Source organism: Streptomyces minutiscleroticus (genome assembly GCF_014650875.1).
GTDB lineage: Bacteria > Actinomycetota > Actinomycetes > Streptomycetales > Streptomycetaceae > Streptomyces > Streptomyces minutiscleroticus.
Genome location: NZ_BMVU01000011.1, coordinates 1 through 56,447 on the forward strand (window position 1 = coordinate 1; position 56,447 = coordinate 56,447).

50 protein-coding genes and 5 pseudogenes (1 of these 55 running past the window's edge) are annotated in these 56,447 nt (G+C 75.0%); 28 read left to right on the forward strand and 27 right to left on the reverse strand.

The window, feature by feature from the left end:
* Together IE271_RS13995 and IE271_RS43955 are read right to left on the reverse strand one after the other, a co-directional pair.
* Positions 1–661, reverse strand: a 661-nt coding sequence (locus tag IE271_RS13995) for a maltotransferase domain-containing protein (RefSeq protein WP_190190609.1), incomplete at its 3' end; no start/stop codon positions are given.
* 72 nt (positions 662–733) lie between these two features.
* The gene (locus IE271_RS43955; protein ID WP_190190610.1) at positions 734–1,123 is read right to left on the reverse strand and encodes a DUF5133 domain-containing protein; all 390 of its coding nucleotides are present in this window, start codon (positions 1,121–1,123) and stop codon (positions 734–736) included.
* Positions 1,124–1,433: 310 nt separating this feature from the next.
* On the opposite strand from IE271_RS43955, the gene IE271_RS14005 reads away from it, so the two are divergent.
* The gene (locus IE271_RS14005; protein WP_229919319.1) at positions 1,434–2,030 is read left to right on the forward strand and encodes a pep a2; all 597 of its coding nucleotides are present in this window, start codon (positions 1,434–1,436) and stop codon (positions 2,028–2,030) included.
* Positions 2,031–2,143: 113 nt separating this feature from the next.
* Here IE271_RS14005 and IE271_RS14010 read toward each other — a convergent pair whose 3' ends face one another.
* From IE271_RS14010 to IE271_RS14035, 6 genes are all read right to left on the reverse strand, one after another.
* Entirely contained in the window at positions 2,144–2,494 is a 351-nt protein-coding gene (locus tag IE271_RS14010) for a hypothetical protein (protein WP_190190611.1), read from the reverse strand.
* Positions 2,495–2,595: 101 nt separating this feature from the next.
* A complete protein-coding gene (locus IE271_RS14015; protein ID WP_190190612.1) occupies positions 2,596–2,868 on the reverse strand; it encodes a DUF4190 domain-containing protein in 273 nt (90 codons plus the stop codon).
* Between the two features lie 2 nt (positions 2,869–2,870).
* Positions 2,871–3,035, reverse strand: a complete 165-nt coding sequence (locus tag IE271_RS14020; RefSeq protein ID WP_190190613.1) for a hypothetical protein — start codon at positions 3,033–3,035, stop codon at positions 2,871–2,873.
* A gap of 298 nt (positions 3,036–3,333) precedes the next feature.
* A complete protein-coding gene (locus IE271_RS14025) occupies positions 3,334–4,575 on the reverse strand; it encodes a hypothetical protein (RefSeq protein WP_229919320.1) in 1,242 nt (413 codons plus the stop codon).
* A gap of 582 nt (positions 4,576–5,157) precedes the next feature.
* Positions 5,158–8,163 carry a SpoIIE family protein phosphatase gene (locus IE271_RS14030; protein ID WP_229919321.1) on the reverse strand — a complete coding sequence of 1,002 codons (3,006 nt, stop codon included), beginning with the start codon at positions 8,161–8,163 and terminating at the stop codon, positions 5,158–5,160.
* Positions 8,164–8,392: 229 nt separating this feature from the next.
* On the reverse strand, positions 8,393–8,962 hold the full coding sequence (locus IE271_RS14035; RefSeq protein WP_190190615.1) for an antibiotic biosynthesis monooxygenase: 570 nt from the start codon (positions 8,960–8,962) through the stop codon (positions 8,393–8,395).
* Between the two features lie 211 nt (positions 8,963–9,173).
* Here IE271_RS14035 and IE271_RS14040 point away from each other — a divergent pair, with 211 nt between their 5' ends.
* The 4 genes from IE271_RS14040 (at position 9,174) to IE271_RS14055 (ending at position 14,401) form a co-directional block, all read left to right on the forward strand.
* The gene (locus IE271_RS14040; protein WP_190190616.1) at positions 9,174–9,923 is read left to right on the forward strand and encodes an HAD family hydrolase; all 750 of its coding nucleotides are present in this window, start codon (positions 9,174–9,176) and stop codon (positions 9,921–9,923) included.
* Complete coding sequence (locus tag IE271_RS14045; RefSeq protein ID WP_190190617.1) at positions 9,920–12,265, forward strand: glycoside hydrolase family 65 protein; 2,346 nt, start codon at positions 9,920–9,922, stop codon at positions 12,263–12,265. Before IE271_RS14040 ends, IE271_RS14045 begins: the two co-directional genes overlap by 4 nt.
* Before the next feature lie 65 nt (positions 12,266–12,330).
* Entirely contained in the window at positions 12,331–13,167 is an 837-nt protein-coding gene (locus tag IE271_RS14050) for a DUF1206 domain-containing protein (protein WP_190190618.1), read from the forward strand.
* Positions 13,168–13,432: 265 nt separating this feature from the next.
* Positions 13,433–14,401, forward strand: a complete 969-nt coding sequence (locus IE271_RS14055) for an aldo/keto reductase (protein WP_190190619.1) — start codon at positions 13,433–13,435, stop codon at positions 14,399–14,401.
* Between the two features lie 120 nt (positions 14,402–14,521).
* On the opposite strand, the gene IE271_RS14060 is transcribed toward IE271_RS14055, so the two are convergent.
* From IE271_RS14060 to IE271_RS14075, 4 genes are all read right to left on the reverse strand, one after another.
* A complete protein-coding gene (locus IE271_RS14060; RefSeq protein ID WP_190190620.1) occupies positions 14,522–15,115 on the reverse strand; it encodes a hydrolase in 594 nt (197 codons plus the stop codon).
* Between the two features lie 84 nt (positions 15,116–15,199).
* A complete protein-coding gene (locus tag IE271_RS14065; RefSeq protein ID WP_229919322.1) occupies positions 15,200–16,663 on the reverse strand; it encodes an MFS transporter in 1,464 nt (487 codons plus the stop codon).
* Positions 16,660–17,109, reverse strand: coding sequence for a MarR family winged helix-turn-helix transcriptional regulator (locus IE271_RS14070; protein WP_190190621.1), 450 nt, complete (start codon positions 17,107–17,109; stop codon positions 16,660–16,662). The genes IE271_RS14065 and IE271_RS14070 overlap by 4 nt, the downstream gene beginning before the upstream one ends.
* Before the next feature lie 126 nt (positions 17,110–17,235).
* Positions 17,236–19,476 (reverse strand): FUSC family protein, encoded by a 2,241-nt coding sequence (locus IE271_RS14075; RefSeq protein ID WP_190190733.1) that lies wholly within the window; start codon positions 19,474–19,476, stop codon positions 17,236–17,238.
* Positions 19,477–19,854: 378 nt separating this feature from the next.
* Between IE271_RS14075 and IE271_RS14080 the strand changes: the two genes are divergently transcribed.
* Positions 19,855–20,136, forward strand: a complete 282-nt coding sequence (locus tag IE271_RS14080) for a hypothetical protein (protein WP_190190622.1) — start codon at positions 19,855–19,857, stop codon at positions 20,134–20,136.
* Between the two features lie 519 nt (positions 20,137–20,655).
* Here the strand turns inward: IE271_RS14080 and IE271_RS14085 are convergent.
* Entirely contained in the window at positions 20,656–21,687 is a 1,032-nt protein-coding gene (locus tag IE271_RS14085) for a LacI family DNA-binding transcriptional regulator (protein WP_190190623.1), read from the reverse strand.
* 143 nt (positions 21,688–21,830) lie between these two features.
* Here IE271_RS14085 and IE271_RS14090 point away from each other — a divergent pair, with 143 nt between their 5' ends.
* From IE271_RS14090 to IE271_RS14105, 4 genes are read left to right on the forward strand one after another with little or no spacing between them, the layout of a single operon-like run.
* Positions 21,831–23,135, forward strand: a complete 1,305-nt coding sequence (locus IE271_RS14090; protein ID WP_190190624.1) for an ABC transporter substrate-binding protein — start codon at positions 21,831–21,833, stop codon at positions 23,133–23,135.
* 7 nt (positions 23,136–23,142) lie between these two features.
* Positions 23,143–24,093 carry a carbohydrate ABC transporter permease gene (locus IE271_RS14095; protein WP_190190625.1) on the forward strand — a complete coding sequence of 317 codons (951 nt, stop codon included), beginning with the start codon at positions 23,143–23,145 and terminating at the stop codon, positions 24,091–24,093.
* Between the two features lies 1 nt (position 24,094).
* Positions 24,095–24,913: a carbohydrate ABC transporter permease gene (locus IE271_RS14100; protein WP_190190626.1), complete on the forward strand. Its 819-nt coding sequence runs from the start codon at positions 24,095–24,097 to the stop codon at positions 24,911–24,913.
* Positions 24,910–27,345 carry a beta-xylosidase/alpha-l-arabinosidase gene (locus tag IE271_RS14105; RefSeq protein WP_190190627.1) on the forward strand — a complete coding sequence of 812 codons (2,436 nt, stop codon included), beginning with the start codon at positions 24,910–24,912 and terminating at the stop codon, positions 27,343–27,345. Before IE271_RS14100 ends, IE271_RS14105 begins: the two co-directional genes overlap by 4 nt.
* A gap of 52 nt (positions 27,346–27,397) precedes the next feature.
* Here IE271_RS14105 and IE271_RS14110 read toward each other — a convergent pair whose 3' ends face one another.
* A complete protein-coding gene (locus IE271_RS14110; RefSeq protein WP_190190628.1) occupies positions 27,398–28,222 on the reverse strand; it encodes an SDR family oxidoreductase in 825 nt (274 codons plus the stop codon).
* Between the two features lie 132 nt (positions 28,223–28,354).
* Between IE271_RS14110 and IE271_RS14115 the strand changes: the two genes are divergently transcribed.
* On the forward strand, positions 28,355–29,260 hold the full coding sequence (locus IE271_RS14115) for a helix-turn-helix domain-containing protein (RefSeq protein ID WP_229919323.1): 906 nt from the start codon (positions 28,355–28,357) through the stop codon (positions 29,258–29,260).
* A gap of 80 nt (positions 29,261–29,340) precedes the next feature.
* A pseudogene (locus tag IE271_RS14120) lies at positions 29,341–30,206 on the forward strand (oxygenase MpaB family protein).
* Here the strand turns inward: IE271_RS14120 and IE271_RS14125 are convergent.
* On the reverse strand, positions 30,203–31,573 hold the full coding sequence (locus IE271_RS14125; protein ID WP_190190629.1) for an NAD(P)/FAD-dependent oxidoreductase: 1,371 nt from the start codon (positions 31,571–31,573) through the stop codon (positions 30,203–30,205). The pseudogene IE271_RS14120 and the gene IE271_RS14125 overlap by 4 nt on opposite strands.
* A 350-nt stretch (positions 31,574–31,923) precedes the next feature.
* On the opposite strand from IE271_RS14125, the gene IE271_RS14130 reads away from it, so the two are divergent.
* On the forward strand, positions 31,924–33,129 hold the full coding sequence (locus IE271_RS14130) for a phospholipase D-like domain-containing protein (RefSeq protein ID WP_190190630.1): 1,206 nt from the start codon (positions 31,924–31,926) through the stop codon (positions 33,127–33,129).
* A gap of 59 nt (positions 33,130–33,188) precedes the next feature.
* Here the strand turns inward: IE271_RS14130 and IE271_RS14135 are convergent, their stop codons facing one another.
* On the reverse strand, positions 33,189–35,093 hold the full coding sequence (locus IE271_RS14135) for an AMP-dependent synthetase/ligase (protein ID WP_190190631.1): 1,905 nt from the start codon (positions 35,091–35,093) through the stop codon (positions 33,189–33,191).
* A 252-nt stretch (positions 35,094–35,345) separates the two neighbouring features.
* On the opposite strand from IE271_RS14135, the pseudogene IE271_RS14140 reads away from it, so the two are divergent.
* The 3 genes and pseudogenes from IE271_RS14140 to IE271_RS14150 all read left to right on the forward strand — a co-directional run.
* Positions 35,346–35,498, forward strand: a pseudogene (locus IE271_RS14140) (carbohydrate ABC transporter permease); the annotation flags it as partial.
* 88 nt (positions 35,499–35,586) lie between these two features.
* Positions 35,587–36,618, forward strand: a complete 1,032-nt coding sequence (locus IE271_RS14145; protein WP_190190632.1) for a hydroxyacid dehydrogenase — start codon at positions 35,587–35,589, stop codon at positions 36,616–36,618.
* Positions 36,615–38,535 (forward strand): annotated as a pseudogene (locus tag IE271_RS14150) (DUF2264 domain-containing protein). The gene IE271_RS14145 and the pseudogene IE271_RS14150 overlap by 4 nt, the downstream one beginning before the upstream one ends.
* Before the next feature lie 22 nt (positions 38,536–38,557).
* Here IE271_RS14150 and IE271_RS14155 read toward each other — a convergent pair.
* Both IE271_RS14155 and IE271_RS14160 read right to left on the reverse strand, forming a co-directional pair.
* Positions 38,558–39,259 carry a hypothetical protein gene (locus tag IE271_RS14155; RefSeq protein ID WP_229919324.1) on the reverse strand — a complete coding sequence of 234 codons (702 nt, stop codon included), beginning with the start codon at positions 39,257–39,259 and terminating at the stop codon, positions 38,558–38,560.
* Positions 39,260–39,398: 139 nt separating this feature from the next.
* Positions 39,399–39,929 (reverse strand): ATP-binding protein, encoded by a 531-nt coding sequence (locus IE271_RS14160; RefSeq protein ID WP_190190633.1) that lies wholly within the window; start codon positions 39,927–39,929, stop codon positions 39,399–39,401.
* 351 nt (positions 39,930–40,280) lie between these two features.
* On the opposite strand from IE271_RS14160, the gene IE271_RS14165 reads away from it, so the two are divergent.
* From IE271_RS14165 to IE271_RS14190, 6 genes are all read left to right on the forward strand, one after another.
* A complete protein-coding gene (locus tag IE271_RS14165; protein ID WP_373308766.1) occupies positions 40,281–41,156 on the forward strand; it encodes a Sco1979 family transcriptional regulator in 876 nt (291 codons plus the stop codon).
* Between the two features lie 140 nt (positions 41,157–41,296).
* Positions 41,297–42,112, forward strand: a complete 816-nt coding sequence (locus tag IE271_RS14170; RefSeq protein ID WP_190190635.1) for an SAM-dependent methyltransferase — start codon at positions 41,297–41,299, stop codon at positions 42,110–42,112.
* A gap of 481 nt (positions 42,113–42,593) precedes the next feature.
* Positions 42,594–43,430 (forward strand): alpha/beta fold hydrolase, encoded by an 837-nt coding sequence (locus IE271_RS14175; protein ID WP_190190636.1) that lies wholly within the window; start codon positions 42,594–42,596, stop codon positions 43,428–43,430.
* Positions 43,431–43,452: 22 nt separating this feature from the next.
* On the forward strand, positions 43,453–43,986 hold the full coding sequence (locus IE271_RS14180) for a TetR/AcrR family transcriptional regulator (protein ID WP_190190736.1): 534 nt from the start codon (positions 43,453–43,455) through the stop codon (positions 43,984–43,986).
* A gap of 181 nt (positions 43,987–44,167) precedes the next feature.
* Positions 44,168–44,599: a hypothetical protein gene (locus tag IE271_RS14185; RefSeq protein ID WP_190190637.1), complete on the forward strand. Its 432-nt coding sequence runs from the start codon at positions 44,168–44,170 to the stop codon at positions 44,597–44,599.
* A 227-nt stretch (positions 44,600–44,826) separates the two neighbouring features.
* Complete coding sequence (locus IE271_RS14190; protein WP_190190638.1) at positions 44,827–45,717, forward strand: SDR family oxidoreductase; 891 nt, start codon at positions 44,827–44,829, stop codon at positions 45,715–45,717.
* Positions 45,718–45,852: 135 nt separating this feature from the next.
* Here IE271_RS14190 and IE271_RS14195 read toward each other — a convergent pair whose 3' ends face one another.
* From IE271_RS14195 to IE271_RS14205, 3 genes are all read right to left on the reverse strand, one after another.
* A complete protein-coding gene (locus tag IE271_RS14195; protein WP_190190639.1) occupies positions 45,853–47,511 on the reverse strand; it encodes a phytoene desaturase family protein in 1,659 nt (552 codons plus the stop codon).
* A 130-nt stretch (positions 47,512–47,641) separates the two neighbouring features.
* Complete coding sequence (locus tag IE271_RS14200) at positions 47,642–48,127, reverse strand: SRPBCC family protein (protein WP_190190640.1); 486 nt, start codon at positions 48,125–48,127, stop codon at positions 47,642–47,644.
* Positions 48,128–48,188: 61 nt separating this feature from the next.
* The gene (locus tag IE271_RS14205; RefSeq protein ID WP_190190641.1) at positions 48,189–48,329 is read right to left on the reverse strand and encodes a hypothetical protein; all 141 of its coding nucleotides are present in this window, start codon (positions 48,327–48,329) and stop codon (positions 48,189–48,191) included.
* Between the two features lie 5 nt (positions 48,330–48,334).
* On the opposite strand from IE271_RS14205, the gene IE271_RS14210 reads away from it, so the two are divergent.
* The 4 genes and pseudogenes from IE271_RS14210 to IE271_RS14220 all read left to right on the forward strand — a co-directional run bounded on the left by IE271_RS14210 (position 48,335) and on the right by IE271_RS14220 (position 49,685).
* Positions 48,335–48,820 (forward strand): MSMEG_6728 family protein, encoded by a 486-nt coding sequence (locus IE271_RS14210; protein ID WP_190190642.1) that lies wholly within the window; start codon positions 48,335–48,337, stop codon positions 48,818–48,820.
* 79 nt (positions 48,821–48,899) lie between these two features.
* A pseudogene (locus IE271_RS41995) lies at positions 48,900–49,022 on the forward strand (hydroxymethylbilane synthase); the annotation flags it as partial.
* A 100-nt stretch (positions 49,023–49,122) separates the two neighbouring features.
* Positions 49,123–49,350: a hypervirulence associated TUDOR domain-containing protein gene (locus tag IE271_RS14215; RefSeq protein WP_190190643.1), complete on the forward strand. Its 228-nt coding sequence runs from the start codon at positions 49,123–49,125 to the stop codon at positions 49,348–49,350.
* Positions 49,347–49,685 carry a DUF3140 domain-containing protein gene (locus IE271_RS14220; RefSeq protein ID WP_190190644.1) on the forward strand — a complete coding sequence of 113 codons (339 nt, stop codon included), beginning with the start codon at positions 49,347–49,349 and terminating at the stop codon, positions 49,683–49,685. Before IE271_RS14215 ends, IE271_RS14220 begins: the two co-directional genes overlap by 4 nt.
* Before the next feature lie 222 nt (positions 49,686–49,907).
* Here IE271_RS14220 and IE271_RS14225 read toward each other — a convergent pair whose 3' ends face one another.
* On the reverse strand, positions 49,908–50,294 hold the full coding sequence (locus tag IE271_RS14225; RefSeq protein WP_190190645.1) for a DoxX family protein: 387 nt from the start codon (positions 50,292–50,294) through the stop codon (positions 49,908–49,910).
* A gap of 139 nt (positions 50,295–50,433) precedes the next feature.
* Positions 50,434–50,796, reverse strand: a complete 363-nt coding sequence (locus IE271_RS14230) for a transglycosylase family protein (protein ID WP_190190646.1) — start codon at positions 50,794–50,796, stop codon at positions 50,434–50,436.
* 227 nt (positions 50,797–51,023) lie between these two features.
* On the opposite strand from IE271_RS14230, the pseudogene IE271_RS14235 reads away from it, so the two are divergent.
* A pseudogene (locus tag IE271_RS14235) lies at positions 51,024–52,238 on the forward strand (S1 family peptidase); the annotation flags it as partial.
* Between the two features lie 279 nt (positions 52,239–52,517).
* Entirely contained in the window at positions 52,518–52,679 is a 162-nt protein-coding gene (locus IE271_RS44340; RefSeq protein ID WP_351282932.1) for a carbohydrate-binding protein, read from the forward strand.
* Between the two features lie 136 nt (positions 52,680–52,815).
* Here IE271_RS44340 and IE271_RS14240 read toward each other — a convergent pair whose 3' ends face one another.
* The 4 genes in view from IE271_RS14240 to IE271_RS14255 are tightly spaced (each overlapping or abutting the next) and all read right to left on the reverse strand, a layout consistent with a single transcriptional unit that may run on beyond the window.
* Positions 52,816–53,979, reverse strand: coding sequence for a serine hydrolase domain-containing protein (locus tag IE271_RS14240; RefSeq protein ID WP_373308761.1), 1,164 nt, complete (start codon positions 53,977–53,979; stop codon positions 52,816–52,818).
* A complete protein-coding gene (locus IE271_RS14245) occupies positions 53,976–54,920 on the reverse strand; it encodes a DUF6895 family protein (protein WP_190190647.1) in 945 nt (314 codons plus the stop codon). The genes IE271_RS14240 and IE271_RS14245 overlap by 4 nt, the downstream gene beginning before the upstream one ends.
* Positions 54,917–56,083 (reverse strand): DUF6895 family protein, encoded by a 1,167-nt coding sequence (locus IE271_RS14250; protein WP_373308762.1) that lies wholly within the window; start codon positions 56,081–56,083, stop codon positions 54,917–54,919. The genes IE271_RS14245 and IE271_RS14250 overlap by 4 nt, the downstream gene beginning before the upstream one ends.
* On the reverse strand, positions 56,080–56,447 hold the 3' portion of the coding sequence (locus tag IE271_RS14255) for a hypothetical protein (RefSeq protein ID WP_190190648.1). It continues 346 nt past the right edge of the window; 368 of the gene's 714 nt are visible here — the last part of the coding sequence; its start codon lies beyond the right edge, outside the window; its stop codon occupies positions 56,080–56,082. The genes IE271_RS14250 and IE271_RS14255 overlap by 4 nt, the downstream gene beginning before the upstream one ends.

Consider the following 56,447-nt stretch of genomic DNA (forward strand, 5'->3'; position numbering starts at 1 on the left):
GCGGCTTCCCGGGTTCGACCACCGCGCCCTCCGAGCGCGGGAAGAACTCGTACCAGGAGCCGAACAGCGCCCGCTCGCGCTCCACCAGCAGCGGCAGTGGCTCGGAGGAGGTCACCAGCTCCCGCAGCGGGTGCGCCGCGAGGGCGGCGTCCACGTCCGGCGTCAGGGCGCCGGCCAGCCGGGAGGCCAGCGGACGGGCCTCGTCGCGCAGGGCCGCCGCGGCGGCCAGCACCGCCGTCCGGCCCGCGCCCCGCGGCATCCCGGCCGCGGCACGCTCGTACAGCAGCGCACCCTCCTCCAGGATCACCTCGGTGTCGATGCCGGCCGGGACCTTGATGCGGGCGTGCCGCCGCCAGGTGGTGACCGGGTCGCTCCACGCCTCAACCGTGTAGGTCCAGTCGCCCGGGGCACCCGGGGTGACCCGGGCGCCCCAGCGGTCGCTGCCCGGGGCCAGCTCTCGCATCGGCGTCCACGGGCCCGTACGGCCCTCCGGGTCCCGCAGCACCACGTTCGCGGCGACGGCACCGTGGCCCTCGCCGAAAACGGTGGCGGTGACCTCGAACGTCTCGCCGGTCACCGCCTTCGCCGGGCGTCTGCCGCACTCGACGACCGGACGGACGTCCACGACGGGGACGCGGCCGACGGCCGGGTTTCGGTTCATGCGCTTCACCTCCGCCTGGTCGCCGGGCGCGGTCCGCGAAGCGGTCCGTGTGCTCGCCCGGCGCTGATGTGGTTACGTGGTCGCGGCGCCGGTCATCGACACCTGGCGCCCGTCGGACAGGACCGGCGCCCGGTCGGTCGCGGTCCCGTCGAGACCGGCCGCCGCCGTGCCGAGTCCCGCGGTGCCGAGCGCGGAGGCGCCGAAGGCGTGCGTGGCGCGTTCCTGGCCTCCGCCCTTGCCCGAGCGCTCCAGCAGGGGAGCGGCCGCGTCGCGCAGATAGTGCTCGGCGGCGTGGACGGCCTCCCGCGCGCACCGCTGGCCCATCAGCACGCACAAGGTGTAACCCGCGTCCTCGAACTTGCCTCGCACCGAGTGGTCCGCGGGCGTCGCGAGCAGCAGGCGTTCCCAGGCCCGGTACCGCTCCAGATGTCTGGCGACCTCGTCCTTGGCAGGCTGCAGCATGTCGCTGGTCACCTTTCTCTCGATTGCGCACGGGGTCACCGGGATGGTGTGTGGCAAGCCGTGCGCGGGAAGGCGCCGACCGATGCACGGTGAGCGCCTTCACTCATGGTGCATGCAACATCACGATGCGTCCTGTTGGGAGTTCAACAGAGTGACGGCGGCGGTGCCGAGCTGCTCGTGTTGCGCGTTCGGAGTACCGCTCCCACGCTGGGAGTGACTCAGAAGCGATCGGTGCTCGCGCTTCGTGTTCGGGGCCCGGCCCGTGAGGGCGAGGAGGAGCGAGAGCTTCGCCGGTGAGGAGCCAACCACGATGAAGACTGCTGCGCCCTGCTACTACCACCTCGACGTGGAGGTCGGCCGGGAACGGGTCGGACAGGTCGGGCGGATTCTGGCCGCCCATCTGCGCTACTGGAAACTGGACGTGCTCGTCGAGTCCGTCTGCCACTGCGTCGAAGCCCTGCTCCGCACGATCGACGAACACGCCACGGACAAGAACACGACGATCGAGATGTGGTGGAACGGGCAGCACCTCATCACAGGGGTGTCCGACAACGACGGGGACATCCGCCCGCACTCCGCGCCGCGCGGCTGCCTGGCGCAGATCGCCGCGGTGAGCGACGGCTGGGGCTGCTGCGCCACCGGCAAGGGTGGAAAGATCATCTGGTTCTCGCGGCGCGCGATCGCCGCCGAACGCGCCCCGCTGGTCCCGCCCACGCCCGCGCCGAGCCTGCGGGAGGCCCGCCGTGCACCGCGCGAGACCCTGGTGCCGGCGCTCGTCGGCACCGGCCGGGGCGGCTGCGGCGGCGGCACGGACCCGCTCGTGCCCGCGGCGGCCGCGCGGGCGGTGGCGCCGGCCGGCGGGCGGCCCCCGCGCGGAACACCGGTCCACCCGGCGACGGAGGTGTGACGCACCGCTGCGCACACCGGAGGAGACAGGCCCGGGCCGTACCCGCCGACGCGGACACGGCCCGGAGCACGTGCAACGGGGCCCGGCGATCCCCCGGCCGGTACGCGGGCCGGCTACTCGTCGACGGCCCGGGACATGCGCAGGGCGAGGTCCTGGAGGAGGTCGGCCGACGAGACGTCGGTCCGCCCGGCGTCGTGCAGGTCGGCGAGTTCGGAGAAGAGGAAGGCGAAGGCGCCGACGAGCGAGATCGTGGCGGGCATGTAGGCGTCCGCGACGGCCTGGCCCGCCTCCGCCGGGCCCGCGTCGGCGGGCACCTCGACGGTGGGGAACACCTCCGTCACGAGCTGACCGAGCTGGGACTCGCTGGGATCGATGGCGCTGTCGTCCTCGCTGATCCGGCGGACCATGGCGTTGGTCTCCGTCAGAACGCCGATGGCACGCAGGATGATCTCCGTCTGTTCCATGAGCGGAGCCTAGACGCAGGTCGGCACCGGTGGTGCCGTCCGGGTGCGGAAGATGTGTGCGGGACGTGGCGGCGTCCCGCCGTTCCCCGCCGTCTCCCGCCTCATCCGAAGGCGTTCCAGGCCGCGCCGCCGTTCACCGCCATGAGGACCGCCAGGACGGCCAGGTCCGCGATGCCGAGGAACAGGCCGAGCCTGGCGCGGAACGGGCGGGGCGTGCCCCGGCGCAGCGAGATCACGGCCAGCGCGATGGCGACGGGGCCGAGGACCAGGTTGAGGACGAGCAGTCCGACGAGCCCGAGCACGAAGGAGGCCACCGCCATGCCCTCCGTGTCCCGCCGGCCCGTGTTCCGGTTCGGTGGCGCGGTCAGCCGCATGGTCAGGCCGCCCCCCTCGTCCGGCGCCGGCGCCGCTCGCGCACGGTGAACACCGCGAGCCACGCGAGGATGGCCGCGCCGGCCACGAGGGTCACGGGCAGGGGGACGTAGGCGGCCGATCCGACGAGGACGGCCAGCAGGACGAGGGCCACGACAAGGAAGAGCACCGACTACCTCCGATCGTCCGCGGACGCGTACAGGGGTGGTATCCGCCGTTGCGAGCACATGGGCATCCGTGTTTCCCGCGGCGCCGAAGTCACGCCTGCGTCCACAGGCGCCGCACGTGACGATCCGGTGGGCGTCGCGGGGACGACCGGTGCGCCCGGACCGGCCAAGAGCGTTGCGGGTGAGCGGGTGAGCGGGTGAGCGGGTGTGCGGGAACGCGGAACGGCCGGCCGGGCACGAGGTGCCCGGCCGGCCGCGGGTGCGGTACGGACCCCGGAGGGGCCGCCGCCTCGGGGCGGCTCAGTCCGCCGGCTGGTCGGCCACCAGGGGCCGGGGGCCGGGACGCCGGCCGAACCGCTCGAGGGAGACCAGCCCGAGCAGCGCCACCAGGACCGCGACCACGGCGAGCGCGGCCGCAAGGCCCGCCGCCCAGCCGGGTGCGAGCCCGATGCCCAGGGCCTTGGCGAGCCCGGGGGAGCCGATCCGGTCGTGGGCGAGCCGGGCGGCGACCAGGGCGGTCGGCACCAGGAGGCTCACGACGAGGACCGGCAGCGTGCCGCGGACGAACAGGTCGGCCGCGAGCAGGACGCACAGGACCGACACGCCGACGGCGAAGCCGTAGGCGCTGAGCGACGCGCCGTCCCGGTGCAGCGGGAAGTGGGCCGCGCCGCACAGCACCAGCAGCACCGACGCGATCCACCGCGGCCAGGCCGGGGCGGCCTTGGCGCCCGCCGCCCGCTCGCCGCGCCCGTCGCGGGCGCGGCGCGCGGGACGCCGGTCGCGCTCCGCCCGGTCGCCGGTCCCGCGCCGTGCCTCCCCGCCCGGCGCGCCGCCGCCCGCGTGGGCCGGCTGCGACGCCTGCGGCACGTCCGCGGGCCGCCCGGTCGCCGACTGCAGCAGCTGCCGGCGCAGGTCCTCGTCGTAGGACATGCGGCCGATCAGCTGCACGAGGTCCTCGACGGGCCTGCTGGTGGCGGCGGCGCGCACCGCCTCCTGTGCGCAGTGCGGCTCCAGCTGCGCCTTGTGCAGCAGCGCCATCAGCTGGGTGACGTCCTCGATGGGACGGCACTCGGCCGCCGCGCGGATCGTCTCGTCGGCGCTGTCGGGACTCCGCGGCGGCCGGGTCAGCATGGCGACCAGCCGGGTCACGTCCTCCACCGAGCGGTCCAGGCCGACCGCACGCAGCGCGTCCACCGTGGCGCGCTCGTACTCCGGCGACTGTTCCAGCAGGGTGATGAGCTGGATGACCTCTTCCAGGGGACGGTCGGCGACGGCGGTGTGCACCAGGCCGGCGACCGGGGCGGTGTACGCGGCCGGGCCGTCGCCGCCCGCGTGCTCCGGCACGCCCCCGGGGCGCGGGCCCGGACCGGTACCGGTGGTCCTGGCCGCTCCGGCGGTCTTGGCGGTCCCGGCGGTGCCGGGGGAGACGGCGGAGTCGCCCGCCGCGCGCCGTGCGCCCGCGGCGCGGGGCCCGTCCGGGGTACGGGTCGTACCTCGGTCACGGGCCGCGCCGCCCGTCCTGTCCGCCGCCGGGGACGCCACGGGGGACGCCACCGGCATCGTGGACGTCGCGGACCGCGGCCCGTAGCCGCAGCCCGTCGCCGTGGGCGCGGACGGCCCGGCCTGGGAGGACGCCTGGGAGGACGTCCGGGGGGACGTCCCTCCGGCCGCCGCTGCCGGCGGCCGCTGCGGCGACGGGTCCTCCACCCGGCCGAAGGTGGGGTCGGGTCGTCGGTACGCGCCGCCCGGAGGCTCGAACGCGCCGTCCGGCGCCTGGTTCCCGGCCGGCTCGTACCCCGTCTCCGGTGCGCGCCCGACCCCCGGCGGTGTGCTGGGAGGGGGCGGCGTGGGCGCGGACATGACGGGTGCGCCCGTCGCGGGCGGGTTCACGGGGCGAGGGGGCAGGGAGGTGGAGGCCGGGGGCGTCTGGGACAGCGGTCGGCCTGTCTCCGTCGCGTTCTCGGAGGCTATACGGGCTCGGTCCGGGTCGGGAGAGAAGCGGGTTGTCATAGTCCGGCTCCATGCGAAAGGGTCGGCCGTGGTGCGCCCCCGTCGCGCACCACGGCATGGTTCGACCTTTCTAGGCGGCTCCCCCGCACTCCGCCACTCGGCCGTGACGCCGTCTCACTCCCCGCCGTCCACGGCGGGACGGCGCGTGGTCAGCAGCAGCGCCATGTCGTCCGGCCGGTCCTCGGCCTGCCGCGCCTCCTCCGTGAGCAGGTCCGCCGCGCGCGCGAGTGAGGACCTGCCCGGCTGCGGATGCACCGCTCCGACCTGCGACAGCGCGGTACGGAAGGCCTCGACGCCCTCGTCGATGTCGACGCCGGGCCGCTCGACGAACCCGTCCGTGTAGAGCGCGAGGACGGCGTCGGGCGCCAGCCGGAACTCCGTCACCGGATAGCGCGCGCCGGGGTCGACACCGAGCACCACGCCGCCGGGCAGGTCCAACACCTGGGTGCGTCCGTCGGGGTGACGCAGCAGCGGCTGCGGGTGTCCGGCCCGCGCCGCGAGGGCCCGTCCCGTGCCGGGGTCGAGGCGGACGTAGAGACAGCTGGCGAACTGCCCCGGGTCCAGGTCGATGAGCAGCTGGTTGGTGCCGCACAGCACCTTGTCCGGTGTGCGGTCGCCGAGCGCGAACGCCCTTACGGCGCTGCGCAGCTGACCCATGGTCGCCGCCGCCTGCACACCGTGCCCCTGGACGTCCCCGATGACGAGGGCCAGTCCGTCGCCGGTCTCGATCACGTCGTACCAGTCGCCGCCCACGTCCATGCCCTGCGTGCCCGGCAGGTACCGGCCGGCCGTCACCACCCGCGGATGCGTCGACAGGCGGTGCGGCAGCAGCGCCTCCTGCAGTCCGCGGGCCAGGGCGGCCTCGGTGTCGTAGCGCCGCGCCCGCTCCAGGGCCTGGGCGATCAGCCCGGCGAGCGCCGTCAGCACCGTGCGCTCCTCGGTGCCGAACCGGTGCGGGGTGTCGAAGCCGAGGATGCAGGAGCCCACCGGCCGGCCCGACGCGATCAGCGGCAGGAACGCCCGCGCGCCCACCTCGGCGTCCAGGGGCATGCCCGGGTACGCGGCGGCCAGCTGGTCCATCGACTCGAAGAACAGCGGGCGGCCGGTGGTCAGCGTCTCGACGCCGGGCAGCCGCGCGTCGAGCTCCACGCCCTCGAAGGGGGCGAGGAACCCCTTGGGGAAGCCGGTCTCCCAGGCCAGGTGCAGACGGCGCTCCTGGAGCAGGTAGATCGCCAGCCGCCGCCCGCCGAACGCCGGCAGCAGCTCCCGCATCACCACCGCCGAGACCTGATGCGCCGTCATGGCGTCGGTCAGCGCGACCGCGAGGACCACCGGGCGGTAGAGGGACGCCAGCGACGCGACGTCGGCCGCGGTGTCCCGGGCCGCAGCCGTCCCCCGGGTCGCCCACTCCGCGCCGGCCGGGCCCGGCGCGGTGGCGGCCGGATCCGCCTCCGGGCTGTCCACGACATGGCCCACGGGGACGACCTTGCAGGTCAGAGTGTCCTTTCCGGGGTAGATGGAGAGATTGAGCCAGTCGCCCTCGTGGCTCCTGGGCGCCGGCTGCGCGCCGTCGCCCGGCGGGCGACGCACCTGGAAGTGCGCCGGGTCGGGGGACAGCAGCGCACCGCGCAGATGGTCCTCGTACGCGGGCCGGTCCAGCCAGGGCACGGCCTGCCACAGCGGCCGTCCCAGCAGCTCCGCGCGGTCCCGGCCGAGCAGTTCGACGGCGCAGGCGTTGGCGTACGTGACGAGCCCCAGGCGGTCCAGCGTGAACACGCCCTCCGGCAGCGGGTCCGCGACCGCGTCGGCCCCGGGGTCGGGCCCGGGGTCGACGACCAGACCGCACACGGTCCGCGGCGGAGCCGCGTCCGCGTCCGGCTCCCCGGGCCGGGCGCGGGAGGCGTGCGCACCGGGAACGGGCTCCCCGGCGCCGGAGGCGGCGGGCCGCGCACCCGCGGTCCCCGGCACGGCGGGGGAGTCGGCCGCGGCGAGGGCGCAGACGGACGGCGCGCCGGAGGCGGCGGAACGGACGTCGCCGTGGACCGCGCCGCCGCCTTCCGGCGCACCACCGTCTTCCGGCGCGCCGCGGCCCGCCACCGCGCTGCCGTTGACCGCCGTACCACCGCCGGACGCTGTGCCGCCGTCAGCCGCCGCACCACGGCCGGGCGCCGCGCCGTGGCCGGGTGCCGTGCCGCTGCCCGCCGTCGTGCTGTCGCCGGACGGCGCACCGCTCCCGGGCGGTGCGTCGCCGCCGGGTGCCGTGCCGCCGGCCTCGGACGGTGCGCCTGCGTCCCCCTCCGGGGGCTCCCCGGGGTTCCGCAGCTCCACCAGGCGCAGCGTGCCGTCCCCGGCGCGCACCCGCAGGGGGTGGCGCGGCGGGTGGCCCGCGGACGCACGGCGCAGGGCCGACAGGAGCTGGTGCGCGTCGTCCGGCGCCACCGCCGAGGCCAGGGACTCCGGGGTCCCGGCGAACCGCCCGGGCGGGGTGCCGAGCAGCTCCCACAGGGTGTCGTCGCCGGTGATCCGGCCGCCCGCGGGGTCCCACGTGAACCGCCCGATCCGGGCCGGGGCGGGGCCGACGGACGGCGGGCGCAGGCACAGCGGCTCGTCGTCCCACAGGAGCGCGCGGTCCCCGTACGCCGTGGCGAGCTCCCGCAGGGCCGTGCCCAGGCGCCCGGCGGCCGCCGACAGCCGGTCGCGGTCCGGCAGCGCCTCCACGGTCCCGCAGAACTCCGGCCGCAGCACCGTCAGCACGCCGAAGACCTCGGTGCCCGCCGCCACCGGGACGTACAGCGAGCCGAACCGGAACGGCAGGCCGGCCACGAGCTGTGGATAGCGGCGCGTGCTCTCCTCGGGGTCGGCCAGCAGGATCTCCATGCCGAGCCGGTAGGCGTCGGCCACGGGGAAGGGCCGGTCCACGTGCAGCCGCCACCACGGCCGGAACAGCGGCCCGGGCAGCCCGGCGAGGACGGCGAGGCGCAGTTCCTCGGGGCTGCCCGACCGCATGTACACGCCCGCCGCGTAGCCGTCCGCCGCGCGGATCGCGTCCGCCACGGCCTCGGTCAGCGCCGTGGCCAGCCGGTCCGCCGCCCGGTCCTCGCGCTCCGCGCTCGCTGTCATGGGTGTGTCCTCGTCCGCGCGTCACCAGCTGGATGACACAGCAAGAATGCGCCCCTTCGCCCCGGGCCCGCACCCGGACGGTCCGGACCCGCCCCCGGGGTGTGCGAGCGGACGCTACTCCCCGCCGGGCGGGGAGCACGAGGCCCGCGTGCGGGGAAAATCGGCGGCGGTTCGGCCGCCGGGGTGAGACACCGGAGCGGGACGGGCCGCGGCGGCGGCCCACCGGCCGTCAGTGCGGCCTGTGCGCCCGGTAGAGCCACTGCCGCAGCAGCCGGCTCAGCCCCGGCATGATCAGGTACGTCAGCACGGGCACCAGGACGAGGGGGAACGTCGCCGCCCGCAGCGGCAGCGGCCAGGCGGCCGTCACGGGGGCCACCAGCCACTGGACGAGCAGGGCCATCGGGTAGACGCCGAGGAACGTGGTGAGCACCATCTTCCAGCGCGGCGGCGGCTGCACGGTGGTGCCGGGCAGGCTGAACCAGCTCTCCATGCCGGTCGTCGACTGCCGCTCCCGGCCGGCCTCCGAGGCGACGCCCTCGATCCGCGCGTGCCACTCGGCCCGCTCGGGGGAGTTCAGCCAGTCCTCCAGCCGCCGGGAGTCGCTGAAGCGGAGCACCGCGTGGTAGCGGTGCCCCTCCTCCGGGCGCAGCCAGGACACGCCCTCGTTCCCGGGGAAGCGGCGGACGCAGTCGGTGATCCCGCGGGTCCACTCCTCGAACTCGTCCTCCCTGCCGGGGCGCACGCGCCAGGTGAACACGCTGGTGATCGGTTCGGCCCGGGAGGTGTTCCTGGTGCTCATGTCCCTCACGTGTGCCTTGTCCGGGGCCGAACATGCCCCTCGGGCGGCACCGATTCGCCCCGCACCGGTTCGCGCGGGCGCCGGGTGGGCGCCGACACTGGAGGGACGACGACGTGAGGAGCCGGGCGGGCGCGTGCGGCGGGCGGGCGGCGGTGCGGCCTGTGGCGCTCGCCACCCACTGCCCCCCGGCCCCTCGGGGAAGGTGTCCCGCATGACGAAGCTCGGACTCCCCGACCACATCCAGGCCTGTCTCTTCGACCTCGACGGGGTGATCACCAAGACGGCCGTGGTGCACGCGGCCGCCTGGAAGGAGGCCTTCGACGAGTTCCTGCGCCGCAGGGAGGGGCCGGACTTCCGGCCGTTCGACCCGGTCGGCGACTACGACGCGTACGTGGACGGACTGCCGCGCGCCGACGGGGTGCGCTCCTTCCTCGCCTCGCGCGGCGTCGAACTGCCCGAGGGCGGCCCCGACGACCCGCCGGACCGGCAGACCGTCCAGGGCCTGGGCAACCGCAAGAACGAGCTGCTCCTGGAGAGGATCCGCAGCGGCGGCGTCGAGGCGTACGACGGGACGCTGCGCTACGTGGCGGCCGTGCGCGCCGCGGGGCTGCGCACGGCCGTGGTGTCGTCCAGCACCAACTGCCGCGACATCCTGCGCTCCGTCGACGCCGAGCACCTCTTCGACGTCCGGATCGACGGCGTCGTGGCCGCCGGGCGCGGGCTGCCGGGCAAACCGAGGCCCGACACCTTCCTGGCGGCGGCGCGGGACCTGGACCTGACGGCGGCGCACTCCGCGGTCTTCGAGGACGCGCTGGCCGGGATGGACGCCGGACGGGCGGGGCACTTCGGGTACGTCGTCGGCGTGGACCGCGTCGGCCAGGCGGACGCGCTGCGCGAGCACGGCGCCGACCGGGTCGTGAAGGACCTCGCGGAGCTGCTGGACGGAGGAGACCGGGCGTGATCACCCACACCTCGTACGCCGTGGAGCCCTGGACGCTGCGCGAGCACGAGCTGGACACCGGCCTCCTGCCGCAGAGCGAGTCGGTCTTCGCCCTGTCCAACGGCCACGTCGGCTGGCGCGGCAACCTCGACGAGGGCGAGCCGCACGGCCTGCCCGGCTCCTACCTCAACGGCGTGTACGAGACCCACCCGCTGCCCTACGCCGAGGCGGGCTACGGCTACCCGGAGTCCGGGCAGACCGTCATCGACGTCACCAACGGCAAGATCATCCGGCTGCTCGTGGACGACGAGCCCTTCGACCTGCGCTACGGGCGGGTACTGCGCCACGAGCGCGTCCTCGACCTGCGCGCGGGCGTGCTGCGGCGCAGCTGCGAGTGGGTGTCCCCGGCCGGCCGCACCGTCCGCGTGCGCTCCACGCGCCTGGTCTCCTTCACCCAGCGGGCGATCGCCGCCGTCGCCTACGAGGTGGAGGCCGTGGACGCCCCGGTCCGCGTCGTCGTGCAGTCGGAGCTGGTGGCCAACGAGCAGCTGCCGACGGCCTCCGGCGACCCGCGCACGGCCGCCGTGCTCCAGTCGCCGCTCGCCGCCGAGGAGCATCACGCGCAGGGGCCGCGGCTGCGCCTGGTGCACCGCACCCGCACCAGCGGCCTGCGCGTCGGCGTGGCCGCCGACCACGTCGTCGACGGTCCCGAGCCGACCCGGACGAGCAGCGAGAGCGGCGACGACGTCGCCCGGTTCACCGTCACCTCGCTGCTGCGGCCCGGCGAGCGGCTGCGGGTGGAGAAGTCCGTCGCCCACGGCTGGTCGGGCGTGCGGTCGCTGCCCGCCGTCGGCGACCAGGTGGAGGCCGCGCTCGCGGCCGCCGCGAGCGTCGGCTGGCAGGGGCTCGTCGACGAGCAGAGGGAGTACCTGGACGACTTCTGGGCGCGCGCGGACGTCGAGGTCGACGGCGACGAGCAGATCCAGCAGGCGGTCCGCTTCGCGCTGTTCCACGTGCTGCAGGCCGGGGCCAGGGCGGAGCGGCGCGCCATCCCGGCCAAGGGCCTGACCGGCTCGGGCTACGACGGCCACGCCTTCTGGGACACGGAGATGTTCGTCCTGCCGCTGCTGACGTACACCGCGCCCGACGCGGTCGCCGAGGCGCTGCGCTGGCGGCAGGCGACGCTGCCGGCCGCGCGGGAGCGGGCCGCGCAACTGGGCCTGGCGGGCGCCGCGTTCCCCTGGCGCACCATCGAGGGCAAGGAGGGGTCGGCGTACTGGCCCGCGGGCACCGCCGCCTTCCACGTCAACGCCGGCATCGCCGACGCCGTGGTGCGCTACTGCGCCGCGACCGGCGACACCGGCTTCGAGCGGGACACCGGCGTGGAGCTGCTGGCGGAGACGGCCCGGCTGTGGCGGTCGCTGGGACACCACGACTCCCACGGCGCGTTCCACATCGACGGGGTGACCGGCCCCGACGAGTACAGCGCGATCGCCAACGACAACACGTACACCAACCTGATGGCCCGGGCGAACCTGCTGGCCGCCGCGGACGCCGCCGAGCGCCACCGCGACCGGGCCGCCGAGCTGGGCGTCGACGAGGAGGAGAGCGCCGGCTGGCGGGACGCGGCCGAGGCCATGCACGTCCCGTACAACAAGGAGCTGGGCGTGCACGAGCAGCACGCGGGCTTCACCCGCCTCCAGCGCTGGGACTTCGCCGCCACGCGCCCCGACCAGTACCCGCTGCTGCTGCACTTCCCCTACTTCGACCTCTACCGCAAGCAGGTGGTGAAACAGGCCGACCTGGTGCTGGCCCTGTACACGTGCTCCGGCTTCTTCGACGAGGAGCACATGGAGCGCGACTTCGCCTACTACGAGCCGCTCACCGTGCGCGACTCCTCGCTGTCGGCGTGCGCCCAGGCCGTGGTCGCCGCCCGCACCGGCCATCTCAACCTCGCCTACGACTACCTCGTCGAGGCGGCCCTGATGGACCTGGAGGACCTGGAGGACAACACCCGCGACGGACTGCACATCGCCTCCCTGGCCGGGACGTGGACCGCGCTGGTCGCGGGCTTCGGCGGGATGCGGCAGACCGGCGAGGGGCTGGAGTTCACGCCCCGGCTGCCGGAGAAGCTGCGCCGGCTCGCCTTCTGCCTGCGGGTGCGGGGCCGCTGCCTGCGCGTGGAGCTGCGCGCGACCGCCGTCACGTACACGCTGCTGTCCGGGGAGCCGCTGACCGTCCGCCACTACGGCGAGCCGCTCGCCCTGGCCGCCGGCGAGCCCCGCAGCCGCGAGGTGCCCCGGACCGGGCCGCGCCAGACCCCGGACCAGCCGCCGCACCGCAGGCCGAACGCCCGGGGCTGACGCGGAGCCGCACCGTCCACGTGTGCCGTGCGCAAGCGGGGGAATCCGGCGTCCGGGAGGCGGATATGAAGGCGAGTGCGGTGACGAGAAGCGGTGGGGCGCAGGTGCGCAGGGCGGCCCGGGGCCCGGCGGTCGAGTACGCGGCGCGGGCGGGGTTCACCGCGCGCGGAGTGATCTACCTGCTGGTGGGTCTGCTGGCGCTGCAGATCGCCTTCGGCGACGGTGAGCACGAGGCCGACCGGGGCGGGGCCCTGGCCGAGATCAGCGAGCAGCCCTTCGGGGCGGTCCTGCTGTGGGCCCTGGGCATCGGCCTGGTCGGCATGGCGCTGTGGCGGCTGTCCGAGGTCGCCTTCGGCGCGGTCGGCGAGGACGGCCGCAGCGCCAAGAAGCGGCTGCTGTCGGCGGTGCGCTGCGTCTTCTACGGCTTCATGGCCTACTCCGTGCTGACCTTCGCCGCGGGCGAGGGCGGCGGCAGCAACTCCAGCGACCAGCAGTCGAAGGACGTGACGGCGCGGGTCCTGGAGCTGCCGGCCGGGCAGTGGCTGGTGGGCGCGGCCGGCGTCGGCGTCGCGATCGCGGGCCTGTGGATCGGCTACCGGGCCGCCACGCGCGCGTTCCACAAGAAGATGAAGCTCACCGCCATGTCGCGGCGGGCGCGCCGGGTCGTCGACGTGACCGGGGTGGCGGGCGGCGTGGCCCGCGGGCTGGTCTTCGCGGTGGCGGGCGTGTTCGCGGTCCGCGCGGCGGTGGACTACCGACCCGACCGGGCCAAGGGGCTGGACGACACCCTGCGCTCCCTCGCCGGGACGCCGCTGGGGCCCTGGCTGCTGGTGGTGGTCGCGGTGGGCCTGGTCCTGTTCGGCGTGTTCTCGTTCGCGATGGCCAGGTGGCGCAAGGTGTGAGGGCCCACCGCACCCTCCGGGCACGGCGGCGGGGACCGTGGGGCCCGGGCGGGACGGCCACGACCGTCCCGCCCGGGCCCTTTCCCACGCCGGGGAAGGGTCCTTCGGGGCGGAGGGGGCGGGTGTGCCGGGGCGGGTGACCGGGGTAGACGGGACGAAGGGCGCCGCGCGGTGATCCGCCGGGAGTGGCAGAGTCGCGTACGGGGGCGGTCCCGATCGCCCCACCGCACCCATGCGCAGGTATGCGAAGGCAGGAGCAGCGACGATGCAGTACGTGAAGCTCGGTTCGACGGGTCTGGACGTCTCCCGGATCTGTCTGGGCTGCATGAGCTACGGCGTTCCCGACCGGGGACCCCACGAGTGGACCCTCGACGAGGAGGCCGCGCGCCCCTTCGTCAAGCAGGCGCTCGACGCGGGCATCACCTTCTTCGACACGGCGAACGTCTACTCCGACGGCACCAGCGAGGAGATCGTCGGCAGGGCCCTGGCCGACTTCGCCCGCCGCGAGGACGTCGTCCTCGCCACCAAGGTCCACGGCCGGATGCGCCCCGGCCCCAACGGCGCGGGCCTGTCCCGCAAGGCGATCATGACCGAGATCGACAACAGCCTGCGGCGCCTCGGCACCGACTACGTCGACCTCTACCAGATCCACCGCTGGGACCCCGCCACACCGGTCGAGGAGACCATGGAGGCCCTCCACGACGTGGTCAAGGCGGGCAAGGCGCGCTACATCGGCGCCAGTTCGATGTACGCCTGGCAGTTCTCCAAGGCCCAGTACACGGCGCAGGCGCACGGCTGGACGCGCTTCGTCTCGATGCAGAACCACTACAACCTGCTCTACCGCGAGGAGGAGCGGGAGATGCTGCCGCTCTGCGCCGACCAGGGCGTCGGCGTGCTGCCGTGGAGCCCGCTGGCCCGCGGCCGCCTCGCCCGCGACTGGGACGCGACCAGCGCCCGCAGCGAGACCGACGAGTTCGGCAAGACGCTCTACCAGGAGGGCGACCGCGAGATCGTCGAGGCCGTGACCCGGATCGCGGCCGAGCGCGGCGTGCCGCGCGCCCAGGTGGCCCTGGCCTGGCTGCTGCACCAGGACACGGTGAGCGCGCCCATCGTCGGCGCCACCAGGCCCCGGCACCTGGACGACGCGGTCGCCGCCGTCGACCTGGAGCTCACCGACGAGGAGATCGAGCAGCTGGAGCGGCCGTACACGCCGCGGGGGATCAAGGGCCACTGAGCGCCCGCGGGCACTCGCCGGAAGACGGTCCGGCCCCGCTCCCGCCCCGGAGACCGGGGCGGGAGCGGGGCCGGGGGCACCGGGGCGGAGCGTCCGGGGACGCTCCGCCTCCGCCCGGTGTCAGCCGTGGGTCTTCGCGAGCAGCTCCAGGACCTCGGCGGTGGTGCCGCACTCGCCCATCTTCGGGAAGATCCGCTCGACGCTGTTGCGGTGGGCGTCCGCGTCGAGGTCGGTCATCGCGTCGGTGACCAGGGTGAGGTGGTAGCCGTGCTCCTGGGCGGAGCGGGCGGTGGACTCCACGCCGATGGCGGTGGCGATGCCGCCCAGCACGATCTGGGTGACGCCGCGCCGGCGCAGCTGGAGGTCGAGGTCGGTGCCGTAGAAGGCGCCCCAGTTGCGCTTGGTGACGACGATGTCCTCCGGGTGGCCGGACAGCTCGGGGACGATCTCGTCCCAGCCGGCCGGGCGCGCGGCGCCCGCTCCGGCCCGCCGGGAGGCGTCGGTGCGGGTGGACACGGCGTCGGCGCCGTCGGGCGCGAACGTCACCCGGACCAGGACGACGGGCAGGTTCCGGGCCCGGAAGGCGTCGGCCAGCTCGACCGAGCGGGCCAGCACGTCCCGGGAGGGGATCGGGGCGCCGGGCGCGCCGAGGATGCCCTTCTGCAGGTCGACGAGGACGAGCGCGGTGCGGGTGTCGAGTGCGGTGAGTGCCATGGCGGCTGCTGCCTTTCGTGCGGTGGGGGGATGGGGTGAGGGGGAGTGGTACGGGGGCGGACCGGTGAGGGGACGGTCCGCGGTTCAGGACCCGGCCCGCTCGCGCGGCGGGGCGGACGGGCCGCCGCCCGCCGCCGTCCGGCCGATGCGGCGCAGTGAGGGGTCCGCGAGGGTGACGGCGAGGAAGAGGACCGCGACGACCAGCAGGAACCCCGCGAGGTGGTGCAGGCCGGCGGTGGTCGCACCGTCCCCGAAGGAGGCGGCGTCGGCGGCGGACGCGACCAGCGCGCCGAGGTAGGTGCAGGTGCGCAGCAGCCCGGCCGAGGAGCCCATCCGGGCGGGATCGGCCTGGGCGTGGAGGGCGTTCTGGTTGGCAAGCCCGTTGAGCCCCTGGGGCGCGCCCGCCACCGCCCCGACGGCGGCCAGCAGCAGGACGGGACTGGAGGAGTCCGCCAGCAGCAGGGCGGCGCAGGCGGCGATCTGCACCAGGCCGCCGACCACGAGCTTGCCCCGCACCCGGGCGCGCCGGCCGGTGACCGCCGTGACGGCGATCGCGGCCGCCGACAGCGGCAGCATCACCAGACCCGCCTGCGAGGCGCTCAGGCCGCGGCCCTCCTCCACCCACTGCGTGAAGCCGTACAGGAACGCGTACGAGGTGACGTAGGCGAGGAGCTGGCGCGCGTAGGTCGCCAGCAGCGGCGCGTTGCCGGCGAGCACCCGCAGGTCGACGAAGGGCCCGGGCGTGCGCACCTCCCGTACGGCGAAGCCCGCGCCCGCCACCGCCGCGACGAGCGGCAGGTACCAGCGGGAGGCCCGCGGGTCCATCAGGAAGAGCATGAACGCGGTGAGCGTGGCCGCGAACAGGACCATGCCCGGCACGTCCACCCGCCGCCCGCTCTCCTCCCGCCGTCCGTCCGCCTCCCGCACCCGGGTCGCGGAGCGCGGCAGCCGCAGGGTGCCGAGGACGAGGCAGGCCAGGGAGAGCGGCACGTTGACCGCGAAGATCAGGTGCCAGCCGCCCGCGCCGACGAGGAGCCCGCCCAGGGGCGGGCCGATCACCGAGACGACCTGATTGCTGACGGACAGGACGGCCAGCACGCCGCTCGGGCTTTTCAGGCCCGTGCGCTCGGACTCCGCGCGCAGCAGGAACATCGACGCCGGGTACGCCGCCGACGTGCCGAAGCCGAGCAGGACCCGGGAGAGGATCAGCGTGCCCAGGTCCGGGGCCAGGGTGCCGAGGAGCCCGGCGGCGCCGACCAGGGACGTGCCCAGCAGGTACAGGCGGCGCGGGCCGAACAGGTCGACCAGCCGGCCGATCACGGGCTGGCCCACCGCCGTGGCCAGGTACAGCCCGGTCACCAGCCACGCCGTGCGCGAGGGCGGCGCGTCGAAGGCCCGGCCGATCGGGATCAGCGCCACCGCCAGCATCGAGGAGTTGACGGGGTTCAGGATCGAGCCCAGGACCATCGGGGCGAGCAGCCTGCGGTCGAAGCCGGCCGCCCGGTCCGCGCGCCGCGGGGCGCCGAGCCGCTGTGCCGCCCTCGTCATATCCCCGCCACGTCGTCCAGCAGTGCCATCACCTCGACGACGGCCCGCAGCTGCGCCTCGTCGCAGCGCTCCCGCAGCGCGCCGGCCAGCCACTCCTGGCGGGCCCTGCGCTCGCCCCGGTGGCGTTCGAGGCCCCGCTCGGTCAGGGTGACCAGCTGCCGCCGCCCGTCGGAGGGGTCGGGGTGGCGCTCGACGAGCCCGGCGGCCTCCAGCGCCGCGACGGTCTTGGCCGCGGACTGCGGGCGCACCCGCTCGGCCGCCGCCAGGTCGCTGGTCGACGCGGGGCCGCTCTTGCCCAGCCGGGCCAGGACGGACGCCTGGGACGGGGTGAGGTCGCCGGCCACGGCCACCTCCAGCAGCCGCCGGCGCAGCCGGCCGAAGGTCACACGGGTGTCGTGCGCCGCGCGGGCCGCCAGCCCGGCGACGTCGTCCTTCTCCTCGTCCACGGCGCCACCGTAGACCTTCAGCCCGGGCTGTTCAGTTCCAGGTGCACAGTCTTGGCTGTCTTTTTGGACAGTCTTGAAGATCCGGACGCGCCGGGGCGGGACCCGTGCCGGCGGGAACCGGCGGCCTCAGCGGCGCTGTGCCCTGGCCCCGCCCTCCGGCTCCGGCACCGGCGCGCCCAGCGGCCGGGCCAGCCCCATGACGCCCTCGTCGAGGCGCTGCAGATGGCGCAGCACGCGGCGGGTGATGCTGCCCGACGACGCGTGCGGGCCGCCCGTCTCCAGCAGGGACGCGATGCTCGGACCGGTCTCCAGCGTGCTGTCGGCGGTCCGCTCGGGCGCACTGCCGGCGGACTTCCCCGGCGCGCCGCCCGCGGACTGCTCCAGCACGTGGGCGCTGAGGACCCCGATGTTGTGGCAGATGCGCCGGCCCGCCGCCTTCAGCCGCGGGTCGGCCACCACCGACCGGCTGTCGGGCAGCAGCTCGGCCGTCGCGGCCAGGGCCCGCGCGTGGTACGCGCAGGTCTCCAGCAGCGCGACCACGTACCGGGCCGTCTGCCGGCGCGCCCGCAGCGGGGTGATCGGGTGGGTCAGCGGCTGGGTGGAGGCGCGCAGGTCCTCCAGCGCGGTGTCCAGGTCGCGCGCCCTGTCCAGCAGGTCGGCCGGCGGCCCGCCGCTGAGCAGGTCGACCGCGGCCGAGGTGACGTCGCCGAGCCGCTCCAGGACCGTGGCGAGCAGTTCGTCGGTGCGGCGGTCGGTGTGCACCGGCAGGACCAGGGCCGCGGCGATGATCCCGCAGACGGCGCCGAGCGCCGTCTCCTCGATGCGCAGGATCAGCACCGAGGCGCTGTAGGTGTGCAGCAGCGTGTAGAGCAGCCCCAGCATCGCCGTCACGAAGAAGGACATCAGGGCGTACGACAGGGGGGCGGTGTAGAACATCGCGAAGACGAACAGCAGGATGAGCGCGAACGCCGTCCAGGTGTGGTGGCCCACCAGCCCGGCCAGGACGACACCGGCCACGACGCCGACCACCGTCCCGATCAGCCGGCGGTAGCCCTTGACCAGGATCTCGCCGGTCGAGGAGGTGTTGATGAAGACGACCCAGCAGGTCAGCACCGCCCAGTACCAGCGCTGGCTGGACAGGAACTCGCCGCCCACGATGGCCAGCGCCGAGCCCACCGACACCTGGAGCGCGGCGCGCGTGGTGGGCCGCCGCAGCCCGGTGGCGTCGCCGGGCTCCTTCTCGCTCTCCTCCCCGGCGGCGATGGAGGCGTCCTCGGCCTCGATCTCCTCGCGGGAGCGGGCGGTCGCCGGGGTGTCGTCCGACTCGTCCTGCGGCCCGTCGAGCGCGATCCGCAGCCCCAGGACGGCGCGCCCGGCCTCGCCGATGCCGCGGAAGACGTCCTGCACGGCCGACGAGGCCTGCGGCAGGTTCTCCTCCTCGCGGTAGCCGAGCAGCCGGTTGCGCAGATGGGCCAGCGCGCTGCCCCGGCTCCGCCCGAGGGGGCGCTCCACGAGCAGCCGCAGCGAGCTGAGGTCGCGGCGCAGCCTCTCCGTGGTGGTGTCGCGGGGGCGCAGCCGGTCGCCGGGCGCGGGCAGCGGCGCGTTCGGCAGGTGCAGGGTGAGGGTGTCGGCGCGCTCGGCGCTGCGCGCGTTCAGCAGGAGCAGGGTGAGCCGTTCGGCGGCGATCTCGGCCTCGGCGATGCGGCGCTGGAGCATCGCGGCCGTGGCGCCGTCGCGGGTGCCCTCCTCCAGGCGGCCCTGGATCATCATGGCGCTCTCGTGCAGCCGGGCGGTGTGGCGCCGGATGTCGTCGAGGGCCTTGTCCAGGGAGTCGTTGTCGGCGTCCAGCAGCTCGATCTGCGCCGCCACCAGCTGCGCGAGCCGCGCCCTGAACGCCTCCCGCAGCCGCAGCAGCACCCGCTCGGGCGTGTCCGGCACGAGCACGAAGCGGGTCACCGCGCTGCACGCGAACGCCAGCGCCAGCGTCCCGCACAGACCCGGCAGGGCGGCGGGGGCCGCCTGGACGAACAGCGAGGCGAAGTAGACCTGGAAGCCGATCAGGCCCAGCGAGGTCCCCCGGTCGCCGAACCGGCGGCTGTAGACCGCCACGAAGATCAGCGCGAGGAAGAACAGGTCACCGGCGACCACGTGCTCGTTCAGCAGCGCCGCCAGCGACACCGAGGCCAGCGCCGTCGGCAGGCCGAGGGCGAGCGTGACGGCCTGGGCGCGCCGCTCCTTCTCCCGGATCGAGAAGGTGGCGACCATCGCGCCCATGGCGCCGATCACCATGTGGGGCACGTCGGCGCCCAGCAGGGACAGCATCAGCAGGACCAGCACGATGGAGCCCACGACGCGTACTCCGGCCATCAGCCGCAGCAGCCCGGGGTCCGACGCCGCGAACCGGTCCCAGACCCCTCTCACCCGGTCCCGGACCACGGTCACGATCCGCTCCCGGATCCCCGCCCGGTCCGGCCGTGTGCCTGTCGTCACGCCGCTGCACGCTCCCCTTCTCGATCATGGTCCGTTTCTCCAGCATGGCACGATCCGCGGCACAACCGGCGGTACGTCCACGGGACGGCCGGGGGACGGGACACGAGCGGCGCCCCGGGAACGGGAAGCGGGCGGCGGGCCGCACGGATGTGCAGCCCGCCGCCCGAAGTGACGCTTCAGGTCAAGTCGGCCCCGTGGGGCAGCCGATGAAGGTCGGGAGCACTCCTCGTAAGCATCAGGGACCGGAGGCCCTCCATGACCGAGATCCTGCTGGCGCTCGCCTACCCCGTCGTCGTGTCCGCCTCGGGGATCGCCGGCGGCGCCCACTGCCTGTGGCGCAGACACCGCGCCCGCCGGGGCCACCACGACCCGCACGTCTACCCGGGCAGCGCGCGCCACCACGCCGACCTGGCGGCCCGCACCGCCCGGGACGAGGCGGTCGTGCGGCACGCGGGCCGCATCGTCGCGGCCGAACTCGGCCGCGTCGGCGACCTCTACGAGACGCCGGACGCGCGGTCCGCCGGGCGCACGGCCTGAGACGGTCCGTCCGCCCGGCGGGCCTCGTCCGGCGCTACCGGCGGTGGACGCGCACGCAGTCGAGGAGCGCGGTGGCCCCGGCCGTGTCCGGGGAGACCGGGCCGGTCCTCGGGGCGTCCTCCTTGGGCAGCGTCCAGGAGGGAAGCGACCGGGGCTGCCCCGCCGGGTGGAGGAGGACCGCAGGTCGATCGAGGCGGTGACCGGACCGGACCGGACGCGGCACGGCAGATGTCGTACGGCTGCGATGCCGGCGGCGTGGGACCGCGCCGGGGCCGCGGGGCAGGCCGGCAGGGCCCGCCGGAAGCGGTGACCCGGGGTCCCGCGAAACTTTCGAGAACCGCCCGGCCCGTGCCCTCCGGAACGCCCGGGTCGCTCGGTCGCCCGGACCGCCCGCCCGGCGCTGCCGGGTCCGTCCGCCGGCGCCGCTCGGGCCCCGTTCCTCCGGCGTCGCCGGGCTCCTGTCCTCCGCTGCCGCCACCGGACCCGTCCTCCCGGTGCCGCCCTCCCCGCGCCGCCGGTTCACGCCTTCCGGTGCTTCGCGGGCGGTGCCGTGCTCTGCCGTACGACCAGATGCGTGGCCAGTTCCATGCGCAGGGAGGAGCGGCCCCGGCCGTCCGGCCGCAGCAGCATGCGCACCGCCTCCTCGGCCATCTGCCGCAGCGGCTGGCGTACGGTCGTCAGGGCGGGGCTCGACCACTGGGCGGGCGGCACGTCGTCGTAGCCGACCACCGACAGGTCGCGCGGCACGCTCAGTCCCTTGAGGCGGGCGGCCTCCAGGACGCCGAGCGCCTGCAGGTCGCTGCCCGCGAAGATCGCGGTGGGCCGGTCGGGCCCGTCGAGCAGTTCCATGGCGTGCGCGAAGCCGCCCTGGACGTGGAAGTCGCCGTAGCGGACCAGGCGCGGGTCGACCTCGAGGCCGGAGGTCGCCATGGCGGAGCGGAAGCCGTCGAGCCGGGCCAGCGAGCACATCATGTCCTCGGGCCCGGTGATGATCGCGATGCGTTCGTGCCCGCACTCGATCAGATGGCGCGTGGCGGCCATCCCGCCCGCCCAGTTGGCCGAACCCACGGAGGGCACGTCCGGTTCGGGGTCGCCGGCCGGGTCGATGATGACGAACGGTATGGCGCGCGACCTGAGTTGCTTCTTCACCTTGTCCGGCAGGGTGGAGAAGACGAGCACCACGCCGAGCGGGCGGCGCCGCAGCACGCCCTCCACCCAGTCCGCGCCGGGCGCGTGCCGGGTGCCGCTCTCGGTGAGGACCACGGCGGCCCCGTGCTCCTTCGCGACGTTCTCGACGCCGCGGATCAGCTCCATCGCCCAGACGCTCTCCAGCTCGTGGAAGACCAGCTCCACGAGCGGGGCCTGGGGGGCGCCCTGGGCGCGGCGGCGGTAGCCGTGGGTCTCCAGCAGGCCCTCGACCTTGGCGCGGGTCGGCGGGGAGACGTCCGAGCGTCCGTTGAGGACTTTCGAAACAGTCGAGAGGGAGACACCGGCTTGCGTGGCCACCTCGGCCAGCGTCACCCGGCCCGCCGTATCGTCGTCTTCGCGCATGGTGCGAAGGATAGGACACGGATGGCCTGTAACGGTTTGGTCGCGCACATGCACGCCCGTTGACCCTTTGACAGAACGCCCCCTACTGTCCGGGTCGGCAGCGACTTTCGGCAAGGAAGCCGAAACTTTCGAGAGGGCAGACAATGACGACACGTGTGCGCAGGACCCGCATACCGGCCGCAGGGGTGGCGCTCGCCCTGACGCTGACCCTGGCGGCCTGCGGCGGCGGAAGCGGCGGCGGGTCCTCGGACGACGGCAAGATCCACGTCCTGGTCTACGGCGACGCCACCAACAAGGTCGAGCAGCAGCTCGTCGCCGAGTTCAACAAGACCTCGAAGGTGAAGGCGGTCCTGGACACCATCCCGGGCGCCGACTACCAGCAGAAGCTGCAGACCATCATCAGCACCCCGCAGGCCCCCGACGTCTTCTTCAACTGGGGCGGCGGCAGCATCAAGCCGTTCGTCGAGGCCGACCTGCTGATGCCGCTCGACGACTTCATCAAGGACGACCCGCAGCTCAAGTCGGAGTTCCTGCCCTCGGTGTTCAACACGGCGGTCGTCGACGACAAGCCGTACGGCGTCCCGATGCGCGGCACGCAGCCGGTCCTGCTGTTCCACAACAAGAAGGTCCTCGACGAGGCCGGGGTGGAGCCGCCGAAGACCTGGAACGAGCTGCTCGACGCGGTGAAGGCCCTCAAGGCGAAGGGCGTCACCCCGATCGCGCTCGGCGGCGGCGACATGTGGACGTCCATGATGTGGTTCGAGTACCTCTACGACCGCGTCGCCGGGCCCGAGCTGTTCCAGAAGGCCCTCGACGGCGACAAGTCCGCCTGGGAGAGCGCCGACAGCAAGAAGGCGCTGGGCATGCTGAAGGAACTCGTCGACGCCGGGGCGTTCGGCGACAGCTTCGACTCGGTGAAGTTCACCAACGGCGGCTCGCCCGCCCTCGTCGCGGGCGACAAGGCCGGCTTCGAGCTGATGGGCTCCTGGTACTACTCCACGCAGCAGGACGCCGACAAGGAGTTCGTCGAGAAGGACCTCGGCTACACCGCCTTCCCCACCGTCGAGGGCGGCAAGGGCGACCCGGGCAACCTGGTCGGCAACACCAACAACTTCTACTCGGTGCTGAAGAAGACGCAGCACCCCGAGGCCGTCGCCGACTTCCTCAAGCTCATGTACTCCGACAGCTTCGTGAAGAAGCAGATGTCCATCGGCAACCTGCCCACCACGACGAACACCGAGAAGTTCCTGGACACCTCGGCCAACCCGGAGTACTCGCGCTACCAGTTCGACCTGGTGAAGAAGGCGCCCTCCTTCCAGCTCTCCTGGGACCAGGCGTACCCGCCGGCCGCCATGACGCCGATCTACCAGGCCGTCCAGCAGTTCCTCAACGGACAGAGCGACGCGGACGGCTTCATCAAGGCCATGCAGGCCCTGCCGACCTCCTGAGCGCACCATGACCACACAGACCACGACGGCCGCGCCACCCGCCGCGGCCACCGGGAAGGACCGTGCGCACGCCACCGCGCACGGCACCGGGGTGGGGCGCCCGGGCTTCGGCTGGGCGCTCCCCGCCACGGTGTTCTTCGCCCTCTTCGCGATCGCCCCGCTGATCATGGTTGCGGTGCTGTCGTTCACCCGCTGGGGCGGGCTCGGCTCGCCCGAGTTCGTCGGCCTCGACAACTGGAGCCGGATCTTCGGCGACCCCGTCATGATCAAGAGCATCTGGCTCAGCCTGCTGCTCACCGCGCTCGGCGTGGCGATCCAGACGCCGCTGAGCATCCTGCTCGGCGTGTGGGCCGCCGGGTACCAGCGCAACCGCGCGGTGCTCTCGGCGATCTACTTCGTCCCGCTGCTGCTGTCGTCCACCGCCGTGTCCGTCCTGTGGCGGGCGCTGCTGGACCCCAACTTCGGTGTGCCTGCCGAGCTGACCTGGCTCTTCGGGGACGGCAACCTCTTCGGCAAGCAGGCGACCGCGATCGGTGTGCTCGCCTTCGTGAGCACCTGGCAGTTCACACCGTTCCACACGCTCATCTACCAGGGCGCGGCCCGCGCGATCCCGAACGTGCTCTACCAGGCGGCGGAGATCGACGGCGCCGGACGCTACCGGCAGTTCTTCCACATCACCCTGCCGCAGCTGCGCAACGCGATCATCACCTCGACGATCCTGATGGTCGTGGGCGGCCTCACCACCTTCGAGACCGTCCTGATCCTGACGCAGGGCGGCCCCGGCACGGACACCACGATCAGCGCCTACTACATGTACCAGAAGGCATTCAAGGGCTTCGACTTCGGCGCGGGCTCGGCCATCGCGCTCGTCCTCGTCGTCGCCGCGACGATCATCTCGCTGATCATGGTGCGCCTCTCGGGCTACGACAAGATGCGCAGCTCCATGGAAGGCCTGTGACATGAGACGACGCCCCAACTACCCGGCCGGCGCCGGCTCGCTCCTCTGGCTCCTCCTGGTCGGGCTGCCGCTGTACGTCATGCTCACCGCGACGCTGAAGTCCCGCTCGGAGTACGCGCGCGGCGGCCCACTGGCCTTCCCGCGCGAGATCACCTTCGACAACTACACCGGAGCGTTCTCGGGCGGCTTCGGGCAGTACTTCGTCAACACGATCGTCGTCACCGTCTGCGTGGTCGGCATCGTGCTGCTGCTGGTGCCGCCCCTGGCGTACGCCATCGTGCGCAGCCGCAGCCGGGTCACCTCCGGAGTCTTCCGGCTGTTCCTGCTCGGCCTGGCGATCCCGGCCCAGGCCGTGATCGTCCCGATGTTCTACCTGATCAGCCAGGCGGGCCTGTACGACAACCTCGTCGGTGTCATCCTGCCCACGGCCGCCTTCTGCCTGCCGATCTCGGCGCTGATCCTCAGCGGCGCGATGCGCGACATCAACCCGGAGCTGTTCGAGGCCATGGCCATGGACGGCGCCACACCGCGCCGGATGTTCTTCCAGCTGGTGCTGCCGCTGTCCAAGGGCGGGCTCTCCACGATCGTGGTGTTCTCCGCGCTCCAGGCATGGAACGGCTTCCTGTTCCCCCTCGTCCTGACCCAGTCGGACGACACCAAGCTCATCACCCTCGGTCTGTACGACTTCCAGACCGAGCACGGCATCGACATCCCGGCGCTGCTCGCCGCGGTCGTGCTGTCCATGGTGCCCGTCCTGCTCGTCTACCTGTTCGCCCGTCGCGCCCTGGTCCAGGGCCTGATGGGCGTCGGAGGAAAGTGACCGCCAACGTGGCAGTTGAAGCGAACCCCGAGACCCCCGCGACCCCCGTGACCTCCACGGAGCCCGAGGCCCCGGCAGCCTCCGGCGTCCCCGTCTGGAACGACCCCGCCCAGGACGTCGCCACCCGGGTCTCCGCCCTGATCGCCGCCATGACCGTCGAGGAGAAGATCGCCCAGCTCTTCGGCGTCTGGGTCGGCGCCTCCGACGAGGGCGGCGAAGTGGCCCCGCACCAGCACGAGATGGAGGACGCCGTCGACCTCGACGCCCTCCTGCCGGCCGGACTCGGGCAGCTCACCCGCCCCTTCGGCACGGCCCCCGTGGACCCGGCCGTCGGCGCGCTCTCCCTGATGCGCACCCAGCAGCGGATCGCCGCCGCCAACCGGTTCGGCATCCCGGCCCTCGCCCACGAGGAGTGCCTGGCCGGCTTCGCCGCCTGGGGCGCCACCGCCTACCCCGTGCCCCTGTCCTGGGGCGCCACCTTCGACCCGGACCTGGTCCGCCGCATGGCCGCCGCCATCGGCCGCGACATGCGTTCCGTCGGCGTCCACCAGGGCCTCGCGCCCGTCCTGGACGTCGTGCGGGACGCCCGGTGGGGCCGCGTGGAGGAGACGATCGGCGAGGACCCGTACCTCGTCGGGACCGTCGCCACCGCCTACGTCCAGGGGCTGGAGTCCGCCGGGATCGTCGCCACCCTCAAGCACTTCGCCGGCTACTCCGCCTCCCGTGCCGGACGCAACCTCGCCCCCGTCGGCATGGGGCCGCGCGAGCGGGCCGACGTGCTGCTGCCGCCCTTCGAGATGGCGGTGCGCGAGAGCGGCGTCCGCTCGGTGATGCACGCCTACACCGACACCGACGGCGTGCCCTCGGCGGCCGACCACGAGCTGCTGACCGGACTGCTGCGCGACACCTGGGGCTTCGAGGGCACCGTGGTGGCCGACTACTTCGGCATCGCCTTCCTGCACACCCTGCACGGCGTGGCGGGGGACTGGGCCGAGGCGGCCGCCGCCGCCCTGGAGGCCGGCGTCGACGTGGAGCTGCCCACGGTCAAGACGTTCGGCGAGCCGCTGCGCGAGGCGATCGCCGCCGGCCGTGTCCCCGAGGCCCTGATCGACCGCGCGCTGCGCCGGGTCCTGGCCCAGAAGGCGCAGCTCGGCCTGCTCGACGCCGACTGGAACCCCCTGCCGCCCGCCCTGGCCGACGCCCCCGTGCACGACCCCGAGTCCGTGCGCGGCACGGTCGACCTGGACTCCGAGGCCAACCGCGCCCTCGCCCGCGAGGTCGCCGAGCAGGCGGTCGTCCTGCTGCGCAACGACGGCACCCTGCCCCTGCGCCGGCCGCGCCGCATCGCCCTGGTCGGCCCCAACGCCGAGGAGCCCACGGCCGTCCTGGGCTGCTACTCCTTCCCGCGCCACGTCGGGGAGCGGCACCCGGACACGCCTGACGGGATCGGCCTGCCGACGCTGCGCGAGGCGCTGGAGCGGGAGTTCCCGGACGCGGAGGTCGTCGTGGCGCGGGGCGCCGAGGTCGACGGCACCGACACCTCCGGCTTCGCCGAGGCCGTGGACCTCGCGCGGGACGCCGACGTGGTGATCGCGGCGCTCGGCGACCGGGCCGGCCTCTTCGGCCGCGGCACCAGCGGCGAGGGCTGCGACGCCGGCTCCCTCGCCCTGCCCGGCGTCCAGCAGCCGCTGCTCGACGCCCTGCTGGACACCGGCGTCCCGGTGGTCGCCGTCCTGCTGGCCGGGCGCCCCTACGCCCTGGGCCGCGCCGCGGAGGAGGCCGCCGCGCTCGTGCAGTCCTTCTTCCCCGGCGAGGAGGGCACCACGGCCCTCGCGGGTGTCCTCAGCGGCCGGGCGAACCCCTCGGGGCGGCTGCCGGTCGGCGTGCCGCGCACCCCGGACGCGCAGCCGTCCACCTACCTGGCCGCCCGGCTCGGCCAGGCCAGCGACGTCTCCAGCATCGACCCGACCGCGGCCTTCCCGTTCGGGCACGGCCTGTCGTACACGTCGTTCGCCTGGAGCGGCCTGGCCGTCGACCGCGGCGAGGCCGGTACGGACGGGGAGTTCGCCCTCTCCTTCTCGGTGCGCAACACCGGGGACCGGGACGGCGTCGAGACCGTGCAGCTCTACCTGCACGACCCCGTCGCCTCGGTCGTGCAGCCGGTGCAGCGGCTCGTCGGGTACGCGCGGGTGCCGCTCGCGGCGGGCGAGGAGCGCCGGCTGTCGGTGACGGTGCCCGCGGACGTCGCCTCCTTCACCGGCCGCGACGGGCGCCGGGTCGTCGAGCCGGGCGCCCTGGAGCTGCGCCTCGCCGCGTCCAGCGCCGACCCGCGCCTGACGGCGACGGTGACCCTGACCGGCGAGCCCCGGTACGTGGACCACACCCGGCGCCTGCACGCCCGGTTCGCGCCGGTGGAGGGGACCGGCGCGTGAGGTCGGGGGCGGCCCGTCCGGGCCGCCCCCGCCTTCGTGCGCGCGGCCGGCGTCAGCCCTGCTGGACCGGGACGACGACCAGGTCGGCGATGTTCACGTGGGCCGGTGCCGCCACCGAGAAGGCGATCGCCTGCGCGATGTCGTCGGCGGACAGCGGCCGCAGGTCGGTGCGCATCCGGTCCAGGGCCGTGCGCATGTCCGCGTCCCGCATGTCCGCGCCCAGCTCGGTGACGGTGACGCCGGGCTCGACGTTGTGCACCCGCACGTCGCGCGGGCCCAGCTCGGCACGCAGGTTGCGGGTCAGGTGGGCCACGGCCGCCTTGGTGGCCGAGTAGACCGACCAGTCGGGGTAGAGGCTGTGTCCGGCGACGGAGCCGACGTGCACGAGGTCGGCCGGGCCGCTGCGCGCCGCCGCGAGCAGGTCGTCGGCGAAGACGCGGCCCGTGTGCAGCAGCCCGCGCAGGTTGACGTCGAGCATGCGGTCCCACTCGGCGGTGTCGGCGGTCTCGAAGGGCGCGCCCAGCATGACGCCGGCGTTGGCCACGACGAGGTCGACCCGGCCGAGCGCGGCGCGCACGGACGCCGCTGCCGCGGCGATCGCGCCGGGGTCCGCGAGGTCCGCGGCGACCGGCAGGACCTCGCCCGCGCCGGCCGGGCGCAGCTCGCCGGCCAGCTCCCGCAGCCGGTCCTCGCGGCGGCCGAGCAGGGCGACCGAGGCGCCGCCGAGGGCCAGCCGGCGGGCGGTGGCGGCACCGATGCCGCTGGTGGCACCGGTGACGACGGCGACGCGCCCGGCGAGCGGCCCACCGGCGGTGACGGCGGCGGGGGCGGGAGCGGCGGAGACGGTGGAAGTGTTCGATGCGGTCGAAGAAGTCATGCCACCACCGTCGGGCCGGTGCGGGCGACCCTCCAGGCAGCGTCCCACCGGGGAGCGCGCATCGTAGGAGTGGCACGGCCACCCTGGGAGGCCCGCAGGGCCCCCGCCCGGCCTAGGCTCGTAGGCATGGGCATGAGCATGGGTAAGGACAGCGGCAACCCGATCGGGGAGTTCCTGCAGGCCCGCCGCCGGCTCGTGCGCCCGGAGGACCAGGGGCTCGCCCCCGGTGTCCGGCGCCGGGTGCCCGGCCTGCGGCGCGAGGAGGTGGCGCTGCTCGCGGGCGTGAGCACCGACTACTACGTACGCCTGGAGCAGGGCCGTGAGCGGAACCCCTCCGCGCAGGTCGTCGAGGCGCTCGCCCGGGCCCTCGACCTCGACGCGGAGGCGGCGGCGCACCTGCACCGGCTGGCGGGCCCGGCACCGCGCCGGCGCCGGGCCGCCGCGCGCCGCGAGCGGGTCGGCACGGGCCTGCTGCGCATGATGGAGGCCTGGCCGGACACACCGGCCGTCGTCCTGGGGCGCTGCCTGAACGTGCTGGCCCACAACGACCTGGGCCGGGCCCTGTTCGACGGCCACACCCACAGCGACGACCTCGTGCGGCTGGTCTTCCTCGACCCGGACGCCCGCGCGTTCTACCCGGAGTGGGACCGGATCGCGGCCAGTACGGTGGGCGCGCTGCGCGCGTCGGCCGGGACCGACCCCGACGACCCGCGCCTTGTCGAGGTGGTCGGCGAGCTGTCGTTGAAGAGCGAGACGTTCCGGCGGCTGTGGGCCCGCCACGACATCCGCGGCAAGACCGGCGGGACCAAGCTCTTCCGCCACCCGCTCGTCGGCGACCTGTCCCTGGAGTACGAGACGCTGACCGTGAACGAGGCCCCGGACCAGCAGCTCGTCGTCTACCGGGCCGCACCGGGCAGCCCGTCCGCGCAGGCCCTCGCCCTGCTCGGGAGCCTGACGGCGGCGCCCCGGCCGGACGGCGGCGCGGACTCCCGGCCCGCGGACACCGCGTCCGCACGACGGCGGGGCACCGCCGGGTAGCGCCGGGCCCCGGGGCCGTCCCCTCCCGGAGAGCGGGCGTCCGCCCGGACATGCCGGACAATCGAGGTAGGGATCAGTGGATGCGCGCGGTGTCCGGAGCGGGTCTGCGGGAGCGGCTCGGCGAGACGATCCTCCGGCGGGTGGCCGGGCCCGACGGCGGGGAGAAGCGGGCGCGGATCCACGGCACCCCCGGGCCCCGCTGGTTCGGTCCCGAGCGGCCCGTACGCACCGTGCACGGGGACTCCCGATGTTCGTCGGGGGCGTGCGCGCCCTGCTGCTGCAGTCGCTGCACCCGCTGGCGATGGCGGCCGTGGCCGCGCACTCCGGCTTCCGCGGCGACCCGTGGGGCCGGCTCCAGCGCACCAGTACGTTCCTGGCGGTGACCACCTTCGGCACGGCCGACGACGCGCGGCACGCCGTGGAGCGGGTCCGCGCCATTCACGAGCGCGTCCGCGGCACGACGCGGGAGGGCGAGCCGTACCACGCCGCCGATCCGCATCTGCTCGGCTGGGTGCACGCGGCCGAGGTGGACAGCTTCCTGCGCGCCCACCAGCGCTACGGCGCCCGGCCCCTGGACGCGGCCGGCTGCGACGGGTACCTGGAGGACACCGCGCGGGTGGCCGCCGCGCTGGGCGTCACCGATCCGCCGCGCGACCGGGCCGAGCGCCTCGCCGCCTACCGGCCCGAACTGCGGGCCACACCCGAGGCGCTGGCCACGGCGCGCTTCATCCTGTACCGCCCGCCGCTGCCGCTCGCCGCCCGCCCGCCGTACGCCGCGCTGACCGCGGCGGCGGTGGCGTCCCTGCCGCCCTGGGCGCGCGGCCCGCTGCGGCTGCCCCGCCTCCCGCTGGTGGAGGACCTGGCCGTCCCCCTGGCGGGACACGCCGTGACCAGGACCATCCGCTGGGCGACGGCCGCGGCGCGGCCCGCTTCCGCCGGCTCCTAACCCACCTGCGCCGCCGTCGCCTTGGCCACGTGCTCGGCCAGCTCCTCCGGCGTGAGGTAGGCGTTGGTGTACTCGAAGTCCCGCAGCGTGGCGGGCCTGCGGGAGAGGAAGCCGGTGCGCACGAAGTCGTCGCCGGCGACGGCGTTGAGGGCCCAGTTCGTCAGCACGCGGGTCTTGGCGACGCCGGTGCGCAGCGCCGACCAGTGGTAGCCGCGGGCCACCACCTGGGCGGGCAGACCGCGCAGTTCGACGCCGAGCGGCCGGGAGACGGCGTCGCTGCCGCCCAGGTCCACGACGAGGCCCAGGTCCTTGTGCACGTACGGCTGCATCGGCTGCCCGCGCAGCTGGGCGATCACGTTGTCGGCGACCGCCTTGCCCTGGCGCATGGCGTGCTGGGCGGTGGGCGGGCAGATCGCGCCGTCCTCGCCCTTGGCCAGGTCCGGTACGGCGGCGGCGTCGCCGAGCGCGAAGACGCCCTCGTGACCGGGCACGTTCATCTCGGGGGTGACCACGAGCCGGCCCTTGGCCGTCTCCGCGCCCAGCGTCCCGATGAGCGGGCTGGCGGCCACGCCCGCGGTCCAGATGAGGGTGCGGGTGGGCAGCACCCGGCCGTCGGTGAGGGTGACCTCCTCGTCGTCCGCCCGGGCGACGGAGACGCCGAGGGAGATCTCGATACCGCGCCGCTCCAGCAGCTCCTGGGCGTTCCTGCCCAGCCGCTCGCCCAGCTCGGGCATGAGCTTCGGGGCGATGTCGATGAGGTGCCACTTGATGAGCGAGGGGTCCAGGCGGGGGTAGCGCTTGACGGCGTTGCACGTCAGCGTCTGCAGGTAGGCGGCGGTCTCGGTGCCCGCGTAGCCGCCGCCGACCACGATGAACTGCAGCCGCGAGCGGCGCTCGGCCTCGTCCTGGCTGGCGTCCGCCAGGTCGAGCTGCGAGATGACGTGGTCGCGGATGTACGCGGCCTCGGCCAGCGTCTTCATGCCGCGCGCGTGCTCCGCCAGGCCCGGGATGTCGAAGGTCCGGGTGATGCTGCCGGGCGTCAGCACGATGTGGTCGAAGCGCTCGTTGATGATCTTGTCGGTGATGTCGCGGATGACGCAGACCTTGGACTTCAGGTCCACGCCGATCGCTCCCCCCGGGATGATGCGCGTGCGGTAGCGCTGGCTGCGGCGCAGCGAGACGGCGACCGACTGCGGGGTGAGCACGCCGGCGGCCACGTGGGGCAGCAGTGGCAGGTACAACTGGTACGAGAACGGCGTGACCAGGGTCAGTTCGGCCTCGGCCGGGCCGAGCCTGCGTTCCAGCCGGCGCATGCACTCCACTCCGGCGAAGCCCGCGCCCACCACCAGGATCTTCGGTCGTGCCATGCTGTTCCATCCCCTTCCGAGGGTCGGGCGAGTCTGCGGCGTCGCCGTTTCGCCTGCCCCTGGATCGCGGCTTCGCACGTACTTGATCCCGATCGATCCCATCGCGGTCCGCTCCGGTCCGCCACCGGAGTCGGGCGATCGGGTGAGTCCCGGTGCCGCCGTCACCCCTCCCACCAGCGCTTTCTCGTTCTTTGTTCGAATGTCCGCCGCCGGGGCAGAGGATTCAGGTGTACGACGCATTCGTCCTGCGCGGGCCCGCCCGTCCCGCGGGGCGCAAGGGGATGTGACGACGGGGCCCAGGGGGTGGCGGCGCGGTGCGCGGCGCGACGGGGCGTGAGGAGAGACAGGGGATGACCCAGCAGGAGACCGTACCGCTGCGGGAGCGGGCGGAGCCGGACGCCGAAGCCCGCAAGCAGCGGTTGAGGAGACGCCTGGAGCGGCTGCTCGGCATCGCCGCGACCGAGGGCAACGAACTGCTGCCGCTGCGCAACGGCGACGAGATCTTCCCCGCCATGCTGGAGGCGATCCGGTCCGCCGAGCACACCATCGACATGATGACGTTCGTGTACTGGCGCGGCGACATCGCACGGGACTTCGCGCGCACCCTCGCCGACCGGGCCCGCGCCGGACTGCGCGTACGGCTGCTGCTCGACGGCTTCGGGGCCAAGGAGATCGAACCGGACCTCCTGGAGGCCATGGACGAGGCGGGCGTGCAGGTCGCCTGGTTCCGCAAGCCGGTCCGGCTGTCGCCGCTGAAGCAGAACCACCGCTGCCACCGCAAGGCGCTGATCGTCGACGAGCACACCGCCTTCACCGGCGGCGTCGGCATCGCCGAGGAGTGGTGCGGCGACGCCCGCAACCCGCGCGAGTGGCGCGACACGCACGTACGGGTGCGCGGACCGGCCGTCGACGGCATCGCCGCGGCCTTCGCCCAGAACTGGGCCGAGTGCCACGACGACCTGTACGACGACCGCGACCGGTTCACCCCGCACGAGCAGCCGGGCAACGCCACCGTCCAGGTCGTGCGCGGGTCGGCGAGCTTCGGCTGGCAGGACATGCAGACCCTGATCCGGACCGTGCTGACCTCGGCCGAGGAGCGCTTCCGCCTGTCCACCGCGTACTTCGCGCCGGACCAGTACTTCGTCGACCTGCTGGCGGCGACCGCGCGCCGGGGCGTCGAGGTGGAGATCCTGCTGCCCGGCCCGTACACCGACCAGCGGGCCTGCCGGCTGGCCGGACAGCACCACTACGCCGCGCTGCTCGACGCCGGCGTGGAGATCCGCCAGTACCAGCCGACCATGCTGCACACCAAGATCATTACGGTGGACGGCATCGCCGCGCTCATCGGCTCCACCAACTTCAACCGGCGCTCGCTGGAGCACGACGAGGAGGTCATGCTGGCGGTCCTCGACGAGGACTTCGCCGCCGTCCTGGACCGCCACTTCGACGAGGACCGGCGGCTGGGCGAGGCCGTGGACCCCGCCCGGTGGCGCCGCCGGCCGCTGACGCAGCGGCTGAAGGAGACGTCGGTGCGGCCGATCCGCCGGTTCCTGTAGGGCCGGCGGCGCCGTCCGCCCGGCGGTACCGTCGCCGGCCGGTACCGCCGGGCGGCGGCTCAGCGGAAGACGTCGTCCATCTCGTCCCAGCTCAGCGGGTCCTCCTGGAGGCGGGGGCGGGAGCGCGCGGACGACTGGTACATCGCCTCGATCTCCGCGGCGTACCGCTCCGCGATGGCGTCGCGGCGCAGCTTCATCGACGGCGTCAGCGTGCCGTTGGCGAGGTCGAAGGGCTCCTGCAGCACCCGGAAGACCCGGATGGACTCGGCGCGCGAGACGGTGCTGTTGGCCGTGGCGACGGCGCGGGTGATCTCCTCGCGCAGGGCGGCCTCCTGCCGCTCCTGGTGGTCGGGTCCGCGTTCGCCGGCGGGCAGGTTGGCGCGCCAGTGCGCGAGGAACTCCGGGTCGAGGGTGATCAGCGCGCCCACGCAGGGCCGGTTGTCGCCGACGACCACGGCCTGCTCGACGAGCGGGTGCATGCGCAGCCGCTCCTCCAGGGGCGCGGGGGCCACGCTCTTGCCGCTGCTGGTGATGATCACGTCCTTCTTGCGGCCGGTGATCGTCAGGTACCCCTCGGTGTCGAGGCCGCCGAGGTCGCCGGTGGCCAGCCAGCCGTCCCGCAGGACCTGCCGGGTGCCGGCGTCGTCGTTGACGTACCCCTGGAACACCGACGGCCCCTGCACCAGGATCTCGCCGTCCTCGGCCACCCGGACCTCCGTGCCCGGCAGCGGGCGCCCGACCGTCCCGTACTTCTCGCGGCCCACCGGCTGGGCCGTGATGCCGCCGCCCGTCTCCGTCAGCCCGTACCCGTCGTGGACGGGGATGCCGATGCCCGAGTAGAAGAGGGCGAGCCGCCGGTTCAGGGGCGAGCCGCCCGACACCGCGCCGCAGACCCGCCCGCCGAGCGCGGCGCGCAGCCTGCGGTACACGGTCCGCTCGTGCAGGGCGTGCTGGAGGCGCAGGTCGAGGCCGGGCCCCGGGCCGCGGCCGAGCCGCTGCCGCTCGGTGGCCTCGGCGAAGTCCCGCGCCGTCCGGGCCGCCCGCTCGAACAGGGCGCCGCGCCCCGCCTGCTGGGCCGCGCGCAGGAAATTCTTGTAGAGCTTCTCCAGGACGGAGGGGACCGCGTAGAGGAAGGTCGGGCGGAAGGACAGCAGCGAGGCGGCGATCGCCTCCTGGCGCAGCTCGGGCTCGTGGGCCATCAGCAGGCCGCCGCGCAGGCACAGGCCCTGGACCATCAGCCCGTACACGTGGGAGAAGGGCAGGAAGGCGAGGATCGCGGGCTGTTCGCCGGCCGGCGCCACCGTGTGCCGCCAGCCCGCGAGGAGCGTGTCGCAGGGGCCGGCCAGGCTCCGGTGGGACAGCGCGCAGCCCCGGGGCCGGCCCGACGTCCCCGAGGTGTAGGCGATCACGGCGGTCGAGTCGGGCAGCACGATCCGGCGCAGCGACTCGACGGTGGTGACGGGCACCGAACGGCCCTGCTCGACGAGGTCCTTCAGCGCTCCGGAGTCCAGCTGCCAGACGTGGCGCAGCGACGGCAGCGAGGCGCACACGGAACCCACCGTCATGACGGCCTGCTCGTCCTCGACGACCACGCCGACGCACGCGGCGTCCGAGAGGATCCACGCGACCTGCTCGTGCGAGGAGGACGGGTGGATCGGCACGACCTCGGCGCCCACGGACCACAGCGCGTACGCGAACACGGTCCACTCGTAGCGGGTGCGCGCCATGACGGCGACGCGGTGGCCGGGGGAGATGCCGCAGGCGACCAGGCCCCGGGCGAGGCCGACCACCTCGTCGAGCAGTGCGGCCGCGCTCACCTCCGTCCACGGTCCCGGGGAGGCGGCGTCGGGGCGGCGGGCGATCTGCGCCAGGTCCGGGGTGCGGCTCGCCGTCTCGAAGAGACTGTCCGCGAGACCGCCCTGCATCGCCGGTGCGGGCAGGGGTGGTGGGTCGAACCGCTTCATGCGCCGCTCCGGGATTCTCCTCGACGTGGTTCATGCCCCTGTGCGACAGGGCCTGGGGCGAGGGCTCATGAAATCTAGCCGACGCCACGCACCGTCGTGGCGTGAAACCGGCAAGTGGGGGCGGGACCGATATCCGCAGGCGGGCACGGCGGTTCGCGCGTACGGGAGGACGCGCGCACGGCGCCCGGGGCGAGGGGGCGGGACCCGGTTCCGGGGTCGGTGCAGGGGCCGGTCCCGGAGTCGGTGCCGGAGCTGTACCAGTGGAACAGCTCGGCCACGGTCTCGCCGGAGTACTACCCGGTGGTCATCATGGGATCGCTGCTCGCCGTCCTCCCGCTCGTCCTCGCCTTCGTCCTGCTGCAGCGCTTCTGGCGCGGCGGCCTGACCGCGGGAGCCGTCAAGTAGCCCCGTCCCGAACCGCGTTCGGCCCCCGTCCGGAACCCCGGCGCGCCGAGCGCCGCGCACCGACCGAGAACGGAGTCCCCACCGCCGTATGACCGCCTCCCCGCCGGGCCCCGGCTTCCGCCCCCGCGCCGCGCTCGCCATGTCGGCGGACGCCGCCGACGCCGTCCTCGGCCCCGCCTCCCGCGCCGCCCTGGCCGAGGTCTGCGACCTCGCCCCGCTCCCCGTCCTCGACGACTTCACCACCCCGCGCGCCCGGGAGGTCCTGGCCGGTGTCGACCTCCTCGTCACCGGCTGGGGCTGCCCGCCCCTGGACGCGGCGGCGCTGGCGGCGGCGCCCCGGCTGCGGGCCGTGGCGCACACCGCGGGCAGCGTCCGCGGCCACGTCACCGAGGCCTGCTGGGAGCGCGGCATCGAGGTGTCCTCCGCCGCCTCCGCCAACGCCCTCCCGGTCGCCGAGTACACCGTCGCGATGATCCTGCTCACCGGCAAGCGGGTCCTGGAGCGGGCCCGCGCCCACCGGGCCGCCCGCGCCCGCGACGCGTGGCTGCGCGCCACCCCCGGCCTGGGCAACTACGGCCGTACGGTGGGCATCCTGTCCGCGTCCCTGGTCGGGCGCCGCGTCATCGAGCTGCTGCGCCCCCACGACCTGCGCGTCCTGCTGCACGACCCGTACGTCACCGACGCCGAGGCCGCCGGGCTCGGCGTCACCCCCGTCCCCCTCGACGAGCTCTTCGCCCGCTCCGACACGGTCAGCGTCCACACCCCGCTGCTGCCCGAGACCCGCGGCCTGGTCGGCCGGGCCCAGATCGGCGCCCTGCGCCCCGGCGCCGTCCTCATCAACACCTCCCGGGGCGCCGTCCTCGATCAGGACGCCCTCACCGAGGCCGTCCTGGCGGGCCGCGTGCGGGCCGTCCTCGACGTCACCGACCCCGAGGTCCTGCCGCCGGACCACCCGTTGTGGGACTGCGACGACGTGCTCATCACCCCGCACCTCGCCGGCTCCCAGGGCAACGAGTGGCGCCGCCTGGCCGACCTGGCCGTCGGCGAGGTGCGGCGCTGGGCCGCGGGCGACGGCTTCGCCCATCCCGTACGACGCGAAAGGCTGGCGTTCCTGGCGTGAACATCCCGTTCGAACTGCCTCCGGAGGACCGGGGGACGAGCCCCCGCACCGGTCTGACGCGCGCCCACTGGGAGGCCGTGGCGGACGGGCTGCTCACGGCCGCGTGGCGCTACGGCACCCCGGGCGGCGCCCTCCTCCACCTGCCCGGACGCCCTTCCCGGTCGGGCGTGCGCTCCGACGGACTCGAAGGGTACGCGCGCACGTTCCTCGCGGCGGCCTTCCGTATCGCCGGGGCCGGCGGCGCCGACCCGCACGACTGGCTCGGCCGCTATGCCCGCGGCCTGGCCGCCGGCACCCGCACCCCGGGCCGCGACGACGCCGAGTCCTGGCCGCTGGTCCTGGACCACGACGTGCAGGGCCAGCCGATGGTGGAGTCCGCCTCGGTCGCCCTCGGCCTGCGGCTGACGGCGCCCTGGCTGTGGGACCGGCTCGACGACGGCGTGCGGGACCGCGCGGAGGGGTGGCTGCGCGGCGCGCTGCGCCACACGCCCGCACCCAACAACTGGTACCTGTTCCCGTACACGGTCGCCGGGTTCCTGGAGTCCGTGGGGCGCGGCGACGAGGAGACGGCCCGGGCCCGCGAGCGCGCCCTGGACCTGCTGGAGGGCTGGTACCGCGGCGGCGGCTGGTACGCCGACGGCGACGGCCGGGCCTTCGACCACTGCAACGGCTGGGCGCTGCACCTGTACCCGGTGCTCGACGCCCACCTCGCCGGCGACGCGGACCTGTCGGCCCGCTACGGGCCCGGCTGCGCGAGCACCTGGAGGGCTTCTCGCTGCTGTTCGGCGCGGACGGCGCGCCGGTCCACCTCGGGCGCTCGCTGACCTACCGCTTCGCCGCGACGGCCGCCGTCGGCCTCGGCGCCGTCACCGGCCACACCCCGCTGGCCCCCGGCGCCTCCCGGCGGCTGGGCAGCGGCTGCCTGCGGTACTTCCTCGACCGGGGCGCGCTGACCGAGGACGGACTGCTGAGCCTCGGCTGGCACGGCCCGCACGGGGCGACCCTCCAGACCTACTCGGGGCCGGCCTCCCCGTACTGGGCGTCGAAGGCGTTCGTGTCGCTGCTGGCCCCCGCGGACCACCCGCTGTGGACCGCCCCCGAAGAGCCGGCCCCGGTCGAGGAGGCCGACCGGGTGCTGGCCCTGCCGGCGCCCGGCCTGCTGGTGCAGTCGACCCGCGCCGACGGCCTCGTACGCCTGCACAACCACGGCAGCGACCACGTCCGGCCGCACGAGGCCGAGGCGGCGTGCGACGAGGACCCGCACTACGGGCGGCAGGCGTACTCGACGCGCACCGGCCCCACGGCCCCCGGCACATCGCCGACAACCACCTGTCGGTGGAGGTCGCGGGCCGGGGCAGCGTACGCCGCCGGATCCACCCGCTCGGCGCGGGGCACGGCGACGGCTGGGGCTGGGCCGCCTCCCGGCACCTGCCGGTGTTCACGGCGGGCCCGCCGATGGTGCCGGGGCTGCGTGTGGAGAGCGTCACGGTGGTCCGCGGCCGCCACGAACTGCGGGTCCACCGCGTGACCGGCGCGCCCGCCGGGGCCCGGGTCTCCCTCACGGGCTGGGCCACCGGCCCCGGGGAGCCGCTCGCCTCCGTCCTGCACCCGCTGTACGGCTTCGACGGCGAGGCGGAGGCCGTGCCCGCGCCGGCCGGCACCGCCTACGCCCGCTGGGCCCGCGTCCCCCGGCTCACCGGCGCGGCCGGCGGCACCTCGGTGCACGTCGCCCTGGCCGTGCTCACCGCCGAGGACGCCCCGGTCCCGGCGGCGGAGGCGGTGTCCGGGGCGTCGGTGGACGGCGCGTCGGTCGAGGTCCGCTGGGCGGAGGACGGGGCGCGCACCCGCGTCGTGTTCGGACCCTGCGCCGTGGAGCACACGGCGGGCGACGCGGCGGACGGCGCGGCCGCCCGCTGACCGGCGGGTGCCGGCCGGCGGGTCACCCCGCTGTCCGGTCGCCCCGCCCGCCCAGCGACCAGCGCGGCGTGGCGCCCGCGATCCGGCAGACGGCGAAGTAGAGGGGGAGGGGCGGGGTGTAGGGCGCGCCGGCCGCGGGGCGGTGGATCAGCCGGGGCCCGCGCGGGCGCGCCCTGCGCGGCCCCGCCGCCCGCACGCCGTCCGGGGCCTTCGCCGGACCGTCGGCGCACTCGGCCGCCCCGCTCACGTACGCGGTCGGGTCCGGCCAGCTGACATCGATGTCGGATCCGGCGGGGACGATCCACCACCACAGCCGCCCGTCCTCGAAGACGCAGCCGACCCGGGGCAGCCGGTCCATGATCCGGCCGCCGTGCTCGGCGGGCAGGACGACGGCGTCGCAGCCGAGCGGGGCGGCCAGGTCGGCGGGCAGGTCCAACGGCCCGTGCTCCGCCGGCTCCTGGCCCTTCCGTCCGTCGCGGCCGAGGAGCCCGAACCCGGTCCACAGCGAGCGCCGCGCCGGACGGCGGCGCGGGGACGCGGGGTCTTCGGGTTCCGCGAACGCGCCGGACCCGCCGTGCGCGGCGTCCTGGCCGGGGCGTCTCCCGGGCCGCGGGCGGTCCGCGGCGCCGCGGACCGCCTCCGCGCCGGCGCGCTCGTCGTCGTGGGGCGCCCGGGGCGCGGGCAGGAGGGGGAGCCGGAGGGGGGACGCGTGCGGTTCCATCATGGGGGGTCTTTCGGCCGGGTGCCGGACAAGCCTGTACGGGAACTGCGGGTGCTGGAAGCGGCGGAGCGCCGCGGGAGCCGTGGGCGGGACGGCGCCGCCGGAGTCGGTGGACGGGGTCCCGGACGGTGCCGGTGCGGGGTCAGCGGCCGCCGGGAGAGGAGCGGCGCGGGTCGGGCGACCGCCGGACGGGGGAGGGCGCGGAACCGGCCGCGGCGGGCACCCCCTCGTCCACGGGCAGCTCGGCCCACACGGTGCGGCCGGAGCCCTGCGCGGTCTCGCGTACGCCCCAGTCGCGGCTCAGCGCCGCGACCAGCAGGAGTCCGCGCCCGCCCGGGTCGTCCGGCTCGGGTCTCTGCGCCCGGGGGCGGGTGAGCCCCCGTATCTGCTCCTCCACCTCGACGCACAGCCAGCCCTCGCCGCGGCGCAGGGTGCACACGACGTGGTCGCTCGCGGTGTGGGTGATGACGTTGGTGACCAGTTCGGAGGTGACCAGGAGCGCGTCCTCGCAGGCCTCGGCGCTCGTCCCCCAGCGGCGCAGCAGGTCGCCGATCCGGTTGCGGGCGGCGCCCACCGAGGTGACGAGGGCGGGCAGACGGAACACGTCGGCCTGACGGGCCGGCGCTTCCCGCGAGGTGCGGACCGCAGGCCGGGGAAGGGTGGGGGGAGCCATGACCTGTCGCCTTTCGTCTGCCTGCACGCCCGGGCGTCCGGTGCGGCGCCGCTCGTCCCGCGTGCGCACGCGGGCTGGTCGACGAGCGGCACGTCACCTCCGCCGGGGGCCGACAAGTGGCTTCGGGCAACTTCTGGTGGGCGATCGTGATTGCTGCTGATGGTCAGTCACACGGCGCGCTGTGTCGACTACTTCGGCGACCGGAAGCGGCAGTGCCCTTACTGTGCCACCCGCCAAATCCATGCCGCAAGGGACACTATGAAATTTGCAGATTGACGCGTGCACCAACATGCGGCACAGGGCGCCCCATGACAGACTGCGGCGGTGCAGTCCGGCGTGAAGAGACAGAAGGTGCCCCCGGAACCCGCGGGGGGAGGTGCTCCCACCGTCCTGCGCATGATCCTCGGCCGGCAGCTGGAGCAGTTGCGCACGCGCGCCGGACTGTCCTTCGACGACGCCGGCGCGGCGATCGGCGTCAGCCACTCGACCATCCGCCGGATGGAGGCCGCCAAGGTCGGCCGGCTCCGCCTCCCGGACGTGGAGAAACTCCTCCGGACGTACGGCGTCACCGACCCCCACGAGGTCGACACCTTCCTGCAGTCGGTCCAGGAGGCCAACAAGCGCGGCTGGTGGCACGCGTACCGCGACGTGATGCCCGACGGGCTCGCCGCCCAGCTGAGCCTGGAGCAGGCGGCCCTGCAGATCCGCGCGTACGAGGCGCAGTACGTGCCCGCCCTGGTGCAGACGCAGGAGTACGCCCGGGCCCTGCTGACCGCGGAGCACCCGCACGCGCCGGCCGGGACCGTCGAGCGCCGCGTCGCCCTGGCCGTGCGGCGCCAGGAACTGCTGGCACGGCCCCACCCGCCGCGCCTGTGGGTGGTGATGGACGAGACCGCGCTGCGCCGCCCGGTCGGCGGCGCCGACGTGATGCGCGCCCAGATCGACCGCCTGCTGGAGGTCGGCGCGCTGCCGCACGTGACCCTGCAGATCATGCCGTTCTCCCACGGCCCCCACCCGGCCGCGCGCGCCGGGACCTTCCACGTCTTCCGGTTCAAGGCCCGCGAACTGCCCGACATCGTCTCCCGGGACGGTCTGGTCGGGGCCGTCCACCTCGACAAGGAGGACGAGGTCGTCGCGTACCGCGAGGCACTGGACCGGCTGGGCGCCCAGGCGGCGCCCGCGGGCCGGACCGAGGAGATCCTGACCGACCTGCGCAAGGAGCTCTGAGGCCGGCCGAGCACCACCCGCGTCCCGCCGGGCCGCACCCGGCACCGCCGACCGCCCGCTCCACCGCCGGACGGGCCGGGCGGGACCCGGGCACCCACCACCGAAGCGAACCGACACCCGAACAGGACGGAGGGGCGGCCTTGCCCGAGAACGGATGGCCCGCCGACCGGATCGACACCGGCAGCGCCCACTCGGCGCGGATCTACGACTACATCATCGGCGGGAAGGACTACTACCCCGCCGACAAGGAGGCGGGCGACGCGATGGCGCGGGAGTGGCCCGCGCTGCCGGTCCACATGCGGGCCAACCGCGACTTCATGCACCGGGCCGTGCGCTGGCTCGCCGAGGAGGCGGGCGTGCGGCAGTTCCTCGACATAGGCACCGGCATCCCGACCTCGCCGAACCTGCACGAGATCGCCCAGTCCGTCGCGCCGGACTCCCGCGTCGTCTACGTCGACAACGACCCCATCGTGCTGACGCTGTCCCAGGGACTGCTCTCCAGCACACCGGAGGGCAGGACCGCGTACGTCGAGGCCGACATGCGCGACCCCGGCGCCATCCTGGACGCCCCCGAACTGCGCGGCACCCTGGACCTCACCCGGCCGGTGGCCCTGACCGTCATCGCCATCGTCCACTTCGTCCTCGACGAGGACGACGCCGTCGGCATCGTCGAGCGGCTCCTGGAGCCGCTGCCGTCCGGCAGCTACCTGGCGATGTCCATCGGCACCGCCGACTTCGCCCCCGACGAGGTGGGCCGCGTCGCCCGCGAGTACGCGGCCCGCGGCATGCCCATGCGGCTGCGCACCCGCGAGGAGGCCGCGGAGTTCTTCACCGGCCTCGACCTGGTCGACCCCGGCATCGCCCAGGTCCACCGCTGGCGCCCGGACGCCACGAGCACCGAGGGCGTCAAGGACGAGGACATCGCGATGTACGGGGCGGTGGCGCGGAAGCCGTAGACCGCGCGACGGCGGCCGCCGTTCTCCGCCTCACCGGCGGGGCCGGCGGCCGCCGTTCTCCGTCCACCGGCTGCCCCGCCTGACCTCGCCGGCTGCTTCGCCCGGCTCTGCCGGATGTCCCGCCCACCTTCGATCGGCCGCCGCGGCTGTCTCCGCCGGACGTCTCGCCTGCCTCCGCCGGCTGTTTCGCCCACCTTCGGCTGGTCGCCGCGCCCGTTCCCGTCCGGCTGCCGCGGCTGCCTCCACTCGCCGCCGGGCCTGTCTTCGGCCGCCTCTGAGCGTCTGCCCCGCCTCCGCCCGGCAGCCGCGTCCGCCTTACCCGCTTCTTGCCGGCCGCTTCACCCACCTGCGTCCGGTCTCTCTTCCGGACCGGCTCCGGGGCGGCCTCACCGCGTGGGACCGCCCCGGAGCCGGTCGTTGACAGGCTTGGCTAATAGGATTAGCTTTTGGCTAACGTATTTAGCCAAGCCTGGGAGGCGCCATGACCGAGTACCTCGCCGTCGACGACGGCACGATCGCCTACGAAGTGGCGGGATCCGGTCCGCTGATCGTTCTCGCGCACGGCATGGGCGACAGCCGCGCCGCTTACCGCGCGGTGGTCCCGCGGCTGGTGGCGGCGGGTCACCGGGTCGCCTCGGTCGATCTGCGCGGCTGCGGCGAGTCCGGCGCCGACTGGCCGGACTGGAGCCGCACCGCCATCGCGGGTGATCTGCTCGCCGTGATCCGTCACCTGGGCGGCCCGGCCGTGCTCGTCGGCCACTCGGTCTCGGGCGGCGCCGCCACCATCGCCGCGGCGCAGGAGCCCGCGCTGGTCAGCGCGGTCGTCGAGCTGGCGCCGTTCACCCGCAAGCAGTCGGTCCGCCTCGGCGACCTGCGGGTCAAGCGCTTCCGGCAGGGCATGGTGCGGCTGCTCGGGGCGGGCGCGCTCGGCAGCCCGCCGCTGTGGCGCTCCTACCTCGACGTGGCCTACCCCGGCGTGAAGCCGGCCCACTGGGCCGAGCGGATCGGCCGCATCGAAGCCCTGCTGCGCGAGCCGGGCCGGATGAAGGCCATGCAGGGCATGGGCCGCAGCGCCCCGACCGACGCCGGTGCGCAGCTCGCGGGTGTCCGCTGCCCGGTCCTCGTCGTGATGGGCACGCAGGACCCCGACTGGGCCGACCCGCACGCCGAGGGCGCGGCGATCGTGGAGGCCCTGCCCGCAGGGCTCGGCCGTCTCGAGATGATCGAGGGCGCCGGGCACTACCCGCACGACCAGTTCCCCGACCAGGTGGTTTCGCTCATGCTCTCCTTCCTCCGCCCGGACGCCGCCCGTGCCTAGGGCCGGCCTGGACCCGGCGGCCGTGGTCGCGGCCGGTGCCGCCCTGGCCGACGAGGTGGGCCTCGACCACCTGACGATGGGCCTGCTGGCCCAGCGGCTGGGAGTGCGCACCCCCTCCCTGTACAAGCACGTGAACGGCCAGGAGGACCTCAACCGGCGCATCGCGGCCCTGGCGGTGAGCGAGGCCGCCGACGCCGTCGGCAGCGCGGTCCAGGGGTACGCGGGCCGCGACGCCCTGGCGGCCGCGCTGCGCGCCTTCCGCGCCTTCGTCCTGCGGCACCCCGGCCGGTACGCCGCGACGACCGGTGTGGAACCGACCGGCCCGGACGACCCGATGGCCGACGCGAGCAGGCGGCTGTTCGGGGCGTTCAGGGCGGTCCTGCGCGGCTACGAGATCGCGGAGTCCGACGTGGACCACGCCCTGCGCATGCTCCGCAGCCTCTGCCACGGCTTCGCCACCCTGCAGGGGGCGGGCGGCTTCCGGTGGAGCGCCGACGTCGACGAGAGCTTCGAGTGGCTGATCGCCTTCGCCGACCGGGGCCTGCGCGCCATGTGACCGGGGGTCTGCGCGTCATGCGGAGGGAGGACTGCGCGTCATGCGAACGGGGCGCCACCGTCGGCGATCGTCCCTCTTCGGGCGCCCGGTCCGGCCGGTTCCGGCACCGGCTGCACGAGGAAAACACATTCATCTTGCGTCGATGCGGAAAGCATTCGCCGCATCAGGGAACACGGCCCCTATGAACGAATCCGAGATTCCGCCGGACGGCCAGCCCGTGGACGTGTACCTCGACCTTCTGCGCATCCGCATGGACCCGGACGACTACGAAGTCCTGCTTCGCATGGTCGAGCCGGTGCTCCAGGCGATCGAGGAGCAGCGTCCCGGGGCCGTCGACCTCAATCTGGACGACGCGCAGCGCGAGGAGGTCAGCCAGGAGATCCGGGACGAGGCCGCGCTCGTCATCGCCACCGCCGTCACCGGCCGGCTCGACAACGAGCTGATCGAGATCGACACCGGCGACGCGGGCCCCGTCCGGATCGTCACGGATTCGGACACCGCGTCCGACCCGGTGCGCAGGACGGAACTCACCGAGTACATTCGCGAACGGCACCGCCAGGACGAGGAGCTCCGCGGCATCGCCGAGGCCAGCGACCTGCCGACGGACTTCTGACGCCGCCGGGCCGGGACCGGCCCGTACGGAGACCGCCGCTGCGGGGATCCTCCGTACGGAGACCGCTCGTACGAGGGCCGGCCGCCGCACGGAGACCGGACGCACAGGGAACCGCCGCCCCGCGGGCACCTGCCGCCGCCGTACAGGGACCGTCGGGACGACGGACCGCCGACACGACCGCACCGCATCCGCACCACCCGCGCGCCGCGAGAACCGAGGACGCTCTGATGAAACGTTCACCCCTGTCGGGACGCGTCGTCGTGGTGACCGGCGCCGCACGGGGCGTGGGAGCCGCGGTGGCGCGGACCCTCGCCTCGCGCGGGGCCCGGGTCGCCCTGCTGGGCCTGGAGGAGCCCGAACTGGCGGACCTCTCCGCACGGCTGGGCGGCAGGGCGCGCCACTGGTGCGTCGACGTCACCGACGAGGAGGCCCTGGGCCGGACGGCCGAGCGGATCGAGCGCGAGTGGGGCACCCCCTCCGCCGTCGTCGCGAACGCGGGCGTCGCCGAGTCCGGACCGTTCCTGACCGGCCCGGCGGACACCTGGCGGCGCATCATCGAGGTCAATCTGCTGGGCAGCGCCGCCACCGCCCGCGCCTTCCTCCCCGCCCTGCTCCGCACGGAGGGCTACTACCTGCAGGTCGCGTCGCTGGCCGCACTGGCCGCCGCGCCGATGATGAGCGCCTACTGTGCCTCGAAGTCGGGCGTGGAGGCCATGGCCCACGCCCTGCGCGGCGAGGTCGCCCACCTCGGGGTGGACGTCGGTGTCGCGTACCTCAGCTGGACCGACACCGACATGATCCGGACCGGCGACCGGACCGTCCCCCTGCGCGAGCTGCGCCGGCACATGCCGTGGCCCGCGACCACCACCCACCCCGTGGACCCGACGGCCGAGCGGCTGGTGCGCGGCATCGAGCGGCGCTCCGCGGCGGTCTTCACCCCGCCCTGGCTCAGGCTGGCGCGGCTGGGCCGCGGCGTCGCCCCCGGCATCGTCGCCCGCCGGGCCCGTCAGGTCTTCGCCCGTGAGGTCGACTACGAGCGCGTGCCGCAGACCGGGCTCCTGGGGCCCGGGGGGAGCGCGGCACGCCGGCCCTCCTGCGGCCCGACGACCACGACGTGACGCGCCCGGGTGCCGGCGTCACCCGGACGCGTCACCCGTTCCCCGTACCACGAGCGCGCCGCCCGTTCCCCGCGAGGACGCGGGGGACGGGCGCCGCGCCGTGGTGACCGGCCCCTGCCCGACCGGCGGAAGCGGTCAGGTCGTGTGCGGGGCCGGGGCCGGGGAGTCCGCGATCCCCGGCTCGCCGGTGCGGTCGCGCTTGGTGAGCATGTGCTGCACCCCGCTGAAGACCCGGCGTACGGGACGCCTGCGCAGGGCGGCGCGGGCGGCGTTGGCGCCCGGCGCCCCGTGCACGCCGCCGCCGGGGTGCGCGCTCGCCGACGCGAGGTAGAGCCCCTGCACCGCCGTCTCCGGGCGGCCCGTCCCCGGCAGGGGGCGGAAGAAGAGCTGCTGGTGCATGTTGGCGGTGCCGCCGTTGATGGCACCGCCGTGCAGGTTGGCGTCGAGCTCCTCCAGCGACGTGGGGGAGAGGATCCGGCGGGCCTTGACGCGGGAGCGGAAGCCGGGGGCGAACCGCTCCACCTGCGCCTCCACCCGGTCGGCCATCGTCTCCCGGTCGTGCCGGTCCCAGGTGCCGGTGATGCCCGCGTCCCCGGCGTCCCCCTTCACCTCGTGCGGGACGTGCGTGTACGCCCAGGCCGACTCGGTGCCCTCCGGGGAGCGGGTCGGGTCCGAGGTCGTCATCTGGCCGAACAGGGAGAACGGCCGGTCGGGGACCTGCCGCATGGCGATCTGGGCGGCGAAGCGGGTGAGCTCGTCGACCCCGTCCGCCAGGTGGACCGTCCCGGCCCCGGCGGCCTCGGGGGCCTTCCACGGCACCGGGCCGTCCAGCGCCCAGTCGATCTTGAAGGTGCCGAAGTCCCACTGGAAACGGCGCAGGTCCTCGCGGACGCGCGCCGGTACGTGCTCCTCGGCGAGCAGCTTGCCGTACAGGTCGGGCGCGGACACGTCGGCCAGCACCGCCTTGACGGCCCGGACCTCGGTGCCGTCCTGGGTGCGCACGCCCACCGCCCGGCCCTCGCGGACGAGGACCTCGTCGACGCGCTGCCCGCAGTGCACCGTCCCGCCGAGCCTCTCCAGTCTGCGGACCAGGGCGCCGATGAGCGCGCCCGCGCCGCCGACCGGCACCGGGAAGCCGTGCGAGTGGCCGAGCATGGACATCAGCCAGCCGAAGCCGCCGCTGCCGGCGGCCTCCGGGGCCAGGTCGGCGTGGAGGGCGTTCCCGGCGAGCAGCAGCCGGCCGCCCTCGCCGCGGAACTCCTCCTCGCCCATCCGCCGCACCGGCAGGACCAGGGTGCGGGCCAGCCGCAGCCCGCCCGCGCCGCGCAGCTTCGCCGCGAGGCGCGCCGCGGACAGCACGGGCGGGAACGGCGTGAACAGGGCCTGCAGGATGTCCGGCCCGAGCTTGTCCCAGATCAGCGTCAGCCGCCGCCAGGCCTCGCCGTCGCCCTCCGCGAAGCCGTCCAGGTTGCGCCGCGTCGTCTCCAGGTCGCGGCTGAGCACGGCGCAGCGGCCGTCGGACAGCGGATGCGCCAGGACCGCGGGGGCGTGGCTCCAGCGCAGCCCCTCGCGCTCCAGGTGCAGCCCGCGCAGCACGGGCGACGCGGCGGCCAGCGGATAGAAGGAGCTGCACATGTCGCTCACGTAGTCGGGGTGGACCCCCCGGTCGTGGCGGACCGCGCCGCCGGGCGTGTCGGCCGCCTCCAGGACGGTCACGCTCCATCCCTCGTCCGCGAGGAGGTTGGCGGCGACCAGCCCGTTGGGTCCCGCTCCGATCACTACGGCGTCCGGCATCCTGTCCTCTCCTAGGCTGTTCGTTCACGTGCGGGCCCGCACGGGTGCGTGCGGCTGCGTACTGCTGCGTACGGCTCTGTGCGCGGGGGATCGCCCGCCCGGTCCCGTACGGGTCCCGGACGGGGCGGGATCAGCCGCCGTCCCCGGTCCCGCGGCCGTGCGCGGCGCCGGCGCGGTCCGGCTCCCGGACCGACTCGACGAGCTTCGCCAGGCGGGGCAGCATGCGGCGGTGGCGCAGCTGGATCAGCGCGTCCAGCGCCGACTGGTGCACGGCGCCGCCCAGGCCGCGCAGCGGGTGCTCGTCGAGGACGATCAGCGTGTGGTCGCCCCAGGGGCGGATGTCGAACGCGATGCGCGCCGTGCCGAGGGGCCCGGCCTTGGCCTCCAGCTCCAGGTAGCGGGGCTCCTCGAAGCGGCGCGACACCGTCTCCCCCCGGAAGGTCCAGGGACCGATGGACAGGGTGTACTCCAGACGCGACCCGACGGCGGGCCACGCGCCGTCGCACGGCCGGGACTCCGAGGGGCCCACGACCCACTGCCCGAAGCGGGACGGGTCCTTCAGGACGGCCCAGACCGCCTCCGGACTCCTCCTCACGAGTTGGTGCCGGACCGCCATGTGAGTCCTCCCCAGCGTCGAACGGGAAAAATCCGGGTCCGAGTGCCCCGTCGGTGCCCCGCTACACGGGGTGGTGCCGGGCGGGGCCGTACGGGGCCGTCACCGGGGCCGCCTCCGCGGCGAGCCGCCGGGGCCCGGTCGCGTGGGAGGACACCGGAGCGGGTGCCACGGGGTGCCGGGCGCGGGCCGCCACGGTAGGCATGGTGTGTGCAAACCTTTCTGCCGTATCCCGGATTCATCGCGTCCGCGGGCGCCCTCGACCCCCGCAGACTGGGCAAACAGCGCGTCGAGGCGCTCCAGGTGCTGCGCGCGCTGACCGTGCCCGGGTACGGCTGGCGCCGGCACCCGGCGGTGCGGATGTGGATCGGGTACGAGGAGGCCCTGGCCCGCTACGGCCTGGACACCTGCGGCGTCTGGACGGCCGAGGGCCGCAACGACACGTGCGCCGCGACGATGGGCGCCGACTTCACCGCGTTCCGCCCCGGGGTGGAGGTCCGCGACCAGGAACGACTGGCGGAGGCGGGCGAACTGCCGCCCTGGCTGGGGGACCCCGCGTTCCACCGCAGCCACCAGTCGGCCCTCGTCCGCAAGGACCCCGACTTCTACGCCCCCCGCTTCCCCGGCGTCCCCGACGACCTCCCCTACCTGTGGCCCCCCTCGGACCGGGACCCGGAGGTCACGCGGGAGGAGTGAACCGGCGGCCCGGAGCGCACGCCGAGGGGCGGGTCCCGGGGCCCCGCACCGTGCGCCGGCCGCCCGGGCCCGGGACTACGGCAGGGTCCGCCTCGACGGGTGCGAGCGGGCCGGCCGGCTCACCCCCGACGTCCTCGGCATGTCGGTGGCCGTCGCCCTGCTGCGCCAGGGCGCCCGCGACCCGACCGACGCCGTCGAGCACGGGCACGGGGCCGCGCCGCCCGCCCGGGATGCGGTCCTTCGCACCCCGTACCAAGCTGGTTCCGGGGAACCTCACGTGCGTCGACGGACGAAGGAAGAACATGGCCAAGGACAAGGATCTGGACAAGGGCGACAAGGTCTCCTGGAAGAGCCACGGAAGCACGGTCCCCGGCAGGATCAAGAAGAAGATCACCGAGCGTACGAAGGCGGCGGGCCGCACCGTGGACGCCTCGCGCGACGAGCCGCAGTACGAGGTGGAGAGCGAGAAGTCCGGACGCTCCGCCGTCCACAGGCCCGGGGCCCTGAAGAAGAGGGGCGGGAAGTCGTGACGGAGAAGAAGGACGACGACCGCGACGGCACCGTCAAGGAGTTCGAGGACGCGGTCAACATGACGCCGAGCGCGCTCGAGAAGTGGCTCGACACGGACGAGTCCAGGAGCGTCGGCCAGAGCGACGGGGGCGAGAGCGTCGGACACGCCTCCGGGCGCCGCATCGTCGAGCTGCTGAGGACGAAGAAGGGCGACCTGAGCGACGACGACGTGCAGCACATGCGCAAGGTCGTCGGGTACGTCCACCGGCACCTGAAGCAGCGGCCGAAGGGCGACGTGACGGACACGCCCTGGCGCTACTCGCTGATGAACTGGGGCCACGACCCCGAGAAGTGACGACGCGCGGGCCGTGCGCGCCGCGGACCGGCCCGGGGCGGCCGCACCGCACCCGGGCCGTCGCCGTGTCCCCGCGCGCGGAAGCGGAAGCGGGAGCGGTGACACGGCGGTAGCAGGGGCGAGTGCCGGCCGTGGCCGGCGCTCAGTGCCTGTTCCGGTGTCCGGAGTCCGGGGCGCGCCGTCCGCGGTGAGGCGGCCGCCGTCCGCCGGGCCGAGCCGGCGTCAGGCCCCCGTGCGCGCGGACGCTCCGCGCGCGACCTGCCGCGCCCACAGGACGAGCGGGACCTGGAGGGGCAGCCGGCCGTACGCCACCGCCCTCAGGGGCGCGGGCCGGTGGCGCCAGTCGACGGCCATCTTGACGTTCGCCGGGAACACCCCGGCGAAGAAGCCCGCCGCGGCCAGCGCGGCGGTCCGGCGCGTGCGCGGATGCGCGAGGCCCGCCGCCAGCGCCAGTTCCACCGCGCCGCTGGCGTACGTCCACGTCCGCGGCGATCCCGGCAGCGACCGCGGCACGACGGTGTCGAACGGCTCGGGTCTGGCGAAGTGCGCCGCGCCCGCCGTGGCCAGCAGTCCGGCGAGCAGGATCGGCGAGCGCCGGTGTCGGGACATGACCCCTCCGTGACATGTGGGAACGCGCGCCACCTTACTTCACGGTAACCACGTGGATCGCGCGCGGTCCCCCTGCGCCGGGAGTGGCGAGGAGGGGCCGGACCGCGGGGAGGGGGCCGGGCCGCGGCCGGTGCGGAGGTCAGGCGCAGGCCCAGGCGTTCATGCCCTGCATCGCCGCCAGCCGCTCGGCCACCGCGATCTGCTCCTTCCGTGTCGCCAGATCGGCCCGCGGCGCGTACTTGCGGCCGCCCGCGGCCTCCCAGCTGGACTGCTTGAACTGCAGGCCGCCGTAGTGCCCGTTGCCGGTGTTGGCGTTCCAGTCGCCGCTCGACTCGCACTGCGCGATCGCGTCCCAGTCGGGGCCGCGCCAGGAGGGCGCGGCCGCCTGCGCGGGGCCCGCCGTGAGCGCGAGGGCCGCGACCGGCGCGAGCAGGAGGCACAGCAGGGCGCCGCCGCGCCGGCCGCCGTGCACGGGCAGGTTCGTTCCCTGTCTCGAAGTCATGGCTGGAAGCATAAGGTGGCAAATCGGTCACATGCCGTGTTGGTGACGCCCTTTCGGGGGACGGCGCGTAACGGCCCCGTACGCCGGTGGGGCCGCGTTCCCCCGCATGGCGGTCACCCGTGTCAGTCATATCAACGAATGATCACAAACTCGACATTGTCCTCGTCGTTTGGGGCAAAGCCTTCGGTTTCAAGGTCCTTTGTCCTTCGCAACCGAGGAGAGACTCGATGGTCCACAGACACACGCGAGCCGCCTGTGCCGTGCTGACCACGGTCGGCGCGGTCGTCCTCACGGCGGCACCCGCGTCCGGCGTGGCCGATCCACCGCCGCCCGCGACCGGACCCTCCGCCGCCCGGACGCTCGGCGCCGACCGGCCGCACGCGGACGTGCTGCGCGCGCTCCAGCGCGACCTGGGCCTCTCCGCGGCGCAGGCCGGGACCCGGCTGGTCAACGAGGCGGAGGCGGGCACGCGGGCCGGCCGTCTGCAGAACGCGCTGGGCGCGCACTTCGCGGGCGCCTGGGTGCATGGCCCCACCTCGGCCCACCTGGTCGTCGCCACCACCGACGCCGCGCACGTGCGGGCCATCGAGGAGGGCGGCGCCACCGCCAGGCTCGTCCGCACCGGCCTCGCGGACCTGAGGGCCGTCAAGGAGAAGCTGGACGCCGCCGCGCACCGCTCCGGCACCCTCGACACACCGGTCCGGTACGTCGACGTGCGGACCAACCGGGTCGTCCTCCAGGCGACGGACCGCGCCGCGGCCGACCGGCTCCTCGCGGACGCCGGCGTGGACCGCGCCCTGGTGGACGTCAGGCTCTCCGCGGACCGGCCGCGCGCGCTGTACGACATCAAGGGCGGCGAGGCCTACTACATCGACGAACAGGCCCGCTGCTCCATCGGCTTCTCGATCACCAAGGGCGACGAGCAGGGCTTCGTCAGCGCGGGGCACTGCGGGAAGCCGGGCGCGAAGACCACCGGCGCCAACCAGGCCGCGCAGGGCACCTTCAAGGCCTCCACGTTCCCGGAGAAGGACATGTCGTGGGTCGCCACGAACGCCGAGTGGACGGCGACGCCCACCGTCAAGGGGGAGGGCGGCAAGGACGTCCAGGTCGCCGGCTCGGTGCAGGCGCTGGTCGGCGCCGCCGTCTGCAGGTCCGGGTCCACCACCGGCTGGCACTGCGGCGAGATCGAGCAGCACGACACGAGCGTGACCTACGCCGAGGGCACCGTGAACGGCGTGACGCGCACGAGCGTGTGCGCCGAACCGGGGGACTCCGGCGGCTCGTACGTCTCCGGGAGCCAGGCGCAGGGCGTCACCTCCGGCGGCTCGGGCGACTGCAGGAGCGGCGGCACCACCTTCTACCAGCCGGTCAACCCGATCCTGGAGACGTACGGGCTCACCCTCAAGACCGGCACGGAGCAGGGCACGCCTCCGCCGGGCGATCCGACCACGCCCCCGCCGGGCGACCCCAGTACGCCTCCGCAGGACGACCCGACCACGCCGCCCCCGGGGGACCCGACCACGCCGCCCCCGGGGGACCCGACCACGCCGCCCCCGGGGGACCCGACCACGCCTCCGCCAGGGGACCAGACCCCGCCGCCGGGCGATCCGACCACGCCCCCGCCGGGCGATCCGACCACGCCCCCGCCCGGTGACCCGACCACGCCGCCCCCGGGGCAGGGCACCACGCCCCCGGCGGAGGGCCGGAGCACGCCTCCGGCCGTGCAGGGCGCGGCGCCGGGTTCCTGGACGGCCGGGCGCGTCTACGGCGTGGGGACCGAGGTGACGCACGGCAGCGTCAGGTACCGCTGCCTCCAGTCGCACCAGGCGCAGGGGACGTGGCGTCCGGAGACCACCCCGGCGCTGTGGCAGCGGGTCGGATGACCTGAGGGACGAGCGCGCACACGGTGTGCCGCGGGCCCCCGGGCCGGTGCCGGGGACCCGCGGCACACCGTGTCGGGTCGCGGTCGACGGCGAGGAGAGCCCGGGGGCCCGCCGCTCCGGTGCGGCGGGCCCCCGGCTACGCCTCGCTCAGCAGCGCGTACGCCGTGGCCACGAAGGTGTCGCGGGAGCGGAAGCGGCGGGTGCAGACGGCGGCGACCGCCGTGCCGGTGTCCGGGCGGAAGCCGAGGAACGCCTGCTGCCCCATGGTCGCGCCGCAGTGGAAGTACATCGGCCCGCCGTCGGTGGGGTGCTGGAACCAGCCCACCGTGTGCACGTGCCGGTGCCCGAGGCCGCGCCGCAGCACCGGCCGCCGCACCGCCAGCAGTGCGTCGGCCAGCGGCGATCCGGCCGGGTCGAGGTGCGCCTCCAGGAACGTGAGCAGGTCGTGCGGGGTGGCGCGCACGGCGCCCGCGGCCTGGAAGCCGCCCACGTCCAGGGGCGGCACCGGTGTCACACCGTCCGCGCGGTGGCCGACGGCGTCGGTCTCCGGGCCGCCGGGCGCGGGGGCGGTGCCGCGCAGCCCGAGCGGGCGCAGCACCTGACGGCCCAGCAGCTCCTCCCAGGGGGTCGCGGTGGCCGCCGCCAGCGCGTGGCCGAGGACCGAGACGCCGAAGTTGGAGTAGCGCCAGCGGGTGCCGGGCCGGTGGCGCGGCCGGTGCCGCAGGAAGGCCCGCACGACCAGGTCCGCGGGGTACGCGCCGTAGGGGTTGGTGCGCCAGTGGGGCAGTGCCCGCGGATAGAAGTCGGCGGGCAGGGAGGGCAGCCCCGAGGTGTGGGTGATCAGGTGCGCCAGTGTGACGGGGGGCCGCCCGCCCGCGTGGCGGTGCGCGCGGGCCGGGACGGAGGCCGGCGGCGAGGAGAGGGGGGCCGCGGACGGGAGGCCGGGGAACGTCCCGGCGAGGTAGGCGGCCGCCGGCTCGCCGCCGGACAGCAGCCCGGCCCCGGTCAGCCGGGCGAAGAGCAGTCCGGTGAAGGTCTTGGACGCCGAGCCGATCTCGTACCTGGCCCACTCCCGGGGGACGGGCGGGGGCGCGCCGGATCCGCCGGAGCGCACCGTGCGGTGGCCCCGGCGGGAGAGCGCGAAGACGACGTCGGGGGCGTCCACCGCGCGGACGGCCTCGTCGAGCCGCTCCTGGAGCCGGGCCTCGTCCGCCTCCTCGTACGGGACGCCGTCCAGGGCGGAGGGGGTGTCCGGGACCGTGTCCGCCGCTCCCGGCCAGGGAGCCGTCGCGCCGCTCACGCGTGCGCCAGCTGCGACAGGGCGCGGGACATCGCGACGACCGAGGCGAACGCCGCCACCAGCGTGGAGTGGTAGACGACGTCGAAGACGTCGTCGGGGGAGCCCTCGGGCATCGCGCGCACCGCGGGCATCGCTCCGTCGGGCTGCTGGGCACCCGCGAAGCCCTCCCAGGCCCGGGCGTCCAGGGTGGGCTCCGGCAGGCACGCGTCGACGACGAGCAGCTCGCCGAGCAGGTCCCAGCGCTTCAGGTCCAGCCAGTCGTCCAGCCAGGCCGGGAGCCAGTGCGCGAGGTACTCGGCGAGGCGCGGCGGCAGCCCCTCGGGCCGCTCGCCCCAGTCGGTCAGGTGGAAGACGGTGTGCGTGACGTCGTAGCCGATGTGCCCCTCGGCCGTCCACGGCTCCGGGGTGCGCCCGAGCCAGGTGCGGGCCACGACCTCGTCCATCGGGACCTGGGGCGGCAGGCCGAAGCGGCGCTCGTACGCGCAGAGGGCGAGCCGCCGGACGTTCGGCACGTCGAAGGCGGCGCTGCTGACGAGCCGGTGGTTGAGGCGGATCGCCTGCTCCAGCTCCGGATGGCTGTAGCCCAGCTCCTTGAAGGCGAGGTACACCTCGAAGGGGATGGGGGAGATGGGCTCGGTCCGCTGGCCGCGCACCAGCATCGCGCCGCCGTCCAGGGTGTGCCGCCAGGCGTGGTCGATCAGCTGCCGGGCCAGCTGGGCCTGCCGGGAGCCGGCCACGCCGGCCTGGAAGAGGACCTTGCAGATCAGGGCCAGTTCGCCGACCGGCTTGAAGCGTTCGAGGAAGCCCACCTCGGGGTCGGCGTCCGGGTCGAGCCGGAAGCCGTCGCGGTGGGCGTGCAGCCACTCCATGGCGCCCAGGCCGACCCCGTGGATAAGGCGGGTGTCGGCCCGGGCGGTGCCGGCCGTGCCGGTGCTGGTCATGCCGATGCTCCTTGTCCGTCCTGGCCGTGGCCCGGCGTGTACTCCAGCGTGCGCGGACGCAGGGGAGCGGCGCCCGGGCCCGGCGGGCCCTCCGCGCGGGGCCGGGCGCGGGTGCCGGTGCGGCAGGGTCCGCCGCCGCTCCCGCCGCCGGGCGCCTTTGCGACGAGGGCGCGCCCGTGCGCGCCGGGCGGCGTCCGGTCCGCCCCGCCGTCCGCGGTGTCCTCACCCGCCGCGCCGCCCGTGCCGCCCGCGGTGTCCTCGTGCCGGCGGCCGGCGGTGAGCGCGGCGGCGAACGCCGCCATGAGCGAGGAGTGGTAGCAGTGCCGGAAGCCCTCCGGCACGGTGCGCCCGTACCGTCCCGGGCCCAGCTCGGCCAGCGAGCCGTCCGGTTTCTGGGCCGCGGCGATGCCCTCCCACGCGCGGGCGAGCGTGTCGCCGTCCGGCAGGCGCGGCAGGGCGGCCGCGACCGCGAGGAGCTCGCAGCCCAGGTCCCACTGCTCGTCCTCCAGGCAGGTGTCGAGCCAGGCCGGGAGCCACTGGTCGAGGTAGGCCGCGACGTGCGGGGGCACGGCGTCCGGCGCCAGGCCCCAGTCGGTGAGGTGGTAGATCACATGGGTCAGCGTGTAGCCCGCGCTCCGCTCGAAGGACCACGGCTCCGGCAGCCCGCCCAGCCAGGTGCGCCGCAGCGCCGCGGGCAGCTCGCCGTGCGGGGCGAGACCGGCGCGGCGCTCGGAGTTGAGCACGCTCATGCGCCGGTTCGGGTCCTGCTCGGTCACCTGCCAGCCGCGCGTGCGCGCCACCACCGCGGCGGCCTCCTCGTACGCGGGGGAGCGCAGGCCCGCCGCGGCGAACGCCGCGTAGACCTCCAGGTGGTAGGTGGCGAAGGGCTCCAGGCGCTGGAGTTCCGGGAAGAGGGCGCCCTGGCCGGTCTGCCGCCACGCGAACGCGAGCAGGTCCGAGGCGGCGCGGTGCGAGGCGCTGGCGGGGTCGGTGTGGCGCAGTACGCAGACGCAGACCTGGGCCAGCTCGCCCAGCGGCTTCCAGGTGCGGTTGACCGAGCCGTGGGCGGCCAGGGCCTCGTCGCCGAGCCGGAAGCCGTCCCGGTTCGCGGACAGCCAGCCGAGCGCGGCCTCGCCGACGGCGGTGACGTCGGGGGCCCTCACCCGCGTTCCCCGGCGCGCATCAGCCGCGCGGCCTGCAGGTGCAGCGCCACCCGGGGGTCGCCGCCGCCCATCAGGTCGACGAAGTCCAGGCCCGCGTCGAGGCCGAGGGTCTCGGGCACGCCGTCGAGCGTGACCAGCCAGCGGCCGGCCGCCGCGGCCTGCAGCCAGTCGCGCCGCCGCACCGCGCGGACGAAGCCGCGCGCCACGTCGACCGGCCGGCGCGCCGCGATCCGCGCCACGGCGGAGGTGCCGTCCGGGGTCGCGAGTCCGCCCAGGACGGCGAGCTGATGGGTGAGGAACTGCCAGGAGGCGTCCTCCAGCCAGGTCGTCCGCGGTTCCTCGCCGCCGGCCGGCACACCGTCGG

Coding starts and splice junctions, on each gene's coding strand:
- IE271_RS14125 (WP_190190629.1), bottom strand. CDS start 31,573: ATGGCACGACCGAAGATCCTGGTGGTGGGCGCGGGCTTCGCCGGAGTG.
- IE271_RS14065 (WP_229919322.1), bottom strand. CDS start 16,663: ATGACGAGGGCGGCACAGCGGCTCGGCGCCCCGCGGCGCGCGGACCGG.
- IE271_RS14035 (WP_190190615.1), bottom strand. CDS start 8,962: ATGAGCACCAGGAACACCTCCCGGGCCGAACCGATCACCAGCGTGTTC.
- IE271_RS14080 (WP_190190622.1), top strand. CDS start 19,855: ATGACCGAGATCCTGCTGGCGCTCGCCTACCCCGTCGTCGTGTCCGCC.
- IE271_RS14225 (WP_190190645.1), bottom strand. CDS start 50,294: ATGTCCCGACACCGGCGCTCGCCGATCCTGCTCGCCGGACTGCTGGCC.
- IE271_RS14130 (WP_190190630.1), top strand. CDS start 31,924: ATGACCCAGCAGGAGACCGTACCGCTGCGGGAGCGGGCGGAGCCGGAC.
- IE271_RS14200 (WP_190190640.1), bottom strand. CDS start 48,127: ATGGCGGTCCGGCACCAACTCGTGAGGAGGAGTCCGGAGGCGGTCTGG.
- IE271_RS14245 (WP_190190647.1), bottom strand. CDS start 54,920: ATGACCAGCACCGGCACGGCCGGCACCGCCCGGGCCGACACCCGCCTT.
- IE271_RS14230 (WP_190190646.1), bottom strand. CDS start 50,796: ATGACTTCGAGACAGGGAACGAACCTGCCCGTGCACGGCGGCCGGCGC.
- IE271_RS43955 (WP_190190610.1), bottom strand. CDS start 1,123: ATGCTGCAGCCTGCCAAGGACGAGGTCGCCAGACATCTGGAGCGGTAC.
- IE271_RS14005 (WP_229919319.1), top strand. CDS start 1,434: ATGAAGACTGCTGCGCCCTGCTACTACCACCTCGACGTGGAGGTCGGC.
- IE271_RS14030 (WP_229919321.1), bottom strand. CDS start 8,163: ATGACAGCGAGCGCGGAGCGCGAGGACCGGGCGGCGGACCGGCTGGCC.
- IE271_RS14185 (WP_190190637.1), top strand. CDS start 44,168: ATGAACGAATCCGAGATTCCGCCGGACGGCCAGCCCGTGGACGTGTAC.
- IE271_RS14095 (WP_190190625.1), top strand. CDS start 23,143: ATGACCACACAGACCACGACGGCCGCGCCACCCGCCGCGGCCACCGGG.
- IE271_RS14085 (WP_190190623.1), bottom strand. CDS start 21,687: ATGCGCGAAGACGACGATACGGCGGGCCGGGTGACGCTGGCCGAGGTG.
- IE271_RS14100 (WP_190190626.1), top strand. CDS start 24,095: ATGAGACGACGCCCCAACTACCCGGCCGGCGCCGGCTCGCTCCTCTGG.
- IE271_RS14040 (WP_190190616.1), top strand. CDS start 9,174: ATGACGAAGCTCGGACTCCCCGACCACATCCAGGCCTGTCTCTTCGAC.
- IE271_RS14155 (WP_229919324.1), bottom strand. CDS start 39,259: ATGATGGAACCGCACGCGTCCCCCCTCCGGCTCCCCCTCCTGCCCGCG.
- IE271_RS14055 (WP_190190619.1), top strand. CDS start 13,433: ATGCAGTACGTGAAGCTCGGTTCGACGGGTCTGGACGTCTCCCGGATC.
- IE271_RS14175 (WP_190190636.1), top strand. CDS start 42,594: ATGACCGAGTACCTCGCCGTCGACGACGGCACGATCGCCTACGAAGTG.
- IE271_RS14060 (WP_190190620.1), bottom strand. CDS start 15,115: ATGGCACTCACCGCACTCGACACCCGCACCGCGCTCGTCCTCGTCGAC.
- IE271_RS14135 (WP_190190631.1), bottom strand. CDS start 35,093: ATGAAGCGGTTCGACCCACCACCCCTGCCCGCACCGGCGATGCAGGGC.
- IE271_RS14010 (WP_190190611.1), bottom strand. CDS start 2,494: ATGGAACAGACGGAGATCATCCTGCGTGCCATCGGCGTTCTGACGGAG.
- IE271_RS14215 (WP_190190643.1), top strand. CDS start 49,123: ATGGCCAAGGACAAGGATCTGGACAAGGGCGACAAGGTCTCCTGGAAG.
- IE271_RS14145 (WP_190190632.1), top strand. CDS start 35,587: ATGACCGCCTCCCCGCCGGGCCCCGGCTTCCGCCCCCGCGCCGCGCTC.
- IE271_RS14075 (WP_190190733.1), bottom strand. CDS start 19,476: ATGGCCGGAGTACGCGTCGTGGGCTCCATCGTGCTGGTCCTGCTGATG.
- IE271_RS14190 (WP_190190638.1), top strand. CDS start 44,827: ATGAAACGTTCACCCCTGTCGGGACGCGTCGTCGTGGTGACCGGCGCC.
- IE271_RS14195 (WP_190190639.1), bottom strand. CDS start 47,511: ATGCCGGACGCCGTAGTGATCGGAGCGGGACCCAACGGGCTGGTCGCC.
- IE271_RS14205 (WP_190190641.1), bottom strand. CDS start 48,329: ATGCCTACCGTGGCGGCCCGCGCCCGGCACCCCGTGGCACCCGCTCCG.
- IE271_RS14110 (WP_190190628.1), bottom strand. CDS start 28,222: ATGACTTCTTCGACCGCATCGAACACTTCCACCGTCTCCGCCGCTCCC.
- IE271_RS14090 (WP_190190624.1), top strand. CDS start 21,831: ATGACGACACGTGTGCGCAGGACCCGCATACCGGCCGCAGGGGTGGCG.
- IE271_RS14115 (WP_229919323.1), top strand. CDS start 28,355: ATGAGCATGGGTAAGGACAGCGGCAACCCGATCGGGGAGTTCCTGCAG.
- IE271_RS14050 (WP_190190618.1), top strand. CDS start 12,331: ATGAAGGCGAGTGCGGTGACGAGAAGCGGTGGGGCGCAGGTGCGCAGG.
- IE271_RS14015 (WP_190190612.1), bottom strand. CDS start 2,868: ATGCGGCTGACCGCGCCACCGAACCGGAACACGGGCCGGCGGGACACG.
- IE271_RS14160 (WP_190190633.1), bottom strand. CDS start 39,929: ATGGCTCCCCCCACCCTTCCCCGGCCTGCGGTCCGCACCTCGCGGGAA.